Source organism: Bacteroides sp. NSJ-39 (assembly GCF_014287315.1).
Lineage (GTDB): Bacteria > Bacteroidota > Bacteroidia > Bacteroidales > Bacteroidaceae > Bacteroides > Bacteroides finegoldii.
Genome location: NZ_JACOOB010000014.1, coordinates 57,672 through 115,342, shown reverse-complemented (window position 1 = coordinate 115,342; position 57,671 = coordinate 57,672). Strand labels below are relative to the sequence as shown.

The window sequence follows — 57,671 nt, the reverse complement described above, 5'->3', positions numbered from 1 at the left end:
AATTCAATCCTGACCGGAAAGACAGGAGGAAATCCCGGCTATGATCCACTGGCTTTCGCCATTGAGGAATGTCATAAGCGGGGAATGGAATGTCATGCGTGGATGGTAACCGTTCCGCTGGGAAACAAGAAACATGTTACTTCACTCGGAAGTAGGTCCGTCACCAAGCGGATGAAAGAAATCTGCGTCCCTTACAAAAGTGAATATTTCCTTAATCCGGGACATCCGGCAACGAAAGAGTATTTGATGAAACTGGTACGCGAAGTCGTAAGCGGTTATGATGTGGACGGCGTACATTTCGACTATTTACGTTATCCAGAGAATGCACCTTTTTTCCCGGATAAATATGATTTCCGCAAATATGGCAAAGGACGTACGCTCGACCAATGGCGCCGGGATAATATTTCCGAGATTGTACGTTATATATATAAAGGTGTAAAAGCAATAAAACCTTGGGTAAAAGTAAGTACCAGCCCCGTTGGCAAATATCGGGATACTTCTCGTTATCCTTCGCGTGGTTGGAATGCTTTCTTTACTGTTTACCAAGATCCGCAAGGATGGATGGGAGAAGGTGTTATGGATCAGATTTATCCGATGATGTATTTCCAGGGAAATAATTTTTATCCTTTTGCCCTCGATTGGCAGGAACAAAGTAACGGACGGCAGGTGATTCCGGGCTTGGGCATTTACTTCCTCCATCCCGATGAAGGGAAATGGACGCGTGACGAGATAGACCGCCAGATAAACTTTATCCGCAATCATAAGATGGCAGGCGAGGGACATTACCGGGTGAAATATCTTATGGAGAATACACAGGGTATCTATGATGAGTTGGTCGAAAACTTTTATGCTTATCCTGCTTTACAGCCTCCCATGCCTTGGCTAGATAATGTTCCGCCTACGGCCCCGTCCGAATTGGCAGTAACCGATATTGACAATGGCTATACGGAATTAAAGTGGCAGGCTGCCACCGACAATGATGCACGCAATAAGCCAATGTATGTCATTTATGCATCGAATGATTTTCCGGTAGACATTAATCGACCGGAAAACATTGTTACACAAGGTATTCGGGAGACAAGTTATATCTATGCTCCTATCCTACCCTGGAATGCAAAGAAACATTTTGCTGTTACGGCCATTGACCGTTACGGAAATGAAAGTAGAGCGGTGCAAAAGTAAAAGACTTTGTATAAGAAACGGAATAACGGCTACCGTTTCATATTACACAATGTACACTTCCTGACACAAGAATCCACGCACGATACTTACTTTTTTTATAAACCGGCACTAATGGCAAATAACCAGAGCAGATTCTTCCCTGATCCATTTCCAATGGATAAGTCTCTGCCATTGCTGTGTGTGCGTTCCATGCTGCTCCATCCGAAGGGGCATAATCTATCTGAAAAATCCCTGTTGAGAAAGGACATATATAACGGTCATACAAGTGACGCGCTACTACTCCCATATTCATCCGCAAGTTTATTTCCACACAAGGATGAATACGATAAGCCGGAGATTCCGGGAAGCGGCAAATCATCATATCAACTCCCAAATAGCCATTGTAAACACTTCCAAAGCGAAGAGATAATTCCCGTTCAAGACAATTACGCAATTTATCAAGCTCCCCGACGGGGACATATTCCGAAAGATTCTGTTCAATCGCAGCATTTGAAATCAACCGATTACCCTCATACGCTCCACTCCCACCCGTGCGAAATTGAGAGTATCCGATGAAATTGAACCGTCCGTCACCTGAAGAATGAAATTCCATAGCAAAATCTTCTACCTTATTATATACAGGTTCACCGATTACGCCACCCTGCTGACTTCCGATACGCAAACACCAACCGGAAATTGAAGGCGTATAAATGCCTTTACACCAGTTCAATCCCTTACCGCTACCCGAAAGAGGTGCTTTCAGCAGACAGGTATCATGCGATTCAACAAATGATTTCCATTCTTCGGGAAGTGTCAGGTAGAAGGATTCACCGCAAAAATAATTGTCCAATTGCAGATGAGGCAACAGCTCTACTGCACAGGAACGGTGTGAACAAGAACGTAATTTATTTAATTGTTCAATAGAGGGTAATGCGTGCTTCTCTATTCCTAAGTCCAAGAGACGTTTTCTTACGGCGATGTCCCATCCCCAAGGACGGATATCCAGGTTTCGTTCGGAAGCAAGTTCCGGCTCTGTCATCAGATGTACCGAAAGTCCCAACAGTTGCTGCATCCTTTTCATATAGTCAAGATTATAAGCGGAAGGGGCCAATACCGCACTCCCCTCTTCGGCATACCACACCGGCAGCAAGGCCAGCTCAGCCGCCATCTGCCGGGCGGAGGCCGGTGGCATATAATTGATTTCACCGCTAGCCAACGCCAAGTCATGTTCCGGGTTGAATAGATAAAGAGTCTTTTTAGCCATCTCAAACGAATTCAAAACTTTATTCTGCAAATATATACAGGAAATAGTCAGCAATACCTAATAATAAGAAGAAAGTTAGAGTTAAAAGCACAATTTTGCCATCTCTACTTTGCAAATCTTAAAAAAAGCACTATATTTGCCACCCGTAAAACTAAGAACAGAAATGGAAGCATTCTATCGCACACACGCCTACCTTGTTGAGCACACCAATGCCCCCGTTCGCCGTGACCTTATGGATGAGATTGATTGGAGCGACCGCTTGATTGGTATCAAAGGGACACGTGGCGTAGGAAAAACCACTTTCCTGCTCCAATACGCAAAAGAGAAATTCGGGACCGACCGCTCTTGTCTGTTCATCAACATGAACAACTTCTACTTCTCGGGACACAGCATTGTGGACTTTGCCAACGAATTTCAAAAACGCGGTGGAAAAGTACTACTCATCGACCAAGTATTCAAGCACCCGGAATGGAGCAAGGAGTTACGTATGTGTTACGACCGCTTTCCCAATCTGAAGATAGTCTTTACCGGTTCGTCCGTGATGCGGCTGAAGGAAGAAAACCTTGAATTGCGCGATATTGCAAAAAGCTATAACCTGCGCGGATTTTCTTTCCGTGAATTCTTGAACTTGCAGACCGGTATGAAGTTTCGGGCTTACAGCCTCGAAGAGATTCTAAGCACACATGAACAGATTGCCAAAGGAGTGCTTTCCAAGGTACGTCCGTTGGATTATTTTCAGGATTACCTACATCACGGATTCTATCCGTTCTTCCTCGAAAAGCGCAACTTTTCGGAGAATCTGCTAAAGACAATGAACATGATGGTGGAAGTGGATATCCTACTTCTCAAACAAATAGAACTGAAATATCTTTCAAAGATAAAAAAATTACTATATTTGCTCGCTGTCGACGGACCGAAGGCTCCAAATGTCAGCCAGTTGGCAAGCGACATACAAACATCCCGCGCTACGGTGATGAATTACATCAAGTATCTGGCGGACGCACGACTCATTAATCTGGTTTATCCGAAAGGGGAAGAATTTCCGAAAAAACCTTCGAAGATAATGATGCACAACTCCAACTTGATGTATTCCATCTACCCGGTGAAAGTAGAAGAACAGGATGTATTGGACACTTTCTTTGCAAACTCTTTATGGAAGGACCATAAGATACACAAAGGAGACAAGAATTTCTCTTTTATCGTAGACGAAGTGATGCCGTTCAAGATTTGCCTGGAAGGTGCAAAGATTAAGAATAACCCGAATGTGACGTATGCGTTGCATAAGGCAGAAATAGGTCGGGGCAATCAGATACCTCTCTGGATGTTCGGCTTTTTATATTAAAAGATTTATTTACTTAAATATTTAATTTAGTTATGACTAAACAGAAGAAATTCATCACTTGTGATGGTAACCAGGCTGCAGCACATATCTCGTATATGTTCTCTGAAGTAGCTGCTATCTACCCCATCACTCCTTCTTCGACTATGGCTGAGTACGTAGACGAATGGGCTGCCGCAGGACGTAAAAATATCTTCGGCGAAACAGTATTGGTACAGGAAATGCAATCTGAAGGCGGTGCTGCCGGTGCAGTTCACGGTTCTCTTCAGGCTGGTGCGTTGACTACTACTTACACTGCTTCTCAGGGTCTTCTCCTGATGATCCCTAATATGTACAAAATTGCCGGTGAGTTCTTGCCTTGCGTATTCCATGTATCTGCTCGTACATTGGCTTCTCACGCATTGTGTATCTTCGGTGACCACCAAGACGTAATGTCAGCCCGTCAGACTGGCTTCGCTATGTTGGCTGAAGGTTCCGTACAGGAAGTTATGGATTTGGCCGGTGTTGCCCACTTGGCTACTATCAAATCACGCGTTCCGTTCATGAACTTCTTCGATGGTTTCCGTACTTCTCACGAAATCCAGAAGATCGAAATGTTGGAAAATGAGGACTTGGCTCCGCTGATCGACCAGGAAGCTTTGGCTGAATTCCGTGCCCGTGCACTGAATCCGATGAATCCGGTTGCTCGTGGTATGGCTGAAAACCCTGACCACTTCTTCCAACATCGTGAATCATGCAACAACTACTATGAAGCAGTTCCTGCTATCGTAGAAGAATACATGAATGAAATTTCTAAGATTACAGGCCGCAAATATGGTTTGTTCGACTACTACGGTGCTGAAGATGCAGAACGCGTAATTATCGCTATGGGTTCTGTAACAGAAGCTGCCCGCGAAGCTATCGACTACTTGGTAGCAAACGGTGAGAAAGTAGGTTTGGTTGCCGTACACTTGTATCGTCCGTTCTCTGCTAAACACTTCTTGGCTGCTGTACCTAAGACTGCTAAGACTATCGCAGTTCTTGACCGTACAAAAGAACCGGGTGCTAACGGTGAACCTCTTTATCTTGACGTTAAAGATTGCTTCTATGGTGTTGAAAATGCTCCTGTTATCGTTGGCGGTCGCTACGGTCTGGGGTCAAAAGATACTACTCCTGCACAGATCATCGCAGTATTCAAAAATTTGGCTATGCCAATGCCGAAGAACCACTTCACTATCGGTATCGTAGATGACGTTACTTTCACTTCTCTTCCGCAAGAAGAAGAAATCGCATTGGGCGGTGAAGGTATGTTCGAAGCTAAATTCTACGGTCTGGGTGCTGACGGTACAGTAGGTGCTAACAAGAACTCTGTGAAAATTATCGGTGATAACACTGACAAACACTGTCAGGCTTACTTCTCATACGACTCTAAGAAGTCAGGTGGTTTCACTTGTTCTCACTTGCGTTTCGGTGATACTCCGATCCGTTCCACTTATTTGGTTAACACTCCGAACTTCGTTGCTTGTCACGTTCAGGCTTACCTGCACATGTACGACGTAACTCGCGGTTTGCGTAAGAACGGTTCTTTCTTGCTGAACACTATCTGGGAAGGTGAAGAACTGGCTAAGAACCTGCCTAACAAGGTGAAGAAATATTTCGCACAGAACAATATTTCTGTATACTATATCAACGCAACACAGATTGCACTGGAAATTGGTTTGGGTAACCGCACCAACACTATCCTTCAATCTGCATTCTTCCGTATCACAGGCGTTATTCCTGTTGAACAAGCTGTTGAACAGATGAAGAAATTCATCGTTAAGTCTTACGGCAAGAAGGGTGAAGACGTTGTTAACAAGAACTATGCTGCCGTTGACCGCGGTGGTGAATACAAGACTTTGACTGTTGATCCTGCTTGGGCTAACCTGCCGGATGACGCTAAAGTTGAAAACAACGATCCTGCATTCATCAACGAAGTAGTTCGTCCGATCAATGCACAAGACGGTGACTTGTTGCCAGTATCTGCATTCAAGGGTATCGAAGACGGTACTTGGTATCAAGGTACTGCTAAATATGAAAAACGTGGTGTAGCTGCATTCGTTCCAGAATGGAATCCTGAAAACTGTATACAGTGTAATAAGTGTGCATATGTTTGTCCTCACGCTTCTATCCGTCCGTTCGTACTCGATGCTGAAGAACAGAAGGGTGCTAAGTTCGAACAACTGAAAGCCGTAGGTAAAGTATTCGACGGTATGACATTCCGTATTCAGGTTGACGTTCTCGACTGTCTGGGTTGCGGTAACTGTGCTGACATCTGTCCGGGTAATCCGAAGAAGGGTGGCAAGGCATTGACAATGAAACACCTTGAAAGTCAGTTGGCTGAAGCTGAAAACTGGACTTATTGCGTTGACAACGTGAAGACTAAACAACATCTTGTTGACATCAAAGCCAACGTGAAGAACTCTCAGTTCGCTACTCCGTTGTTTGAGTTCTCAGGTGCTTGCTCCGGTTGTGGTGAAACTCCGTACGTAAAATTGATTTCTCAATTGTTCGGTGACCGTGAAATGGTTGCTAACGCTACCGGATGTTCTTCTATCTATTCCGGTTCTGTTCCTTCTACACCTTATACAAAGAACGAAAACGGACACGGTCCTGCTTGGGCTAACTCACTGTTCGAAGACTTCTGCGAATTCGGTCTGGGTATGGAATTGGCAAACGAAAAGATGCGTGCACGTATCGTGAAAGTAATGAACGAAGCTATTGCTGCTGACTGTACTCCTGCTGAAGCTAAAGAATTGTTCGCTGAATGGATCAACAATATGTTAGATGCAGACAAGACTAAGGAATTGGCAGCTAAGATCATCCCGATGGTTGAAGCTAACAAGGATAAATGCAATCACTGCAAGCAAATCGCTGAACTGCAACAATATCTTGTAAAACGCAGCCAATGGATTATCGGTGGTGACGGTGCTTCTTACGATATCGGTTACGGTGGTCTTGACCATGTAATCGCTTCCGGTAAGGACGTTAACATCCTCGTTCTGGATACTGAAGTTTACTCCAACACTGGTGGACAGTCTTCTAAGGCTACTCCGGTAGGCGCTATCGCTAAGTTTGCTGCTGCAGGTAAGCGCGTACGTAAGAAAGACCTCGGTCTGATGGCTACTACTTACGGTTATGTATATGTTGCTCAGATTGCGATGGGTGCTGACCAAGCTCAGACTCTGAAAGCTATCCGTGAAGCAGAAGCATATCCGGGACCATCTTTGATTATCGCTTATGCTCCGTGTATCAACCACGGTCTGAAAGCTGGTATGGGTAAGAGCCAGGAAGAAGAAGAAAAGGCTGTTAAGTGCGGTTACTGGCACTTGTGGCGTTACAACCCTGCTTTGGAAGAAGAAGGCAAGAATCCGTTCCAATTGGATAGCAAAGAACCGAATTGGGAAGACTTCCAAGGTTTCTTGAAGGGTGAGGTTCGTTACGCTTCTGTAATGAAACAATATCCTAACGAAGCAGAAGAACTGTTTAAAGCTGCTGAAGCAAACGCTAAATGGCGTTACAACAGCTACAAACGTCTGGCTAAAGAGAACTGGGGTGCTGAATAATTAATCACACTCAAATAAATATAAAAAGGGAGTCTGCTCAACCGCATGACTCCCTTTTTTATGTCCAAGCCAGTTTTATATAAGACCGATTTTTATAATACCGGTTATGAACTAATTTCGAAGTTGTCAGACTTCGGTATCCAGCTATCCACCAACTGCCGATGTTCATCCCGCCATTTGCGTGCAATCTCTTCTTCATCCATTCGAGCGTCTTTCATAGCTGTCATAAAAGAGCTAAGTTCTTCTGTCGTTAATTTGATATTAGCGAAAAATTCAGCGGCAAACGGATCTTTTTTACTGAAACCTTTCCAGGCAATGGCATGTATTTCTTCCAGATCTCCATATACTTTTTTCGGATCATCCAGGAATTTCAGGTCAAACTGATCGAACATCCAATGCGGTGTCCAACCTGTAATGACAATCCATTCTCCCCTATCCATCGCTTTTTTCAAAGATGCCAACATGGTTGAGCTACTTGAAGTCATGAGGGTATAGCCGTCAAGACCGTAAGTTGAGATGGCCTTGTCCGTAGTCTTCATAATACCTGCTCCGGCATCAATTCCCACTATCTCAGAAGAAAACCGATCTTTATTGGCAGCCAGTTCATCAATGGAATTAATGGCAACATATTGAGGCACGGCTAGCCCGACGCGTGCTTCTCCATATACTTCTCCTAAAAATTCGATGCTATCACCGTACTGATCCATATAATCTTTCATCGTTATCGGTAACCAGGCATCTAGAAAGACATCTGAATTCTTTCCAGATATGGATACGAAAATAGGAGCAAGATCAGCATTCTGTAGTTCAACCTCGTATCCTTGTTCTTCCAGTACCACTTTTGCCAAATGGCTCATGGCTATTCCTTCCAACCAATTGGCATAGGCTATTTTTACTTTTTTCTTATCTGGGTCGGAATCTGCACAGGAAGCCAGCAAAAGCAGAGCAGTCAGTACGATTCCTACTAATTTATATATTCTCATTTTTATTCCTTTCTGTTTTCTGTCTTTCTTATTTTAGTTCTTGCAATTTTAACCCTTCTTATTTTTTCTTCCTGCCATTCCTTGTGTGATACGGTCTAAAATGATAGCTAAAATAACTACCGCTATACCACCTTCAAATCCAAGTCCGATCTTCATCTGGGTGATACCTTTCAATACAATTTCCCCCAAACCACCGGCAGCAATCATTGCAGCGATTACAACCATAGAAAGTGACATCATTATTGTCTGGTTTACACCGGTCAGGATGGTGGGCAGTGCCAAAGGAAGCTGTACTTTATATAGCAGCTGCCAACGGGTAGCTCCAAACGAACGAGAAGCTTCCACTACATTTTTAGGAACCTGTCGGATTCCCAATCCGGTAAGGCGGACTACAGGAGGCATAGCAAAGATAATGGTGGCAAACACTCCAGGCACTGCGCCCAATCCGAAAAACAAAACGGCAGGAATCAGATAAACAAAAGCAGGCATCGTCTGCATCAAGTCGAGAACAGGACGGAGTATTTTCTCTGCACGCGGACTGTTTGCCGTCCATACCCCCAAAGGTACACCAACAATTAGAGCCAGACAGGTAGATGATAAAACGAGAGCTAGGGTTTGCATTGTAGCTTCCCAAAATCCCATTCCATAGATCAATAATAATCCTAATGCAGTGAAAATTGCCGTACCACGCCCTGCTTTCATCCATGCAAGTGCAGCAAGTACCAAAATGGTTATATAAAAAGGTATTCCGAAAAGTATGTGCTGGAATCCTATAATAAAACTACCGATGCCTGCATTCACGGCATCAAAGAAAGTGGAAAAATGTACCATCGTCCAATTGATGGCCACCTCTATATATTGTCCTATATTTATCATAAATCTATTGCGTTTTGAATTATTTCGTTTATTTCTTCTTTATCTTTTCCGGTCACTTCGATGATTAAAGATGAAAGTGGGATTGTCCCCAAAAACTCGCGTGTCTCATCTATCACCCATACCGGTGAATTGCTCTTTGTCATTAAAGGAAGCATGTCCTCCAACACTGTATCCTCCAACACAGAATGTACTTCTGTACGCACAACTGTTTCAATGGATTTTTCCTGCCTGCTACGTAATTTAAGCAAATCGTTCAGGTGCACCTCCCCGACCAGTTTATCGTCGGCATCTATTACAGGTAATACGGTTATATTCTTTGCACGCATCTTACGAATCAAAACTTCGGGGCCTTCTTTCTTCAGACGAGCCACCAACGGTTTGTCAATCATTAAAGAAGAAGCGGTAATAATTTTGCTCCTATCCACGTTTTCAACAAAACGGGCTACATAATCGTTAGCCGGTTCGGTCAGGATTTCCTCTGAAGTACCTACCTGCACCACTTCTCCGTCTTTCATAATCGCAATACGGTCACCTAGTTTAATTGCTTCACTCAAATCATGAGTAATAAAGACAATTGTCTTTTTCATCTTTGATTGTAGGGCCAGTAGCTCATCCTGCATCTGTACGCGAATCAGAGGATCGAGAGCAGAGAAAGCCTCATCCATTAAAAGTACTTCGGGATTATTGGCCAAGGCACGTGCCAATCCGACACGCTGTTGCATTCCACCGGAAAGTTCACCTACCATCTGATCCTCATATCCTTTCAGTCCGACAAGCTTCATACTTTCCATCGCTTTCTTTTCACGCTCTCCCTTCTTCACTCCCTGAAGTTCAAGGCCGAATGCGATATTGCTCAATACAGAACGGTGAGGCAACAGACCAAAATTCTGGAAAACCATTGCCAGCTCTTTCCGGCGAACCTGCAATAGTTCTTTTTCGGATATTTTAGATATATCGACTCCATTTACAAGGACTTGTCCGGCAGTAGGACGTATCAAACGATTAATACAACGCAGTAATGTCGATTTCCCACTTCCCGAGAGCCCCATTATCACAAAAAACTCCCCTTCATTTATTGAAAGATTGGCATCTTTCACTCCTACCGTACAACCGGTATCTTTCAGAATTTCCGCTTTACTCTTATCTTTTTTCAGCATCTTGAGTGCTTTCTGCTTCTCATGACCAAAGATCAGGTACAAATCCTTTATTTCTATTTTACTCATATAATATATTGGTTTAGATTATAATATTTGTTTTCAACTGCCGCGTTCCTCATTCTCACTTACGATAAACAAGTTGAATGTTCGCATGGTTCAGTCATGTCACATGGTAACATGACGATCCAATGAGTTTTTTAAATGATTAAAAAACAGACTGAGTAGTTTAAAAGGAATAGAATTTGATAAGATTATCCTCTCAATGAACAGTAAAAAACAGTATTTTCATAAATAAATAACAGTCTGTTCTTGCATATTGTTGGCACAAAGATAAGGAAAATAGATTAAAAATGCAAATTTTATTCAGAAGCAGAGTAATTCCAAAGATGTTTTTTCAAGTCTACGCATCCATTTTGTTTGAAAGAAATCCCTTCTTTCAGCAAGAGTTGCTTTTGCTCTGTCCAGCCAGGTACAAGGCGCCCCGATGCATTGACTACTCGATGGCAAGGAACAGATATACCCTCCGGTACTTGTTTCAAAGCGCGTCCTACCATACGGGAACATTGAGGCATTCCTAATAATGTGGCAATCTCTCCATAAGTAGAAACCTTTCCTACCGGAATATCACAAACAACCTGATGCACCTCTTGACAAAAAGACGCAGAAAACTTTGCCTTGTCTACTTTATAATCCTTCATTAACCCTTCTCTTTTACTTATTTTTCTTCCTCAAAGCTAGGTAAAAAGACGAATATTTGCAAATTATTAAGACACAACAAACAATATATGCAACTTTACTTGCTTTATATACAAATTATTACGACCTTTGTGGCATAAAAGTAGTTTTATTATTAACGAGACAAGCAACATCATTATGAAAAAGAAGACTGTTCTATTTGCTTCTTGTTTGTTAGGAACCTTAGCTTTCAGTTCCTGTGAGAAGAATCTTTATGATGAAAGCAAACAGCCTGAAAAGGAACTCCAAATGAAAGACTTGGACATACCTGCGGATTTCCAATGGAAATTAACTCAAGTAAGTGAGACAACGGTGTCATCTACAATTCCTACTCCTACAATAGTTTCATTCTTTTTGGATGAAGCATGCAGTGAAGAAGAAAAACTAGCAACTATCCCTGTATACGCAGAAACTTCAAGCCTACCATTAAGTATTCCTACATATGCAAAAACATTGTATGCTCAATATAAAAATGGTTCAGGTGCTATGATCAAAGCAACAATGCCAATCAACCCTGATGGCAGTTTCTCATTATCCATCAATGATAATAACAATACCACATCTCGAGCAGTTACACGTGGACATGACATAGAAGATGACATTGATTACGACAAATGGGAAGGAGTAATATATCATCCTAAGAATGGTTGGGGAACAATTATGTTTGAAGATCAATTTCCATCATTGGGAGATTATGACTTCAATGACTTTGTAGTAAATTACAAGGTACAATTTGAAGTCGGAAAACAAAAAGGAAATGATTATAAAAGTAAGCAGATTGTTATCGGCTTACGCTTAAAAGCTGTTGGCGGAATATTCCCATATTCTCCTTATTTAAAACTCAAAGAAATAAAAAAGCACGAAGCTGAAGTTGAAATGATAAATGCTAAAACAAGAAAGCCACTCGAGGTTAAATACGTTGATAATAAAAAGAATTATCTTATCATTGATTGCAGCGAATTAATCAAAAACCTTCCAAAAGGTGAAAGTCAGTATTTTAATACTGAAAGAGGAGCTTTAGTATCAACCAATGATTTACCGGAAATCATTATTACAATTGATCTCAATGTTGCCAAAGAGGTAGAAGAAATATTGGAGGATGATAAATTTGATTTATACTTAAAACGTAATGATGATGGAACAGAAATACACATGAATGGCATTGAGCCAGTTGGTTACAAATATCCATTCAAAGATTCTAATTTACTTCCTGTATATGAATCCGACGGAGATGAAGAAGACGACAACTACTACTTTAGTAAAGAACGTCTGATTTGGGGATTGAGAGTACCGGGTAATGCAGCCCACGCAGTTGAAAAAGCCAACTTCTTGAAAGCTTATCCCGGATTCAGGAAATGGGCAACAAGCAGCGGTAAAAATGAGCAAAATTGGTACGGTCAAGGTAATGCAGATAAGAGTCTGTTGATCTATAACTAATTCTTTTCCTATCCCATACCTAAATCCCGGTAAAGTGTTAAATATACCTTATCGGGATTTATTATAATCATACCAATTACAATCTTATTATCCTCTTCTTTTTAAGAAGTCCGTCGGACTCTCTCCAAACTGTTCTTTATAACATTTTGTGAAATAAGAAGGAGAACTGAACCCTACTTCATAACCAATCTCTGCCACTGTCATATCCGATGAAGCAAGTAGAGAAGCCGCTTTCTTCAGACGAGCAATCCGAAGCAACTCATTAGGAGAGTAATTAGTAAGAGACTTTATCTTACGATAAAGTTGTACACGGCTCAGTCCCATATCTTTTCCTAAATCCTCCACATTCAGATTAGAATCCCCCAGCTTTGCGTCAAGTAAAGACTTGAATTTCTCCACAAAGTTCTTATCCATATCACAAACATCCTCTTTCACCAACGTCTGTCCGTCGCCAAAGAACTGCTTCAAGCGACGATGCGAATCAATCAAATTACGGACACGAGCCAACAACAGTTGTGAACTAAAAGGTTTGGAAATATATGAATCAGCACCACCGTCATATCCTTGAATCCGTTGTTCATCCAAAGAACAGGCAGTCAACAGAATAACAGGAATATGACATGTCTGCAACTCGCTTTTTAACCTACGACAGCACTCAATACCATCAATCCCCGGCATCATCACATCAGAAATAATCAAATCCGGAACATATTTCATAGCTTTACGAATCCCATCCGAACCATCTGCAGCCTCAATAACAGTATAATCGGTATGAAGCAAACTATATACATATGAACGGATATCTGCATTATCGTCAATGACAAGGACGGAAGGTTTGGAAGAATCATAATCTTTTTCAGGTTCCTCTTCCTCAGCTACTTGAGCATTGTTTAACGCAGAAGAGACCGAAGCCCCAATGGAAGAAGACAATGGGCTATCCACCGAAACGGTTACCTCACAAGTCTGCATCGGTAAATCAACCGTAAAGATTGTTCCTTGTTTTTCATCACTTTCTACAGAGATAGTTCCTTTATGCAATTCGACAAAAGCTTTCACAAGTGCCAAGCCAATCCCCGAACCTGCATGATGCATATCTATTCTGTAAAAACGGTCGAAAATATTCCGAATATGTTCCACAGAAATCATAGAACCGGTGTTAGCAACGGTAAAACGAATCCAACGCCCATCCTCTTTTGTCAAAGGAGACAGACGAACGGTTACCTTTCCATTTTCCGGAGTAAACTTGAAAGCATTAGAAAGAAGATTAAAATAAATGCGTTCCAATTTTTCCACGTCCGCCAATGTGTGATAGTCCGTATCCGCCATCTTATCAAAAGAGAAATGAATATGTTTCTTTCGCGCTGCTGCAAGAAACGACTCATTCCACCCCTCAAAAGAAGAAAGAATATCTACAGGAACAGGTGTATATTCCATCATGCCATTCTCATACTTTCGAAAATCCAAAATTTGATTGACCAGACGCAAAAGGATATTCACATTCCGCTGAATCAACATCAACATCCGATGCTGGTCTCCATTCAACGTTTTATCAGCCAATAAATGCTCCACCGGATCGGCAACTAATGTCAGTGGAGTACGGAAATCATGAGAAATATTCGTAAAGAAAACCAATTTAGCATGAGTCGCTTCTTCCAATTGATGAGAAAGCTGTATAAGCTGATCCCTCTGTTCTTCCAATTTATCACGTTGCCCCTCCAGTTTGTCACGCTGTTCCTCTAACTGTTTCTTCTGTTCGGAAAGTTCTCTGTTCAAGCGATTCTTAGAGCGAAGAGATTTATATACTACTAATAACAAACCTGCCACCAACAAAAGGATAACCAGACCACCATACATGACAACCTGTTGGGTAGCAACACGTGACAAATACCCTCCGATACGTCCGTTCAATGTTTCGATTTTCTGATCCAATTCAGATATATGCGTAGTCTGGAGTTGCATGACATGAGCATTCGTGTGGTCTACGACGGCCGTATTCATTACGGTTTCTCTAGGATAAGGCTTTTTTTCAAGAATATTCATAGCCAACTGCATTACCTTATCACCATTTGTAGGATAAATAAAAGTAGCATTCAGCACACTGTCAAGCACAAGTTCCAATCCGTTTCCTTTACCCGGCAAAGCATCAATACCTACAAAGAGCATTTCTTTCTCCCTACCTACTTTCTTGGCAGCCCGATAAGCTCCCGGAGCTATGCGGTCATTATGTGCATACACCGCATCGATTTTCGGATGACGACAGAGCATACTATCCATCTCCACTTCAGCCGGACCACTCTCCCATGCCGCATCCGCTTTATCAATCAGCTTTATATCCGGGAAATTACTGATGGCTGCCATAAATCCCTGATGACGCTCCATCGCAGGGGTCGCCCCTCCCAGCCCTGTAAGCTCCACCACATTCCCTTTTCCCTGCAAGCTTGATGCAATATAATTTCCAACCGCACGGCCTATTTCATAATTATCGGCACCGATATATGCAGTATATTTATCAGATAGAATCTTCCGATCTATCAAAATGACAGGGATTCCTTTCTGATAGGCTTCTTCCACGACGGGAGTCATCGGAGCCGCCTCGTTGGCTGAGATAATAAGTAAATCAACTCCTTTATCCATAAAATAACGGACATCTTCCGCCTGCTTGCGGTTATCATCTCCAGCCGACCGGATTTCAACCGCCACCCCATCGTAAAACATGGCTTCACGAAGAATCTCATCATTCATTTTGTGCCGCCAAGAATCATCACTACATTGAGCCACACCAATACGGAAATGCGGCACATCTTGATGGCAGGCTACCATTCCGAGAAAACAAAACAAGATCACTATCCAACGTAAATATCCCATAGTATTGTGTATTTTTTCGTAGATTATATCTTTTACCATACTATCTATTTGTCATATATCGGGATAAAGATAATGGTTTTCTCTTAAAAACAGAAAGTAAAAAGCCTCAAATCCGCTTTATTAACAAGCCTCCTTCTACCCGCAAACAATGTCACAACAAAGTCAGATTTCATTAATAAAAGTATAAAGAGTTAGACAAACACTTAATCAATGTTATAAAACATCTCTTTTTATTTGGATTATTTGCTAGTTTCACAGAAGTCCGTATCTTTGCACTGTGTTTTTCATAGTATTAGATTTAAGGTTAACAAAGGTTGGAGCAAGGCGTTGCTCCTTTTTTTATACCCATACCTCTTATGTAAGGTCATAATAAAACTCCCATGAGATGAAGCTCATGAGAGTTTTATTATATATTCTATCGTATAGGCTTTTATAACATCCTATCTTTCAGTACCTGTGGAAGTTCCGGCATTGCACCGCTTTGCGTACATACATAAGCGGAAGCTTCAACAGCCAGTTTATGAGCTTCGGGAACCGACTTACCATTGAGAATAGAAGCACAGAACGTTGCTGTAAAGGAATCACCGGCTCCCACCGTATCAGCTACGGGAACCCTCGGGGTCTCTTGGAAGGAAACAACTCCCGGAGTAAATACGTAACTTCCATTGATACCACAAGTCAGAATCAACATCTTCAGATTATACTTAGCTAACAAAATCCAGCATTTATCCTGCAAGTCAATACCCGGATAGCCAAACATACGGCTAATGGTCACTAATTCTTCGTCATTTATCTTCAACACGTTGCAACGCTGGCAGGACTCACGAATAACCTCTTTTGAATAAAAATCCTGTCGGAGATTAATATCAAAAATCTTCAATTGCCCGTCTATATCAGGCATTGTATCCAAAAAACGATTGATAGTAGCACGGCTCACCTCATTGCGTTGTGCCAATGATCCGAAGCAAACAGCACGTGTATTCAAAGCCAAACGTTTCAGTTCATCTGTAAAAGGAATATTGTCCCATGCAACCCCTTCCTTAATTTCATAACAAGGGACACCCTCATCATCCAACGTTACCTGCACCGTACCGGTAGGATAATCCACACGTTCAATCTGTGTTTTCAGTTTCTTTTCATTGAATACTCTCAGAATCTCATCTCCCAGTTCATCATTCCCCACGGCACTTACTACGCGGCTGTCAAAGCCAAACTGCGATACATGATAGGCAAAGTTTGCCGGAGCACCACCAATTTTCTTTCCTTCGGGCAACACATCCCAAAGTGCTTCGCCCATTCCTACAATTATATTATTCATGACTTACAGATTTTATTGTTTCCAAAGTTATTAATTTATTTTCTAATACGGAACGTATAAAACAAAAGATACATTACGCCCACCGTCATTACGGCTACCGCCCCACTCTGCCCCATTGCATCGGAGGCAACTCCCATAGCCAACGGAAACACTGTTCCTCCGAAAAGTCCCATAATCATCAAGCCGGAAACCTCATTCTTTTTCACCGGAAGATAGAGTAACGCCTGCGAGAAAATAACAGAGAATACATTGGAATTACCAAAACCAATCAATGCAATGCAGGCATAAATCATTGTCTTTTCATGAAAAACAAACAATCCGGCCATCGCTACCAACATCATCACCACACTAATGCCAAAGAAAGATTTTGCTGACATCTTGCGTAAAATAAACGATCCTAAGAAGCAGCCAGCCGTACGGAAGATAAAATAAAGGCTTGTAGCAAAAGCAGCGTCATCCAACCCCATGCCAAGACGTTCCATCAGAATCTTTGGAGCGGTAGTATTTGTACCTACATCAATACCGACATGGCACATGATACCAATAAAACAAAGCAGGATGAACGGTTTGCCAAGCAAAGCCAGACATTGTCCGAAAGTAGACGGTTTGCCTTCCTCTTTTTCTTCTTCAATCTGAGTAATATTGAGCAAGAGAATGGCAATGATCGCTACAATCATATAAATAGGGAATAACACGCGCCAGCCTAAATCAAAAGTCGGAATGACCTGCGTCGCTCCCCACATGGCGATGTAAGGAGCCAGAAAAGAAGCAATGGCTTTCACAAACTGACCGAAAGTCAGGCTACTTGCCAGACGGTCGCCACGTACGATATTGGAAAGCAACGGGTTCAAGGAAGTCTGCATCAACGCATTTCCTATTCCTAATAAAGAAAAAGAAATCAACATCAGCATATAGCTGTCACCAAAAACGGGTAGCAACAGAGAAGCGAAAGTCACAATCAAACTAAGCAATACGGTTTTCTTCTGACCAATGCGGCTCATCAGCATACCTGTAGGTACAGAGAATATCAAAAACCAGAAGAATACTAATGACGGAAAGATATTCGCCTGTGAGTCCGACAGACCAAGATCCGCCTTTACGTAATTGGAGGCAATGCCTACCAGGTCAACAAATCCCATGGCGAAGAAGCAAAGCATCACCGGGACTAGTTTGGAGAGGGAAGAGTTTTTACTGTTTTCCATTATTTTATCTTTTATACGATGAATTCTGTTTCCATAGGGCAATGTACATCACCCTAAAACAAAGAAGCGGGCAAAGAGCACATAGAGTAAGGAGAATGAGCTTATTTCTTCAACTTGTAAATCACAAACGAATCTACTTTATACGCTCCTCCTTTACTGTAAAAGTCGATATGAGTGTAAGGTTCCGATGGGAACACCTGATTAGTCATCACAAAACGTCCGCCATCGCCAAAGGCTTCCACACTGGATTTGTCGACAAACAGACGGAGTTTCAATTCGTCTTTTCCACTCTCAATAGCCGTCCAGGTCAACATTGGGAAGTTCTCATTGAAACCTACATCTCCGCTTTTGCGGCGGTCCATCGAAAATTTCTTTTCTTTCATGTCATATTGCATATCCACTTCTTCGCCTTTGTTATTGTAGAGACGGAAGCCGATTACATCCGCATGTTGATTTTCGATAGTCAGTTCTATTTCGTATGCACCCTCATTGCCGGCAATCATGTCTTTGATGATACGTGTTCCGTTCACTTTGAACGAGCGTTTCTTGGAGACGTCACGCAGTTTCAGCAGTTCGGGAGAGGGAGCAGACTGAAGATAAGTCTCGCCATCTACGGTGAACAGGCTCAAATCGCGAGGAACAGAGTTCGGGCTACGGTATTGAGAGGTAGGAACATCGTTTGCATATTGCCAGTTGCTCATCCATGCGATAGCAATGCGACGGTTGTCGGGAGCATCACTCCAAGTAACAGTGGCGTAATGGTCTTTTCCCCAGTCCATCCATTTGGTTTTGGAGGGTGATTCGTTTACAAATTCTTTTCCGTTGAACGTTCCGACAAAGTATTGAGTGGCCGAGTCACCGAAAGGACCGTCGCCCAAGCTGCAAAGTAACACCCATTTCTTTTCATTCGTACCTTCCACGGGAAGTTCAAATAAATCCGGACATTCCCAAACATTTCCGTGAGCACCTTGTCCCTTACCGAAACTGCTTTCAAAAGTCCAGTTTTTCAAATTGGGAGAAGAGAAAATCTGCATTTCCTGCCCTACGGCAAGTACCATAATCCAACGTTTTGTCCCTTCATACCAAAAGACTTTCGGATCGCGGAAATCGCGGGCTTCAGATACCAACACCGGATTATCCGCATACTTTGTAAAAGTACGTCCATTGTCGGTACTGTAAGCGATACTTTGCACCTGACGATCACCGTTCTGTGTATAGATAGCGATGATAGCACCTGCACCAAAACCAGCTGTATTATTATGATCCACCACAGCCGAACCACTGAAAATAGTGCCAAACGCATCCGGGGTTATAGCATCAGGCCGATGTTCCCAATTGATTAAGTCTTTACTGATAGCATGTCCCCAATTCATATTTCCCCATTTGGAACCGTATGGATTATGTTGATAAAACAAATGATATTCTCCGTCTTTATATACCATTCCGTTGGGATCATTCATCCATCCATAAAGAGGTGAGAAGTGATAAACAGGACGGAACTTTTCACGATTAGTTGTATCGAAGGTATCGGACAACTTCATTTCTCTACAGCAAGCGGTGTTATCCGGTGAAAGATTGACACGTACCGGATCATTTGAATTCATTTTGAATTTAAATGAAACCAACTTACCGGAATAATCGGAAAGGTCTACCGGAACAAAATAATCTACCTTGTTAATAGCCAGACGGACATCAAAGCTCTTCACTTCTTTGTTATCAGCAATCATACTGATACGTACGTCAGGCGATGCATCTTCTACCGGTAATAACAAGTATTTCTGAGTAGTATTGACACGCACCAAACAATGTCCTTCTCCTAAATCTTTTATTAAAAGAGAAGGATCTGCAGCTAAAGCCAGAAGCGAGATATTCATAAAAATGGAACAAATCAGAAGAGCCTGAAGTTTTCTCAAAGGTAAAAATACATTCATGTTTATGGTATTAAGGTTATTACTTATTATTAATAGTATCATATTTCTTGGTTGTTGCAATGCAAAGATAGGCGCAATGCATCGGAGCGCCTATCACATTTGTTTCAAACGCTATAAAAGATGTTACTTTCTCAATTAATAAGTACTCAATTTTATATCAGATACAGTCACTTCACCCTCAGTACAAAAAATAGCCCAAGGATTTTTAGCCAAATCATAAATACGGTTGGTGAAAGCATACCTTCCATTTATATAGACTACGCACACAGATTCTTCAGTATAGACCTCTATATGATATACATTGTCAGCAGCCGGAGTTATAGCACGTTCTGTTATAGCACCCGCATCATTCCATTCACCTGTTTTCTCATTTACTTCTACTTCTTTCAACTTCAGGAAATTATATTTATCTTCAATGAAAATACGCGCCTTTTCTGCCTTATCACTGCAATCGACAAATGAAAGTCCGAATACGGCTTCATTCTCTTCAGGGATTGTTGCAGTCATGGTTATTTTGTTCCGGTTTCTCAAACGGGCGAAGCGGACAAATGAATTTGCTTTCAATGTATAAGAAGAAGTGCTGACCGTTACATCCCCTACCTTCGTCTTTTCAGTCAATGTCACCGATTGGGAATATTTGGCGGAAATCGCTTGTGGAACATCCAAACTTAATGTTCCATCTCCGTTCTGAATCAATCTATGAGCGACCAATGCTCCTGCCCAATTTTTGGTACCTGTGGTTTTCTGCCCTTCACGTGTCGGACACCATCCCCAAAGATAACGATTTGTATCATCGCCCGCTGTTTTTCCAGCATAAAAACTAACTCCATCTAACCATCCTTCGTGGGGTACGAAAGTAGGGAACTGCCCATTCTCTACAGCTATTCCCTTCAATTCCTCCAAAGTCTGCGCATAGAAATATTGGACAACGGCCGGTTCATTTTTTGTTCCTTGTGAAGAATAAACCATATACCAATAACTTCCCATCTGAAAAACATCCGGACATTCATAGAAACGCCCCCAAATATTATTGAAGAACGGTTCCGGTTTTAAATCCCAATCATGCAAATTGGTAGAAGTAAACTCAATGATATATCCATCCCCATTTTTCAGAGCAGAAACTAACATCCTATAACATTGCGCAGTTGCATCATAAAAAACATATGGATCGCGGAATTCATTTTTATCATACCCTGCTTCTATTGGAGCCGATAAACGGAATGAACGGTCTTTAGTCCAGGTTTTACAATCTTTGGAAGTAGCCAACAATATTACTTCACGAGGTTCGGTAGCTTTATGTCCTGTATAAAAAGTATAATAAGTTTTCGTAGCCTCATCATAAACAGTACTTCCTGTCCCGATAGCCGGATCATCTTCTACTGCTGTTCCGCATGGTATTGCTTCGCGGAAAGAGATATAGTTTGCCACATCCGTAGTTGCCAATTCGTGGATAGGATGATAGATAGTAGAATTACCGTCACGATCATCCTGAAGGTAAAGAATACGAAACTCTTTACTTACCGGATCAAAAAAAGGCATTGGATCACCTACATAACCAACATAAGGTTTGTAATAAGTCGTATAATTGTTCGATTCCGTCGAACTAAAGAATGTTGTCGTTTCATTCAGATTTTTATCTGTGATTACCGGACTGTTATCATCGCTGCAAGCAGCAAACGATATTGACAGACACAATATTGAAGCCATTAATATCATAGTTTTCATAATTTGCTTTTCTTTATCAGATTATACTTTACTTGCTTAAGTAATCGAGTGCATTAGAGGTAAGCTTCTCGATATTACCACGATATTGATTATCTGATTGGTTTTCATCATACCAATCATAAGCTGCCATGCCAATACATATTACCTTTCCACTACTATTTCCTCCTATCTGGCGAGAAGGGAACTCAGCGATAGGCACTGCATTGTGATTGGAAACATCATACCCCAACTCTATTGCACCAGTTTGTTGTCTCCATCCTTCTATTCCCCAATAAGGTTCCCAATCTATACACCATTGAAATACCCAATTAAAAATATGATAACCTGTATTTATTAAATAAATATTAGAATTATCCTCAGTTACTAAGCCATCAAATATTTCATGAGAGATACCCTCTATTGAAAAGCCCCAAGGTTTTTCTGTAACAGTCTGAGAATCTTCACTCCTAAATTGATTATTAGGATCTCTACCATCCATAGAAATAGCCCACCGATCTTTTACAATATATCGTAAAGCTCCACGAGATAATAACAAATTTCCACCTGTCTGATAATAATTCTTAATATTATTCTTTGAATTCCAATTAAATCCATTATCATCATAGATAGGATTATCATCATGAATCCAAATGACTTTTATCTGTTCCGGATCAAGTTTCACTTTCGGGTTATCATCCCTCAAATCTGAATATGAAATATACCTTGCTCCCGGCATATTATCCAACATCCATTGAGCAGCGGCTTTTTCTTCATTATTAGTCAGTTCATCAATAGTTGCAGCAGTTCCGATAAATGCCATTGAAACAAAAGTTCTTACCTTTTCTACCTTCACCGTATAAGTGGCTGCATTCAAATGATTTGTAACCGTATATTCTTTAGGTGTAGTGAAATCCAATGTAGTGCCTGACAACGGGCTTACCGTAGCACCATCAGGAACAGTAACGACTGGAGACAAAGCGGTAATATCCATGTCTTCAAGTACATACACAACGATTTCCTTGTTTGTTTCATCAATTCTGCCCGCATACTCTCCTATCATAAATCCAGTAATCTGCGGCTTATCCAATTCTACGGAAATCGTATAATTCATAAATACATTTCCGTTTGTGACTTTTACCACTACAGGCATTGTAAAGTTAACAGGTTTACCACTTTCCAAATTCGCCGTAGCCCCTTCGGACAAAGTAAATACCGGAATTAAATTTGTCACATCTGTATTATCTTCCACATGTACTTTAATGCTTCTCGCCTGATTATCCTGCTCAACGATAAAGTTATCATAACCTTCGATATGGAAAGAAGTAATCCATGTATCACCATTCAAAGCCAACGATGTGTCATCATCATCACTACATCCAACTGCAGAAAGTAAAAGTGCAGCCAGTAACACCATATATATTTTATCTATCAAAGTCTTCATAATTCCCATTTATTATTTCTCCCAACCATTATTTTGCTGATACAAACCACCACTATAATTGATCTGCTTCTGAGGAATAGGCAGATATTCATTCTTTCCTGCTGTAAAATTTGCATCCGAATAATAAGAACGACGACTAGCTTCCGACGCATAATATTGATTCATCACTTTTGCCGCATCTCCCCAACGAACTAAATCAAAGAAGCGGCTTCCTTCCAATGCCAGTTCAAGACGACGTTCCCATTTCAGGTCTCTCATAGCAATGTCCCGATCAGTCCATTCGGCCATTGTATACGGTTCTACTTTAAAACTTGCCCCATAATCAAAAACAAGCGTAGTACTACGGGCTGCACGGTTACGTATCTCATTGACCAACGGCAATGCTTCCGACAAACGATTCAACTGAATCAATGCCTCGGCACGCATCAGCACTACATCTGCATAACGCAATACAATACGGTTCATCGAATTAGCAACAAACGGAGAATTCACTTTCTTCAGGCAAGAACAATCGGGGTCCACATTCTCTTTTAAAGATGAGTAAAGACCATAATATTCCTGTTCGTTACGTGTCCACGTCTTATCAAAAATATAGTTCACATTATACTTATAAGGAAATCCCGGAATCGCCACCGTGTGGAATAAACGGGGATCGTAGTTGCCTTGCACATCATAATTATCTTTCTCATTGTAAGTATCGAACATCGGCCTACCGTTTTCCGTGCGGAAAGCATTCACCAAGTTTTGGCTAGGCTTCTGAAAATCACAACACCCGAAGAATTGCGGAGCTGTCAACTCATTACCAAAGTTCAAGTTGCCATACATCGTATTATCATCCTGCGAATATTGGACAGCCCAAATAGATTCCTTTCCGTTCTCATATTGCGGCAGAAAATTATATGCAAAATCTTCTTCCAGACCAAAACCTCCGGCAGTCATGATAGCATTATCCGTATACGTAATTACAGCTTTCAAATCATCTTCATTAATTTCGGTCACTTCATTCTTTTCATTCTGGCGATAAGCTTTGTAAAGCATCACCTTTGCCAGATAGGCCGATGCAGCAGCCTGCGTAGGACGCCCTTTTTCCACTTGTGTATCGGGAAGATGATCATATGCAAACTTAAAGTCATCTGCTATCTTCTGCCAAAGTTGGTCGTTAGTATACTGGCGGTTAGAAATCTTGGTATAGTCCGAAGTAGGAATCGTTTCATCTACATAAACGATATGCTTGAACATCACTTTCAACAGAAACATATAATGACCACGTAAGAAACGCATCTCACCGATACGTTCATTCTTCTGCGGATAAGTATTTGCATCCATACCATCCAAAGATTTCAAAGCAGCATTGGCACGTGCCACCCCCGAATAAAGACGATACCAGATATCATCAAAAGCCCAATTGTCAGTAGTCATCCCCGTAGCAATCTCCAGAAAATGGAAATGCGAACCGTCTTCGGAGTTTGCCCCGCCTTTATAAGCCATCATCTGCACGGACATTTCCATACGGCCAAAGGCTGAAAGGACTGTTCATATCCTCACCGGACACCATGTGAGCGTAAGCAGCAATTACCAGATTGTCCACATTATCGGGACTAATCGTTTGTCCCTCGTCAGAACTTCCCTGTAAGTCTCTTTCCAAAAAGTCATTGCAACCGGTAGTACCGACCAACGAGGCTACCAACAGCAAAGAGGATATATATATATTCTTGATTTTCATAATTATCGTTATTTAATGAATTAAAAACCTATGTTGAAACCGAACGTAAGATTGAGAGGAATCGGATAACCGAAATTCGGATTTTCCGGATCCATACCGGTAAAGTTCTTACTTTTGATGGTCAGCAAATTTTGTGCGCTGAAATAGAATCGCAAACGTTCCATCTTTATTTTCTTCGAGATATCTGTCGGCAATGTATAACCTAATTGTAAATTCCGAAGTTTCAGATAAGAACCGTTTTCTACATAATAACTGGAAATTCTCTTTTCATTATTCAAGTCTTCCAAACAAACGGCAGGAATATCCGATCCCGGATTCTGCGGAGTCCATGCTCCCAACAGACGGGTGCCACGATTAGCATTCATATCGCCTACCGACCAGAAGTCGGTATTCTTCTTCACCTCATTGTAAACGTCCACTCCCTGCACACCTTGCCAAAACATAGTCAAATCAAAGTTCTTATATTCCAGATAGATATTGAGTCCATACGTGAAATCAGGATTCGGATTTCCGATCCAAGTCTGGTCCTTAGTATCAATAACACCATTATTATCCAAATCTTTATAGCGGATACGCCCTACGCCTTTTCCGGTCTGATCGGCATGATTGTCCACTTCTTCCTGTGACTTGAAAATGCCGTCGGCAATGTAACCGGCTCTCATATTAATAGAATGACCAATAATGTTCATCACCCCGTCACCACCGAAATCTCCGGTAGAAGCCACTTCACCCGGTACAAACAAAATCTTGTTCCGATACAAACCGAGGTTCGCGTTAATATCATAGCTAAGCCCGAAAGCCGTCTTATTGCGATAGCCCAAATTAAACTCAAAGCCCTTGTTTTCCATCGAACCGGCATTTCTCCACTGCCCGCCACCTTCTCCAAGAATACCGATGTAAGACGGTTTTATCAAAATATCCGTTGTTTTTTTATAGTAATATTCGGCAGAGCCATACAATGTCTGATTAAACAAACTGAAATCCATACCGACATTGGTTTGTGTAGTAGTTTCCCACTTGATATCGTCATTTCCAATCTGAGTACGCACAAATCCGGAAGGAAGCAAACTACCGCCGTTACTTCCGGTAATATCATAAGAAGTTCCATAAGTAGGAGGATTACCTGTACCGTATTTAGATTCGTAGATAGAATAGCGTGCGTAATTTTCAATATCCTGATTACCGGTTTGTCCCCAAGCCGCACGAATTTTCAAATCGTCAATCACATCTTTAGTTTTTTCCATAAAAGCCTCCTGACTAATACGCCATCCCAAAGAAACGGAAGGGAAAGTAGCATATTTATTATTGCTACCAAAACGGGAAGACCCGTCACGACGGAGGGTAAATGAAAGTAAATATTTATCAGCATACGAATAGTTCAGTTTTCCGAAGAAAGAAACTAGTGAGAAACCACCTGCTCCGCCACTTGCCTGTGACTGTCCTACTCCTGCGGAAGGATACATATAATCGGGAGTCAGAATCGCAAATCCTTCACGGTAAGCAGCAAAGTTTATGTCGTCTTCACGATTCAACTCCATACCTGCCATAACATCTCCACGATGTTTGCCAATCTCCAATTCGTAAGTGGCCACAGCATTCCACATCCATTTGGTGAAATGCTCCTGTTTCATCTCAACCGCATCCTTATCACTGTTCAGGAAACCGGTGTTGTAAGGAAGCGTAAAATTACGTTGATACTTCTGTGCATAGTCCAATCCAAAAGTGGAACGGATATTAAGTCCTTTCACCGGGTTCAGGTTTACATACGCATCACCGAACAAACGCCAATAAGTATATCGGTTGTTCCGATTATCATAAATTACACGAGCCACATTTTGGCGGTCGGGCATAGTACTGTTGGGACCTCCCCAATTCGTTCCATCCACAGTGTGTACGGGAATCATGGGAAGGGCAATCATGGCGTCACTCATGATATTCCCTGGAGCTTGGACTTCCGTCGTACGGTTCAGAGTGAAATGCTCACCGATAGTCAGAATATTATCTATCACCTTATAATCACTATTAATACGTGCAGAAATACGGTCGAAGTTTGTATATTCAATCAAACCGTCATTTTTATAATATCCCAGAGAAAAGAAATAATTACCTCTTTCCGTTCCATTACTCAACGAAAGATTGTATTGTTGAATAAAGCCGGTACGTGTGATTTCATCAAACCAGTCCGTATCACCTGTTGCTATTGTATTGGCATCATCAATAAATTTGGGAACATAGATGTTATCCAACACAGGATAGCCTTCAGCATTATATCCCCAATCATATTGATAACCGATAGAATTAGCATTCGGATTCTTACCACTGTTCACATTGGCTTGCCATAATGTACGCCCATATTGCTCAGTATTCATCATATCTAATTTAGACTGGTACATAGATGCGGAAACCGAAGCGTCGAAATTAATCTTAATCTGTCCTTTCCTACCTTGTTTAGTAGTAATGATGATAACACCATTTGCGGCACGCGAACCATAAATAGAAGCAGAAGCCGCATCTTTCAGAACCTGGATAGATTCAATATCATTTCCATTCAGTTCATGCATACCTGCTTTAGAAGGCACACCATCAATGATATAAAGAGGGTCGTTGTTGTTCAATGTACCGATACCACGAATACGAACAGTAGCCGTACCACTTGGATTACCATCAGCAGTAATATTCATACCGGGAACACGCCCTTGGAGTGCTTTTACCGGATTGTTTTCACCTTGTTTCTGAATTTCATCAACTTTTACCACAGATACCGCACCAGTCAAATCGGCTTTACGCTGAGTAGTATAACCTGTCACCACCACTTCATCCACCATTTGCGTATCTTCTTCCAATAAAACTTGGATAGAGGCAGCCGCTTTCACAGTCACGGGCTTATAACCGATATACGAAATCTTTAAAGTAGCATTAGTAGGAACAGAAAGCGTGAAGTTACCGTCAAAATCGGTAATCGTTCCATTAGTTGTGGATATAGTCTCAATGACGGAAGCGCCAATAATCGGCTGGCCATCCGTTTTGGAAGTAACGTTTCCTTTCACTGTTATGTTTTGCCCGCAGAGGGCTGACATGAGAGTAAACAGGAAACAAACGCTGCAAAGAAGTTTTTTGTTCTTCATAATACTGAGCATTAGTTTGATGTTATTAATTTAAAAGTACGAATTTTATCTTTATCGATGATGCAAATTACGGTTGATTTATATCAATCGACTAAAAAAAATGTTTCAAAGGCTGTAATATATGTTGCATAGAGTACTATTTGATGGATTATATTGAAAATACAAATGGTATTCCCCATCTTTATACATGAGTGCATTGACATAGTTTCTATGGTAACAAAGTATTCTTATATCAGAACTCAACAAAGTTTATAGACGAAGGCAAAGATAGGAGCTATCTTTGCCTTCGTCTATAAACTTTGTTTCAAATGATGTCAACCTTATTTTGAAAAAGCCCTACCGTAAAGCAATAAGCCTAAAAGCTTCTATTTACGGTAGGGTTTCTCATTGATTCTTATCCGAAATCTCTTATTGTATAAGACTTTTCAGTGCGGAGATTAAAAACTTTCAGTGCGAAAAACTTGGTACTTTTATGTAGCCGGGAAGTGGTCCCCTTATAACGTGACCATTGTCACCTTGTAAAGGGATAAATGGCACTTTATAGCGTGACAAATGTCACCTTATAAGACAACCACTCCTTTTCAAAAGGAGTAAAAATTATAAAGATACGAAATCTATCTATGAAAAGCAAGAGCAGGTATAATTAATCAGATATTAAACGATATTTCATCCTAATATTTACTATCTCCTCCTATTTTCAAGACACCCTTCCTTTTTATCACATGATAACGAAAACTACTTTAAGATAACGAACACTACAAATTTGCAGTGTTCTCCAAACGAATATCACTGGATGAAGCCCCTACCATAAAAGTAAACGAACCTTGCGGCACAACAAAACAGATCTGTTTTTCATCCCAATACCGAAGTTGCTCTTTATCAACCGTAATCTCTACTTTCTCCTGCCTTTAAAGCAATACGTCGGAAACCTTTCAACTGTTTGATAGCTTGCATACCACCTGCGACTTCCGGCAATTTAACATAAACTTGCGCCACTTCATCGCCAGCCCGCTTACCCGTATTCTTCAACGTGAATGATACATTCACCGTTTTTCCCGCATCAGTTACTTCCAGATTACTATATTTAAAAGTCGTATAACTAAGCCCGTAACCAAACGGATAGAGCACGTCTTTCTTAAAATACTGATAAGTACGTCCTTTGGTTATATCATAATCATCAAAGGGTGGAAGTTCCTCCAAAAACTTGTAATAAGTCAGCGGTAAACGACCCGCCGGATTATAGTCTCCAAACAAAACCTCTGCAACTGCCGTTCCTCCCTGTTCACCGGGATACCATGCGTTCACTATGACCGGCAAGTGCTTATAAAGAAGGTCCTCCGCAATCGGATACCACATATCCCTGAAATCCCCAATCCCGACGCAGCACCTTCTGCAAAAGCCAGGAATTCAGCGTACAAGGCACATTATTCAGCGCATTATAAGCAGTCATGAATGAATTGTGATCTTGACCTTTCATATTGCCCCACGAGAAACCTGGAAATACCAATGGAGCATAATCCACTTGATTCTTCTTTGCCCATTGGATATCCGCCTCTACCAATTTTTGAAATTTTGGATAAGTGTTTTCATTATAACGTCCTACGAACCAAGGCATCACGATATCGCATTTTCTGATAAGCTGATGAAGGTGGGGATCTGATTCTGTATCTCCTTTCAGTTCGCGCCATTGGGTAGGCACTCCAAGCATTACACTGAATCCTTGCAATTTTAAACTGTCAATAATACGCTCCGTCTCTTTCAGCCCATAACGTCGGTTATCATTAAATCCAACTCCCCATACGGTAACCAACGGTTTCCCATTATGATATAGATAAGAAGGATTCTTGACATGATCTTTTATAGAATATTGACGTGCGATTTCTGCAATATCTTTTAATAACAACCCTTCTTCTCCCGGCTTCATACCACTCAAGTCATACATCACACAGATAGCCCGTTCGTATTTATTTGCTGCCTTCATTGCCGAATTGAGGACTTTATTGAAATATTTCAATCCGCTTCCATTCCGAATTTCGGAAACAAAGCGTTGCATAAATACTCCATCCACCCCATATTGGTTCATCCACTTAAAATGAAGTTCGACTGTAGATTCGTCATAAGAAGAAAAGACTGATGCTGGTTTGCCATCCTCAAAAGTAAACTCTGTCTTATAGAGTTTTTTATATTCCGACACTTCCGGCCAGAAATCAATTGAACAGGAACCGGGACGAAAACCCTTCGGACCATTATAATGATGCCAGCCGCGGCCGGAGCCGTCATCAGGGGTATTGAACCACCCTTGATAACCGGCCATCACTAACCCCTTATAAGAGTTATATTGCCTGCCTCCACCTTTGGCTGTTATACCTACTGAAAACAATAAACAAAAAAACAACCAACTAAATCTTTTTACCATATTCCTTTGTTTTTCATGTTATATTAAAAGCTCTCCAATACTATTTTTCAGCAAAGTAAAGGAGCACCCCTTAATAAATCCCACTAAAAGGAATTAATAAAGACTTAAAATCGAATTAATCGGGAAAAAAAGTAGAAAAATAATGAGACAAAGCCTGTGCGCATGCGTATCCCTCTTCATAAAATTCCGTCAGTTTGCGCACATTCTTTTCAATACGGTCTACCACCACAGGCTTCAATGGGCGGATAACGATAATCTTTCCTTCGTCTTCCATACGCTCCACCATTTCCAATTGTTCATTATAAACAGCACAACGACGGCTCAACGCTTCACGTAACTTCGGATATTTCCGATAAACAAATGCCGGAATGCGAATATCCTTCGAATCTTTCCGATACCCCCTGTTACGGGTAAGTACAACGACATTATGTGTGCAACCATCCGCAATAGCCCGTTGCAGGGGAATGGAATCTACAATTCCTCCGTCGAGCATCGGTATACCGTCTACATAGGCAATAGGGCAAACAAAAGGCAGACTGCTGGAAGCACGAACGATATCGATCACTCGCTTTTTATCTTTCTTCTCTTCAAAGTAATTGGCCTCTCCCGTCACGCAATTCGTAGTCACCATCACAAAACGTTCGGATGAAGCAAAATAAGTTTCATAATCGTAAGGAAGGATATGCTCGGGGAACTCATTGAAAAGTAAATCGAAATCGAGAATGTTACGCTTCTTGAGTAAATACTTCAAACCGATATAGTTGTATTTCTCCAACAGGTCAATATTGCTGTATTTGGCACGTCCCCGTTGACGGGAAGCATACGACAACCCATTACACGCTCCTGCCGATACTCCTATCGTATAAGGAAAACGAATATTGTGATCCATCAGATAGTCGAGTACACCACAAGTAAACACACCGCGCATACCTCCGCCTTCCAATACCAATCCTATAGATTCATCTACTTTCAAATCTTTCATATCCTTACTCCCATTCTCGTTTTCACACTCTATGTTGCATAAACAAGTCTTTGTATTTTATTGCATATTTATGACAAATTCAAACAAAAAGGCTGATTGTTGGGCAAAAATAGCAAATATTTAAACAGATACTTGTTTTTTCGGTTCAATATATGTAACTTTAGGCTAGCTTAATTGTTTAAGGAGGAAAAATTTAAAAAGTCCTGCCCGCAGGCAAGCACCATGAGAATACAGTTTGAAATTAAAGAAAAGTTCCCGGAAATCATCGAAGAAATCATGAATTCCGAAAAATGGCAAACTTCCGTGAAGGAAGAACTTAGCGGTCGGACGACCGTTGTGATCCGTGACCAGGCGTATGGTTCAGAAGCCACTATTGAGATTTATGCTACGTCCATCGAAATCAAAACCGCATGGTCAAAGTACTCCTATCGCATATTCGTAACCAATGACATCGTATGGTGCGAATATAACGGAGCCTATCGTGGACTATTGGAACAAGTACTTCTGCCGACTATTACCCCCAAAGAGAGTTTGCTCAATTCCGATGTGACCGAAAGTTCACTTTATGGAAACGAGCCTAAGAAACTTAGAGAGTACGCAGAAGACAATCTGAAATTAAAACAATTCCGCCGGGACAACTTCAACGAACAGAAAAACGGAACTGCACCGTTCGACCATCCGAAACGTGTCTACGATGAATTCATTAAAGAAGATTACATAGTAACATCCAAAGATAAGGAAAAGAAAGAATAGCACACATCTAATGATGTATCTACCTATACCGCTTTGTTGTAACAGCAAAGCGGTATTTTCGTACCCCAATATACTAATATTCATTCTTTTTTTATACATATTAATTCAAACGGATGGTTATCAAAAGAGGAATCCTTATATTTGTAGCCAAAACAAATTTAATATTAATGTCATAAGAATGAAAAAGAGTATCCTTATCGCTGCTTTGGGCTTATTCAGCCTAAACATGACGGCACAAGACACAAAACCCGAAGAGGGCTTCGTTTTCACGACAGTGAAAGAAAATCCGATTACTTCCGTTAAGAACCAGAACCGTTCGAGCACCTGCTGGAGTTTCTCTACTCTTGGATTCGTAGAGTCCGAATTACTCCGGCTAGGAAAAGGTGAATATGACCTTTCTGAAATGTTCGTAGTACACAAAACGATGGAAGATCGTGGAGTGAATTATGTACGCTATCATGGCGACAGTTCTTTTTCACCGGGTGGAAGTTTCTATGATGTGATGTATTGTATTAAGAATTACGGTATCGTTCCGCAAGAAGTAATGCCGGGTATCATGTATGGCGATACTCTACCGGTGCACAATGAACTGGACGCAGTTGCCGAAGGATACATTAATGCAATAGCCAAAGGCAAGTTAAGCAAATTGACTCCGGTTTGGAAAAACGGTCTGACAGCTATTTATGATACATATTTGGGAGAATGTCCTGAGAAGTTCACTTACAAAGGAAAAGAATATACGCCGAAAAGTTTCGCCGAATCACTTGGTCTGAACTGCGATGACTATGTATCACTGACTTCTTATACTCATCATCCGTTCTATACTCAATTTGCCGTAGAAGTTCAGGATAATTGGCGTAACGGTCTGTCATACAACCTGCCAATCAATGAACTGATGGCTGTAATGGACAATGCCGTAAAGAAAGGATATACTTTTGCATGGGGTAGTGATGTCAGTGAACAAGGGTTCAGCCGCAACGGTACCGCCGTTATGCCGGATATCATCAAAGGAGCTGAACTTTCCGGTTCGGACATGGTCCGTTGGACAGGTATGACTCCTGCCGACAAACGCAGAGAATTGAGTAGCAAACCATCACCGGAAATGGAAATTACTCAAGAAATGCGTCAGGCTGCTTTTGATAACTGGGAAACAACAGATGACCACGGAATGCAAATCTATGGAATCGCCAAAGATCAGACAGGGAAAGAATATTTCATGGTAAAGAATTCTTGGGGAAAAGCCGGCAAATATAACGGTATCTGGTATGCCTCCAAAGCCTTTGTTGCTTATAAGACTATGAATATTCTAGTACACAAGGATGCGCTTCCTAAGGAAATTGCCAAGAAACTGGGTATCAAATAAGTCTGCCAGAAAATAGTATTAAAAAACATAACTGACTAATATAGGAAACGGTATCCCTACACAAATGTGCAGGAATACCGTTCTTTTATTTCATAATTACTTCTCTCTATATTCCTGTGGAGTCATCCCTACATGCTTCCGAAAATATTTATTGAAGAAAGACAAATTGCTAAAGCCTAACGAGAATGCTATTTCTTTCACCGGTAAACGGGTAGATTTTAATTGTGCCTTAGCATTCATTATTATCATACCTGTAATAATCACCAACGGACTATGCCCACTTGCCTTTCGAATTGTACTGGAGAAATGTGCCGGTGTCACTCCGCATTTATCGGCATAGAAAGCAACTTCATGCTCTTTTGTGTAATTCGCCATTAATATTTGAACAAATTGCCGATATAACTCATGTTCACGTTTGAGAGGTTCATTCACTACTGTTTGTTGTCGACTATACAACTCTTTCACTCCTTGAAAAAAGATAGTAAGAATAGAACGAAGGATTTCTTTATTTTCCAATGTATTAGGCAAAGAATAAGCCCTGATTAATAAGCTATAAGCATTACGATACAAAGTTGCAATTTCTTCCGGTAAAGGAACAACCGGAGTATTCAGTATGTTTGGCAATAAGCCCAACAACGAATCGACATAATTCACTGAAGCGACAAACTCAGAAGAAAATCCGGCAAAGCAAACACGGGTATCCGAAGATACTTCATGTATTTGGATAAATGAATTAGGAAGAAGAGTGATAAAGTCATTTCGACGAATGACTACCTCCAACAAATTTATGGTGGCACGAACAGTTCCCTCCGTACAAAGTATAAAAAGCCCGGCTTTTATCTGACAGGGAAATCGACTATACATATTTAATATATCACCAGTAATACTATCGTCCGCTATAAAATCAATAGGAAGATCAAATTTAGGAAGATTACCATCTATTATCATAACCAAAAAAAATTAAGTTGCCCAAAGATAGTTTTTCTTTTGAGACCTTTGTTATAGCACATTAAGAATAGAACAACATATCTAACAAATAGAACATCTATTTAATATTTCATTAGATTATACGAATTAAAATAGCAAATATAGAACATTGAATCCCAAATATGGAGCTTGATAGCGAATAAACATTAAACGACCTTTGCAGAGTTTTAATTAATATTCTAATAAAAACTAAAAGAGAATGAAAACTTCTAAGAAACTATTTTATGTCGCCTGTATGGCTTTACTCTTGGTTTCCTGCGAAAAAACCTACAACGACAAACTCTTTTGGCCGGGAGAAATCAGCCAGGAATATGGTTCGTATATCAAGCCATACACTTTAGACCTAACCTACAGCGGAGAGAAATTGGCTGGAAAAACAGTCAACTTTAAAACGGAAGACAGTGAGACAGGAACACTGACATTAAACAATGTAATTCCGGGAGAAAACACAACTCCAATCAATGATGTGCAATTGAATGAAAGTGGAGAAAAAGATGCATATACATTCAATGGGACGAGCGTTACGGAAACTGGGGCTGAAGTTAAATATAGCGGTAGAATCACACCGAAAGCTATGCAATTGTCGCTTGAGGTGACGATGGCTCATTACGGTTCTGTTGCGAATACATACGTATTCCCCGCCTACTCACACACAACAACCGAAGAAGTAACAGTACGCAATAGTGGAGCTAGTTATGTAAACATAACAGTAAAAGAAGAAAGCGAGTCGATAAAACCGATCATCCTACAAATAAAACAGATGGCAACCAATGTTTTAGACGTACTTTTCCCTTATATATTGAAAGATTTAACGTTAGAGAGAAATGGGCTTGTTACTGCCAATTATACTACCAGTTCCATAAACTTTGATGAAATTATAGAGATTGCTAATGCAAATAAAACAGACGCAGAGTTTAAAAGCCTGCTTCGACAACGTACCTATGTTCCTTCCCCTATAGGATTAGCTTATTGGAATCAAACAGATGATAATTCATTTGTATTACAATTAAACATACCCGCCATCATCTCCCTTATCACTCAAAATAATGGACAAGAAATAGATAATCAACTCATCATCGGTATTGGCGAAGCACTTATCAAATCTGATCCAGTACGATTGAAGCTAGCATTAAGCGCTCTCAATACTGTTCTGAACAATCAAATACTGACGTATATTTTAAAGGTAGACGATGCCACTTTCACTATGCTAATGTCATGGCTAAAGAATGGTATTCCAATGGAAATCAGCCAAACAACAAAGGATCATACCTATATCTATTTCAATAAAGAAAGTCTTACACCGTTCGTCAATATCATTTCGTCATTATTGAAAATGGATTTAAAAGAAGTTACCACATTATTAGACAAAATGGAAATAGGAGTCGATCTCACTATTCAACAATAATTAATCTTAACCATCAAAAAGAAAGAACAATGAAAAAGATATCTATTTTAATGACAAGCTTCCTTGTCATAACGCTCAGTTTACTGACATCTTGTGATAATGATCATTACGGACCGGCTCCGGTAGATGTGACAGCTAATTATTCAAACAAGCTGTCAAATCCCAATCCAAACTTAATTCTTACCTATAATGGAGAAACAATGATTGGAAAATCTGTAGACTTTAGTACTGTAACCGGAGAAACAGCTATTGTTACTCTTTATGATATTTTACCGGGAGAGAAAGAATTAAAAATGGTATCCATCCCCCTTTCTGGAGATGAGGAAGGATATTCTTTTTCCGGAAATGGAATGGGAGAGAACACTTTAACCTCCTTTAGATACGAAGGGCGTGTCACAAAAGGGCAGTTAACATTAAATATATCCAATCTTCAAATGGGTAATGCTGAGTTATGGGCAAACACCTACAAACTACCTACAGTTATTAACGGTATCAAAAGGATTGTAGTGGGGGATATATGGGGAGATGAATATACATGGCAAGAAGTTGATGGACAAGTTTTAAATGCATCATGCTATTTTTATGCAGACATAGAAGCTTCAGAAAGCGGAGCCACAACTCAGACATGGGGTAATGCAATTCAAAACATTTTAAGCTATATCTTACCACAAGTTTTACAAGATATAACTTTAAGAGCAGATGGAAATATAACAGCCTCCTATTCTAATGAACCACTATCAGGACTAGATATGGAAACTATTTTTGGCTTTCTCTCAGTTCCACTGACACAAGATATGATCACTCCTCATATTGCTAATCGCAAATACATTCCATCTCCTAAAGGGTTTGCCAACTGGCATCAGAAAAATGACAAGTTTATATTAAAATTAAACTTAGCCAATATAATTTCTCAAATAGCTAGCGACAAGCATATAGATGCAAATATAATTAATGCAATCATTGATGCTATCTCTCAAATGGATCCGATGAAATTGAAAGAGCTACTAACTACCCTTAATCAAAGTCTAAACAACGACACACTTGGATTTCTGATCAATATCAATGATACCTCTTTCAAAGCACTTTTTAATTGGTTAACTACAGGAATTCCAATGCTTGTTACCTCAAAAGAGGGGCACACTCATATTTATTTAGATAAAGAAGAATTTACTCCTATAGCTAAATTACTTCCAGACTTGAGTCCATTAGTAATTAGTATGCTTCCAGAGGATATGCAAGCATTAGGAAGCATAATCTCTGCGTTTTTAGATGGAATTTCGAAAGCTTTCCTTTCGCCCCAAAAAATCGAATTTGGTTTAGAGCTTGTACAAAGCAATAAAAAATAAGAAAAATGAAAAAACTACATATCCTAACTTTATTAATTAGTCTTATTGGATTGGGGAATAGTTTTGCCCAAACCCTTAAAGGACATATATACGATGCAAAGACCAATGAACCATTGGTAGGAGCAGCCGTCACTTATAAGCTTCACGGCAATCAGGGAGTAGTATCCAACATCAACGGAGAATATGAAATCAAACTTCCAGAAGGAGGAGTTGACCTTGTTTTCAGTTATGTAGGTTATGAAGATGTGCTAATGCCTATTGTGATCAATAAACGTGAAATTGTCACCAAAGACGTCTATATGAAAGAAAGCACCAAGCTACTGGAAGAAGTAGTGGTCAGTGCAGGACGTTTTGAGCAGAAGTTGAGCGATGTTACCGTCTCTATGGATGTAGTCAAATCAGGAGATATTGCCCGCCAGGCACCGACAGATATCTCCTCTACCCTCCGTACACTTCCCGGAGTAGATATTGTAGACAAACAGCCTTCCATGCGTGGTGGTAGCGGATGGACCTACGGAGTAGGTGCACGTAGCCAAATTCTAGTAGACGGAATGAGTACACTCAACCCTAAAACCGGAGAAATAAATTGGAACACCGTACCTCTAGAAAATGTAGAACAAGTGGAAGTGATAAAAGGAGCTTCTTCGGTACTATATGGTTCGTCAGCACTGAATGGTATTATCAATATCCGTACCGCCCGGCCGGGACTAACGCCGAAAACCAGGTTCAGTGCTTACGTTGGTGTATATGGTGATGCAGAAAATGATGAATATCAATGGAGCGACAAGAGCTTTTGGAAAGAAGATAAATACGCAGTGAAACCTATCTTGCGTGGAAGCCTTCTTAGTGGTGTACGCAATCCTATTTACGAAGGATTCGACCTTTCCCACTCCCGCCGTATCGGTAATTTCGACGTTAGCGGAGGTATTAATCTCTTCACCGACGAAGGATATCGCGAACAAGGATACAACAAACGTTTCCGGATGGGTGGGAGCCTGACCTATCATCAGCCGGATATGGGTATGAAACTATTGAACTATGGATTCAATGTTGACTTCCTGTCCAACCAATATGGAGATTTCTTTATCTGGCGTTCACCGACAGAAGTATACAAGCCATCTCCTTTCACCAATATGGGACGTGAAGAAAATAACTTCCATATCGACCCGTTCATCAACTATGTGAATCCGGAGAACGGTACATCACATAAAATTAAAGGCCGCTTCTATTATAGTGCCGACAACATTATACGACCTACCAACGGAGCCTCCATTACCGATATTCTAGGGAATATGGGAACCGATGCCCAAACAATACAAAATATAGCAGGAGGTGATTACAGTTCACTTTATCCGGCATTAGTTGGCATTGGTTCAGGACTTATCAATGGAAACCTGGAAGATGCAATGAATGGAATATTCACTTCATTAGGAAATATATTCCCGAATGCAACAACTGCCGACTATTGCGACTTAATCTCATGGAGTATGGATCACGGGCTGCCCGCTGATTTAGACAAACTGATACAAGATGGCAAATTGCCCAGTGATCTCGTTCCTTGGCTATCTAATGTTATTAATCCGTCACGCATTAATCCGAAAACACAGACGGACAAGAATTTCGACTATTACCTCGACTACCAATTTAATAAAAAATGGAACAGTGGTGCACAAGTCACTACGGGGGTTACATTCGAACATATCTGCTATGATTCTGCCGTAATGGATGAGATATATAAAAGTGACAACATCGCTGCTTTCCTGCAATATGACCAACGTTTTTGGGACCGTCTGAGCGTATCGGCCGGTGTACGTGCCGAATACTACCGCGTAAACAACCATCACCGAGAGGCGGAAACAAAAATATTCGGAACAAAGGTCCCCTTCCGTCCTGTTTTCCGTGCCGGATTAAATTACCAATTGGCTGATTACAGTTTTATCCGTGCCAGCTTCGGACAGGGATACCGCAACCCGTCTATCAATGAAAAATACCTGCGTAAAGATATCGGTGGAGTCGGTATCTATCCTAATCTGGACATCAAACCGGAAAAGGGATTTAATGCGGAATTAGGATTCAAACAGGGATATAAAGTCGGCAATCTGCAAGGATTTGTAGACCTTGCAGGATTCTATACGCAATATAAAGATATGGTTGAATTCCAGTTCGGTTTATTCAACAATGCCAACTATACGATGATCAACAGTATTGGCGATGCCATTCAGATGTTATCAGACGGTAAAGGCTTTGGAATCGGTGCCCAATTTCATAATGTATCGAAAGCACAAATCTACGGTATTGAAATCTCTACAAACGGTGTGTACAACTTCAATAAAAATACAAAACTATTCTATAACTTAGGATATGTATATACCGAACCTCGTGATGCTGATTATCAGGAACGCAATGCCGTAGAAGGACTTTATACCGACCCGTTACAGATGAAGGAGAAATCAAATACGGGAAAATATCTGAAATACCGTCCTAAACATAGCTTTAAAGCTACGGTAGATTTCCAGTGGAAGCGTATCAACGTAGGTGCCAACATTGCATGGAAGAGTAAAATTCTCGCAGTAGACTATTTGATGATGGACGAACGTGATAAACAGCAGAAAGATCTGATGGACTATGTACGCGGTATTCTCTTCGGCTATTCAAAAGGCGAGACACTGGCTACTTACTGGAAAAAGCACAATACGGATTATGCTACCGTCGACCTGCGTTTTGGAGTAAAAGCAACCAAAGAAGTAGCGTTCCAATTTATGGTAAATAACCTATTGAACAAAGAATACAGCTATCGTCCTATGGCGGTTGCCGCTCCACGCACTTTCGTACTGAAAATGGATGTCACTTTCTAAATGACTATTAAGATTTATAATTGATTACGAAACGGCTGCATAATGCAGTCGTTTCCTTTTTTTGCCCTATCCGGTCACATTTAATTTATATATTAAGTATCTTTGCACCCGAAAACAGAGAAATACAACCGATAAAATGAAAAGACATATTGTACTTATTGCAATCCTATTTTACGCAGCCTTTGCACAGGCACAAGAAGTTTTTGTAAATGCTGATTTCGTCAGCAGCTATATCTGGCGTGGTATTGACAGCGGCAATGCAAGTGTGCAACCCTCACTCGGCCTCAACTGGAAAGGATTGACCGTCTATGCTTGGGGCTCCACCGAGTTCCGGGAAAAGAATAATGAAATAGACCTTTCACTAGAATATGAGTACAAAAACCTGACTCTTTACTTCAATAACTACTTTACCCAAACAGAGGATGAGCCTTTCAAATATTTCAATTACAGTTCACACTCCACCGGACATACTTTTGAAATAGGAGTCGGATATATGTTTAGCGAGAAATTTCCACTATCTATAAGCTGGTACACCACATTTGCAGGAAATGACTACCGGGAAAACGGGAAACGCGCTTGGTCCAGTTACTGTGAATTGAGTTATCCTTTCAATGTGAAGGACGTAAATCTAAGTATTGAAGCAGGCTTTACACCTTGGGAAAGTTTTTATTCCAATAAATTCAATGTAGTCAACGTTGGATTATCAGCAACAAAAGAACTCAAAATTACATCCAATTTTTCTTTACCCATATTCGGAAAATTAATAGCTAACCCTTACGAGGAACAGGCCTATTTTGTATTCGGAATTACTCTTTAGTTTATTCATTCCTCTAATACAATTAGAACCTAACTTAACGACCGTAAGTGGGAATATGAGATCCCAATCCTAGAAACATAAAAAGTCGCCACTTATTAACGTGACGACTTTTCTATTCATTTCACTAGGAGTTATTTATTCGGATGAGAAAAATTAATTTGTTCACTCCATTGAGGTGTTCCACCAAGAGTTACATGGTTCTGGTTAGGACTACTATCCTTCAACTCATTACCCGTTCCTTCATCACATTTCCAATAACCTATCAACCCATCAGAATCTCCGGCAACTTGACGTGACATATTGTCTTTTATCACATTCTCTGAAAGACATTTCTTCCACATACGAATCTGTGCGAATTCTACTTGTTGTTCATATCCAAAACTTCCTATAGCAAAAGAAAGGCTTTTAAAAGTCCAGTCAATAGAATTTGCTAACGAATTATCCTTTACACCATCTTTATATACTGTAACTGTTGTACCATCATAGGTATAAGCAATATGATACCATGTATCAGGCCACCAGAATCCAGTAGTATCAAAATGACCAGCTGAATTTTGGAATTGTAAAATAGGAATCTGTACATTAGCTCCATCAGCATAATAGCGAAGAGTTAAATCAGAGAATGTGAGCGGTTGGGAATCAGGAACAAAAATTCGTGCCCTGAAATTTTTATTTCCCAAACCTTCCCAATCTCCTGTAGGTTTCCCTGTTATATTATCTACCTTCACCCAATATTCAAAAGTCCATTGTTCCATAGGAATGGCAGTACTAAACGTCTTAACAGTTCTATTTCCTTTTTTTATTATTACAGCTTTTTGCCTATGAGGTGAGGTTAGCAAATAAAGAAGATGATTCGCGTTCCCCTTCATTTCGACCGGTCCGTCCACAGAAGTAATTCGTATAGGAATAGCATATGCCTCACCATTTGAAGAACTATACGGCTTTATAATAAGATTAACAACCGGAGCTGAAACATTACCAGCAGAGATAGTGACTGTCTTTTCAAAATTTCGATATTCTTCCGGAAGCACTAAATAGTTTGCTTCATTTTTGTTATTATACTCCTCAAGCAACTGAGGATCAATATCCAGTGTGACAGTGACATCATGATCCATAGCACGAACTAAACGAACTGTCAGCGTTTTCACAACTTCTTCATCATCTACCAACTGCGTTATTATCTGTTGATCGAATTTATTAGAAGGTGCGGCCTCCTGAATGTATAATCCATTATCAATGGCCTTCATTTCCGCATCATCACAACCAAAAACTGATGCTAGAATAATTACCAATGCCACATATTTAGAAAATCTAATCATCTTCATAGTTTTCATTTTTAGTTATATTCATAGTATTAATGTTGGGCAGGATTCATCACCTGAATCACTTCACGCATAAAGAAATAGTCATTCACCGGACGGCACAAATTAAAACGATACGCTCCTACACCACCGATACGTGCATCTACTCCCGGACGATAATACATAGACATCCCCTTCAAAGAATATGTCGTCACACCGTCTCGAGTTGTAAACTGCGGTCCTCCGTCCGATTTATGTCTTTCGAAGTCTTCACACCAAACAGTTTTACGAAGAATTGTAGCTTCATCTTCTATTGATCCAAATTTAGCCAACAGTTTATTGAAACGAGTATCCAAATCAGTATCACCCGGGCTATAATATGCTTGAATCACATAGTAATCCAATAGTCCACCAGATTCTGTGTTCAAAGTCTGAGGTTCTCCATCCACCATAAGAATACGGCCAGTTCCCGATTTCGGTCCAAAATTTTTCGATAACTCATCAAGAAGAATGTGCATGCGTTCCGGATGACTGGAAATATTGCCTGGATAGCCCCAATTCGGTTCATAGTCAATATCAAAACCATCATAATCATACTTATTGACAGAATCCGCTATAACCTGTGCATATTTACGGATAGCAGCCTCAATACCCTCTGGGGAGCCATCACCATAGTGATTATTGTACGTTGGATGATTTCCGGTTGCATACCATCCCCAGTAAGCTGCCATAGCCTCTTCATAAGAATTATATTGCACACCGTCTACTATATGGTCATTCTCCACAGAAGCAGGCGTCATACTTCTACCAATATCCATGATATGCTGGCAATACAATATCCGAGTTCCTTTCTTTTCCCTAACCTCCTTAAGATCACTTTTCTGTGCTTCTGTCAAATTGAAAGCACCGCCCCACAAAGATACTAAATCCATGGAATCGGGAATACCTCTCAATTGGTTATTCATATTGTCACCTGTACCCGACCAATCACTATACCACCCAAAACAAATAGGATGATCTGTCTTTTTATATTCCCGTAAGGCTCGATAGTAATCCTCACTATTAATATTCACCGGTTCAGTAAATTTATTCTCCATTTCAGTCCAGTCACTACATTGTACAAATACTAGTACAGCGACAGACGCAAATATGAAATATATCAATCTTCTCATACTATAATCTTAAAATTAACCATTAATAATCTCTAATTTTTCAAAGCCCACCACAAATCGGTACCATTAGAGTCTCTCCCATCACTAAGCATAGTCACAGCAGCCTCCACATTTTCTTTATTCGTATTATACTCTGTGTCAGCAAAACGAAGACGGCGTTGCCCGCGAGCCGGTTTACAATCCGGATTTGCAGAATGTGTTGCCGGAAATATTTTCGGGAATCCCGTACGACGGAAATCCGACCAGCCATTTAAAGGATCCGGATAGAGAGCTATCCACTTTTGAGTAAGCACTCTCTCCAACATTTCCTCCGGAGTGGCACTTTTGTCCCATTTAATAGTGATAGTAGACAGATTACTATAATTGTCGGCAGAGTGATTGGGATCAACGTAATTTCCCGGTTTCGATTTATCATCATCCAAATACGCATCTACTCCGGTTACTTTAAATTCCTCAAAAGACAACCGAATTCCCTGTTCATAGAAAGTCTCTGCATCACCCTGCATATCCCAGCCTTTCAGCTCGCCTTCTGCACGTAAGAAAGCTGCTTCTGCAGCATACATCACCGGTTGCGGCAATGTTTTATCAGTCGTTATCATCAGGTTACTATAGTTCTGATAATCAGAAGGATTTGGAGCTACCGAAGATCCCGAACGGACTCCTACATAATCTTCAGAAAAGCCAGCCGCTTGCTTAGTAAAATAAGCGGAACGCCGTGGGTCCTTATACCCATTCATATATGAGGTAATACAAGCATTAGCTCTCACCTCGCCCCATCCGCTCACAATAGCATAGCCATTTTCATTGATACCACTGCTAGTTGTGTCATATGAACTATCGGAAACAGACTCCAACACACCACCACGTACAGCTTCTTCAGCTTTAGCCTGAGCATAATCTGCTACTCCGGACACCCGGATAGCCATTCTAAGTTTTAATGTATTGGCAAATTTCATCCATTTTTCGCAATTTCCGCCATAAAATTGATCTACTGCTGCCAAATCCTGATTAATCCCCAATTCCGCTGCAGATTTCAATATAGCAATTACATTATCCAAATCATCGAACATGGCACGCCAGGCAGTCGGTTCATCGTCATAAGCAGCCCTTATATCACCCGATTTCACTTTAGAGTAAGGGATAGGACCTTGCAGGGAGGCCATCATCTGCATTGCATAAATACGTGTCAACTGAGCCATAGCGTAGATAACACCCTTTTTCTCCGTAGCTTCCTCAATCCGGAAGAAGTTAGGATAAATGCGTGCATATATTTTAGCCCAGGTAGCAGCGTTATGATCCTCCATCGCATTATAATAAGCAAAAAGATTTTCCCCTTTTGACCAAGTACTAGGTGCGGTGATTTGTCCGCTAAAACAAGCCCACATACAATTTATATGCTGACAGTCATTTTGCATAGGTGCTGCATATACATTAAACATTCCCGACAGCAATGTATTAGCCGGCACTTTAGAAGGCTGGTACGGATTGGTGTTGAAATCCTCAAAATTAGTAGTACATCCTGCCATCAAGCATATAACAGCACTTGCTCCAATATATTTTATTATCTTGTTCATACCTATTTACTATTTAAAACTGAAATTTGACATTAAATCCAAAGTTTCTCGTACTTGGGAGCATATATGCATCAAATCCCTGATAGAAATTAGACGCAGCCGAAGTAGTCAGTTCCGGGTCGAAAGGTGCTTTGCAATAAATCATCCACAGATTCTTTCCTACAAGTCCGACAGTCATACCTAATTTATTGGCAAACCATTTCTTCGGCAATGTATAACTCAGGCTTAATTCACCCAAACGCACGTTTGTAGCACTATATGTGTAATAAACGGAAGCTGTTTGAATTGTCTGGAAGTAATTGCGTACATCTATTTTGGCTTGATTAATCGGTACGCCACCCGCATCACGAACATCCGCACTAATTTTAGACACACCGGCAGCATTCAATACTGATTGCGTTTCACTTAGTACAATACCTCCAAAACGTCCGGTAAATGTCATACCCAGATTTATACCTTTATATCCGAATCCCAAATTCCATCCCATATTCATCTTTGGCAAGATAGACCCCAAATGCGTTTCCTTATTTTCAAGGGCAAGACCTACTCCTTCCTCATTAAGGATATATCCATTGAGATCGCGTTTCAGCACTTTCTGACCATATACATCTCCCATTGAACCACCTACACGCAAAAGCAGACGGGCATCTAATTGTCCATAATGTAAAACATCCAACTCCGGCATTACGATCGGCTCTCCGGTAGCATAATTATAAGCGCCATCAGCTAATTGTTTTATTTCATTACGATTCCAAGTCAACGTATAATTAGTGTTGAAAGAGAAATCTCCCCACTTCTTATCATATCCTAAAGACATTTCAATACCTTCATTCATAATATTTCCACTTTGGATAGGAATAGATGAATATCCGGAAGAAGCAGACAAAGTTGCATGGAAAGTCTGATTGTAAGTATTGGAACGATAGTAAGTTAAGTTGAAACTGATATCATTCAGAAATCTGGCGTCTACCCCCACTTCCCATGATTTTGTGCGTTCTGGTTTCAATTTAGTATTCGGGTAAACAGAAGTCGTGTTCCAATTATGCGATGCTTCATCGTATGGATAAGTGACAGTAGTCATAAAACGATCGTAAGAATTACCTACCTCAGTATATGAACCACGAACTTTCAAAAAACTTAACCATTCCGGTGTATCAAACATACTTGTAAGAATAGCCGAAAGCCCTACCGACGGATAGAAGAATGATTTATAATCAGAGAAAGCCAATCTTGAATCCCAGTCATTACGTCCGGTTACCGTCAAATAAAGCATTGACTTCCAACCTAGTTCTGCATTCGCAAAGATAGCTCTAGTCTGATCATGCCAACCCTCTTGCTTTGGTTTCCATGCTTTATCAAAATCCAAATTATGAACAGCAAAGAAGTTATAAATCTTCAAGCCGCCTTCATATCCGATCGATTCATAACGACTGTCATTCAAAGATACACCCAAGTTTACATTCACAGACCAATCGTTAAAGTTCTTATTTACTGTAGCAATGGCATCTGCATAGGTAGTCTTTGACTGAGCCCAAGTATCATGATATGTTCCTCTGTCTCCTGCAGACAGACTACCGGTAGAAGCATACGCCTTGTATGTCTTACGATTTTCATAATTGTCAATTTTCACACGACCTGTGACATCCAACCAATCAAATATTTGATATTTCAGAGAAGCATTCACCATATAACGTGTTTTCTTATTCTCACGTATCTGACGGTTTTGTACCCAATATGGATTTGCCAGTCCACTGGAAATTTCTCCGTAAGGCCAATACTGTTCCATTATACCTAAACCCTCATTGTAACGCTCAAACATACGCACATCCTCAAAATTTTCCGAACGGGGGAATCGATAAAGTCCAGGCAGTGGATTATAATAGTATCCTTGAGATACCATATTTTTATCGTTCTGAAGAATATAGCTTGCACCGGCATCCAATGTCATTTTATCTTTCAAGAAACTGGTCGTGTTGCGTACAGTGAAATTATAACGGTTATATCCACTGTTCGGCAGGATATTCGTTGTATTGGTAGTGGAAGCCGACAAATAACTCTGGTTCTTTTGATTACCGGTAGACAAAGCTACAGAGTTTATCACGTTACTACCTGTACGGAAGAAATCGCGCGGATCATAATCGCTATTCACAATCGGTCCCCAGCTATCCACATTTCCTGCCACATTTCCGTACTTACTCTGCATTTCTGGCATCATCGCCACTTTCGAGAAAGTTGTATTGTTAGATACTGTCACAGACGTCTTGTCAACAGATCCTTTTTTAGTAGTAATCAGCACTACACCCGCAGCGGCAGCATTACCATACAATGCAGCAGCGGAAGGTCCTGTCAGCATAGAGATAGACTCTATATCTTCCGGATTAATATCAGCCGCCCCATCCGTACCCGGTTGGTCAGCAAAAACGCTTTGTGAATTGCCACCATTCATCATATTATACATGGGCACACCATCAATCACATAAAGCGCCAAGTTGGAAGAAGTGATAGACTTTACACCACGCATAACAACACGGGATGCGCCACCGGTTGAATTGGAAGAATTAATGGTAACACCGGCAACCTTTCCATTCAATGAAGAAATGAAGTTAGCGTCTTTCACAGTAGTCAATTCATCCCCTTTCACCTGTTGTACATTATATGACAAAGCCTTTTCCGCACGTTTTATACCTAATGCAGTCACAACGACTTCATCCAAGACTTCAGCGTCCTGTTTTAACACAACCTGATAAAAATCTTTATTTGAAACGGCAATCATTTGAGTTGCATACCCTATATAAGATATTTTCAACTTAGATTTATCGGAAGCTTTTATCATAAAGTTTCCATTCATATCAGTTATAGTTCCCGTAGAACTACCTTCCACCGAGATATTCACACCAATCAGTGGTTCTCCATTTTCATCAACTACCTTGCCTCTTATATTCTTCACTACAGAAGGCGCTACCGACTTTTGTTCGGTAACTATAACATAATTATCACGGATTTGATAAGTGAAACCTGTTCCTTTTAAGATTGTATCAAGCGCAGTAGTTATAAGCGCATTTTTCAAGTTCAGATTGGTAAGCTTTTTGCTTTTCAATTGAGAATCACTATAATTGATAGACATTTTAGTCTGTCTTTCCACAGATTTTAAAGCCTCAATTACAGTCATATTTTTCTGTTGGATAGTTATTTTACTATCTTTTTGCCCAAAAGCAGAGGTCTGCATCATTAATAATACTAAAAAAGTAAGAAAAACCTGTTTTTGGAGCACTCGTCCTGCTATTTCTTTATACATTTGTAGCATTTTCCTGGTATTAGTAAATTGGTTATTAATTCTATTTTGATTGGATTGCGTTAGTAACACGCTAATTTTAAGGAATTTTTCGATTTCATATCCGGAAGGAATGGCAGTTCCCTCCGGATATTTTTTTTTCATGGTGTGTTAAGTTAATAATTAGACATAGGGGTTCTTTTTCAATTAGTTATATAGCATTTATTGTCTTTAATCACATAGTGGATATCTCCAACTACTTGTGAAATAATTAACATAATTTCTTCCAACGTCACATTCTTCGGGAAACGGAAACTATAAGTATTATTATTCAAACTATGGAAACTATATACAAAAGTATATGGATACTTATGTTCTAGTCTCGTGAATATATCTTCCAAATGTGCATCACTAAATACAAGTTCTCCATGTTGCCAAGCTATCACATCATCAACTTGTGATTGTTGCAAACGACTTTTTTTGGTCAGCTTGTTATAAGATAACTGCTGGTTAGGTTTCAATATAACACTTGAGATTAAATTATCATACTCCACTTTTACACTGCCCGAAACTAAAGTAGTGTACACTTCGTCATTCTCCGAATAAGTATTTACATTAAACTCAGTTCCCAAAGCCGTAACCTGAAAATCAGATCCTTTCACAATAAAGGGATGTTCCTTATCCGGCATTACCTTAAAATAGCCCTCACCTATCAGATATACACTTCTGGTTTTACCATTAAAACTTTCCGGATAAAACAAAGTACTTTTTGAATTCAACATAACGGAAGTACCATCCGGTAATGTCAGTTCATGTATTTCTGCAGTTGGTATATGGCATTCTATCAAATCACTGGAAAAATCGTCTTTTTCCAATAATAAATAGATAGAAACCGACGATACAGCCAGCAACAACACCGACGCTACCTGCCAAATACGTAATATATATTTCTTTTGCGAAGAGACAGGACGCATACCTATATTTTGTTGCATACGGCGTATAGACTGCTGCATTCCCTGAGGAACTCGCTGCTGTCCGGCTTCTTCCCAAAGAGAAGTGAGCGCTTCCATTTTTTCTTCCTTATGTTCTTCATCAGCCAACCAATGCCGGAATTGCTTTTGGACGGAAACCGGATAGTCGTTCTGACTAAAAAGTTCTATCACTTGTCGAATATAATTCTTCATCATTATTTCATTATTATTTCTGCCTTATACTTTAAAGACAACTAAAATCATTATACTACTTAAGAGAGAAGAAAAAAAAACTAAAAAAAGAAGTATTTTCTTTAGGTCTATTAATGCTAGATAAATTTGGTGCTCTACCGTACGGATAGAAACACCCAATTTTTCCGCAATATCTTTATTGCTCAGTCCTTGAAATCTACTGGCCTCAAATATCATCCTCCGACGCTCAGGCATTTTTGTTAAAGCAAGCCGGAGAATCATAAGCAACTCTTTATAATAGATATCCTTTAGTGCCTGATCATCTTCTATTATTTCACAAAGTATCGCATTTTCTATAAAACTTACCTGGTACTCTTGCTCTATACGCTGATGCTTAAACATATTAAGAATAATATTCCGTGTTGTTACAAAGATATACCCATCCAATTTATCATTAGGATGTTGCCACATTTCCGGTTGTTGCCACAGTTTACAAAAAACATCTTGAGCAACGTCTTCTGCATCTTCGTCCGATTTCAGTAACTTTCGAGCAAAGTTCTTCACTTTAGGAAAGTTAACAGTGAAGAAAGATTGAAAGTCCTTCTCCATTTGTCTTTTATCATTTTCCATAATATTACCAAATAATAGCGGGCAAAATAAACATATTAGTTGCACATAAACAATACAAAAACCCTTTTTTATCGAAAAGAACAGTGATATACATATAACTAACAGAACAAAGAAATGCTTAACAATGTACATTTTTCGCTTGGAATTCTTGTCAGAACCAAGTGTTTGAGTAAATTTGCACGCTGATAGTTAACCGGATAGTTTGGATAGCAAGAGATTACTACTTGACTACTGGCTGCTAACTTATAGAAATACTAATACTAAAATTTATAGCATGAGTTTGAAAATTGTTGTATTGGCAAAACAAGTTCCCGACACACGTAACGTTGGGAAAGATGCCATGAAAGCCGACGGAACGATTAACCGCGCGGCACTCCCCGCCATCTTCAACCCCGAAGACCTGAATGCTCTCGAGCAAGCTCTCCGATTGAAAGATGCTCATCCAGGCTCTACCGTAACCGTTCTGACAATGGGACCGGGACGGGCAGCCGACATTATTCGTGAAGGACTTTTCCGTGGTGCAGATAACGGTTACTTATTAACCGACCGTGCTTTCGCTGGTGCAGACACACTGGCTACGTCTTACGCACTTGCCACTGCCATCCGCAAAATCGGTGAGTATGACATTATTATCGGTGGCCGTCAGGCAATCGACGGTGACACGGCACAGGTAGGTCCGCAGGTAGCAGAAAAGCTGGGATTGACGCAAATCACATACGCAGAAGAAATTCTGGAAGTGGGCGATGGTAAGATTAAGGTGAAACGTCACATCGACGGTGGTGTTGAAACTGTAGAAGGCCCATTGCCTATCGTGATTACTGTCAACGGTTCTGCAGCTCCTTGCCGTCCGCGTAACGCTAAATTGGTTCAGAAATACAAGCATGCAAAAACTGTGACTGAAAAACAGCAAGGCAATCTTGATTATACCGACCTGTACGACAAGCGCGATTATCTGAATCTGGCAGAATGGAGCGTAGCCGACGTAAACGGTGACCTCGCACAATGCGGTCTGTCCGGTTCGCCGACAAAAGTGAAAGCCATCCAGAACATCGTGTTCCAGGCTAAAGAGAGCAAAACCATCAGCGGCAGCGACCGTGACGTGGAAGACCTGATTGTTGAACTATTAGCTAACCACACCATCGGATAATCATGAATAACTTATTTGTATATTGCGAAATAGAAGAAGGTAACGTTTTAGACGTCAGCCTCGAACTTCTGACCAAAGGTCGTTCGTTAGCCAACCAGTTGAACTGTCAACTCGAAGCAGTGGTTGCCGGAACCGGCCTCAAAGATATTGAAAAACAAATCCTTCCTTACGGAGTAGACAAACTTCACGTTTTCGACGGCGAAGGACTTTACCCTTATACTTCACTTCCTCACACAGCTATCCTGGTGAATCTTTTCAAAGAAGAGCAGCCGCAAATCTGTCTGATGGGTGCTACTGTAATCGGTCGTGACCTCGGTCCGCGCGTTTCTTCTGCTTTGACCAGCGGATTGACTGCCGACTGTACTTCACTTGAAATCGGTGACCACGAAGACAAGAAAGAAGGCAAGACTTACAAGAACCTGTTGTATCAGATCCGTCCGGCTTTCGGCGGTAACATCGTTGCTACGATTGTGAACCCGGAACACCGCCCGCAGATGGCAACCGTTCGCGAAGGTGTGATGAAGAAAGAAATCCTCTCTCCGACTTATCAGGGAGAAGTGATCCGTCACGATGTGAAAAAATACGTAGCCGATACGGACTATGTAGTGAAAGTAATCGAACGCCACGTAGAAAAGGCAAAGAACAACCTGAAAGGTTCTCCGATTATCGTAGCCGGCGGATACGGTGTAGGCTCGAAAGAGAACTTCGACCTGTTGTTCGACCTCGCTAAAGAACTTCACGCAGAAGTAGGTGCCAGCCGTGCTGCTGTTGACGCAGGTTTCGCAGATCACGACCGCCAGATCGGTCAGACAGGTGTTACGGTTCGTCCGAAACTCTACATCGCTTGCGGTATCTCCGGACAGATTCAGCATATCGCCGGTATGCAGGAAAGTGGTATCATCATCTCCATCAACAACGACCCGGATGCTCCGATCAACACGATTGCCGATTACGTAATCAACGGAACTATCGAAGAAGTTGTGCCGAAGATGATTAAGTATTATAAACAAAATAGCAAGTAAGGAAAGATGGCTAATTATTATACAGACATACCGGAACTCAAGTTTCACTTGAACAATCCGATGATGAAACGTATTTGCGAACTCAAAGAACGCAATTACAGAGATAAAGATGAATTCGACTATGCTCCGCTGGACTTCGAAGATGCTGTAGACTCTTATGACAAAGTGTTGGAGATTACCGGAGAAATCACAGGAGAAATCATTGCCCCTAACGCAGAAGGTGTAGACGAAGAAGGTCCTCACTGTGCCAATGGTCGCGTAGAATATGCATCAGGAACCAAACAGAACTTGGACGCAATGGTAAAAGCCGGCTTGAACGGTATGACCATGCCACGTAAGTTCGGCGGTCTGAACTTCCCGATCACCCCATACACCATGTGTGCAGAAATCGTGGCTGCTGCCGATGCAGGTTTCGGAAACATCTGGTCATTGCAGGACTGTATCGAAACTCTTTATGAGTTTGGCAATCCCGACCAACACAGCCGCTTTATCCCACGCATCTGCCAAGGTGAAACCATGTCAATGGACTTGACAGAACCGGATGCTGGTTCCGACCTTCAATCTGTTATGCTGAAAGCTACTTACAGCGAAAAAGACGGATGCTGGTTGCTGAACGGTGTGAAACGTTTCATCACAAATGGTGACGCGGATATTCACCTCGTACTGGCGCGTTCGGAAGAAGGAACGAGAGACGGTCGTGGTTTGTCTATGTTCATCTATGACAAGCGTCAGGGTGGCGTGAACGTACGTCGTATCGAAAACAAACTCGGTATCCACGGTTCTCCTACCTGCGAATTGGTATATAAGAATGCAAAAGCTGAACTTTGCGGTGACCGCAAACTCGGTTTGATTAAATACGTAATGGCTCTGATGAACGGTGCCCGTCTGGGTATTGCCGCACAATCTGTAGGATTGAGCCAGGCAGCTTACAATGAAGGTTTGGCATACGCCAAAGACCGTAAGCAGTTCGGAAAAGCAATTATCGAATTCCCGGCTGTGTATGACATGCTGGCTATCATGAAAGGCAAACTGGATGCCGGACGTGCTTTACTGTATCAAACATCTCGCTACGTAGACATCTACAAAGCATTGGACGACATCGCCCGTGAACGTAAACTGACTCCGGAAGAACGCCAGGAACAGAAGAAATATGCTAAATTAGCAGACAGCTTTACTCCGCTGGCTAAAGGTATGAACTCTGAATATGCGAACCAAAACGCTTACGACTGTATTCAGATTCACGGTGGTTCAGGTTTCATGATGGAATATGCTTGCCAACGCATCTATCGCGACGCACGTATCACCAGCATCTACGAAGGAACTACCCAGTTGCAGACAGTAGCCGCTATCCGTTACGTAACCAATGGTTCTTACATCGCTACTATCCGCGAGTTTGAAACCATTCCTTGCTCACCGGAAATGGAACCGCTGATGTCTCGTCTGAAAAAGATGGCTGACAAATTCGAAGCAAGCACCAATGCAGTGAAAGAAGTACAAGACCAGGAATTGCTTGACTTCACCGCTCGCAAACTGGTGGAAATGGCTGCTGACATTATCATGTGTCACCTGTTGATTCAAGATGCCAGCAAGTCTTCCGAACTGTTCTCCAAATCTGCACATGTATATTTGAACTATGCAGAAGCGGAAGTAGAAAAGCACTCAAACTTCATCGAAAACTTCGATAAAGAAGACTTGGCATTCTACAAAAAGTAATAAATACGCTATCAAATCTCATAAAAGCATCCCTTCTTAGGAAGTGGATGCTTTTTTATTTGTCACATTCTATTATTTTTCATTATTATTCTATACATTTGTCAGTGAGATAAGTAATTTTTAATCGACGACTCTATATAAGAATAGAAATATGGCACTCAAACCTTCATATAACGACAAACTGCATTTACCGGGTTTATCAAAAACGGAAATCCTCATACTGGCTCTTGAAGCTTCGCTAAAGCTGGAGTGGAATATCGAGGAAGTGACTCCGGAAGGAGCACGATTCGAAGTCCCGTTCAATATGTATTCTCATGGAGAGGAAATAACCTTTACCATAGAACCGGGAAGCGACGGAGAAGTAGCTGTGCGCAGCCAATCCTCTTCCGTACAATTTGTAGACTATGGAAAGAACAGAAAAAATATACAAAAGCTACGCGAGACGATGGAAGAAATAAAAACATCCCTTACCCCGGAAGAGCTAACCCAAAAGGCAAAAGATTTCGAGGAAGAGTGTAACCGTCCGCTCACAGAAGAAGAGAAAGCCTATCTGGAAGAAGAAAAGAAGAGGAACTCTTTCTGGTCGTTCTTTATTCCCCGCAAAGGTTTTATGGCAACGCCTATCCTGATAGACCTCAACCTCCTTGTATTTATTGTGATGATTGCATCCGGAGTGGGAATCATGTCTCCTTCCACCTTATCACTGCTGAAATGGGGAGCCGACTTCGGACCGCTGACCCTTACAGGCGACTGGTGGCGTGCAGTGACCTGCAACTTCATACACATCGGTGCTTTTCATCTCCTGATGAATATGTATGCCTTCATGTATGTAGGTCTTCTACTGGAAGATCTGATAGGAAGCCGTCGGATGTTCATGTCTTATTTACTGACCGGACTATGTTCGGCAGTATTCAGTCTTTATATGCACGGCGAGACAATCAGTGCCGGAGCCTCCGGAGCTATCTTCGGACTTTACGGTATATTCCTCGCCTTCCTGTTCTTCCATCGCATCGCAAAGGAACAACGGAAAGCGTTATTGACCAGTATCCTTATTTTTGTCGGTTACAATCTGGTTTATGGCATGAAAGCCGGGATTGATAACGCCGCACATATTGGCGGATTATTAAGCGGTTTCCTACTGGGAATCATTTATGTATGCAGCTATAAATTTGAAAAAGCCGATGCGCAACGTACCGTTTCAATCCTTGGGGAGCTTGGTATCTTTTGCATTTTCCTGTTCAGCTTCTTGATGCTTTGCAAGAACGTTCCCCCTCTTTATCAGGACATACGCGGCGAATGGGAAAGCGGTATTGTAGAAGCCTATCTGAATGGTGAACTGGAAGAAGAAAACGAGAACGGCAACCAAGCTGGCAGGAAGACTGCCAACAGTTCTTCTACCAGCCAATATCCTCCATACGTTCCGGTAGGCAATAACGATACATGGCTTTCTTATTACGATGCAGAAACAAATTTCAGTTGCCAGTATCCTACCAACTGGAGGAAAATAACAGGAGCGAAAGGATTGACTCCCAGCGCAGAACCTCCGTTGCTTAGGCTCGTCAACGGCGCCAACCAACTGACGGTTACTGCTCTGACCTACGATACACAAAAAGAGTTTGAACATATAAAGAAGTTATCGCTCACTCTCCCGCGAAATGCACAAGGAGAACCAGCGGAAGACTATAAGCAGAGCAATGTCAACATCAACGGGCTATCCATGACAAGAACTACAAACCCTCTGCACATCGGAGCTCCTGATGAACCGGGAGAAGACATACAACAAATTGTATTACACTATTTCCAAGAAAGCAAGAAGCGAACTTTTACCATTGTTATGCTTGTCTATGATGAAGAAGCCGAAACCGATCTGAATGCTATTACATCAAGTATTCAGATCACCCAATAAAGAGAATATGAGAGTATATGTCCAAGTCAAACAGTTAGGAAAGCGAAAGTGCAATATCGAAAAGATTCCTGTCGATTTTCCTGTTCCGCCTGTCAATGTACAGGGGTTGATTGAAGCCATCGTCAGTTGGCAAGTCTGTGAATATAATGAACGCTTGCAACAAAGCGAAGTACTGAAATACCTCACACAGGAAGAAGTGGAAAATAAAGCAGCTTCCGGCAAGGTTGGGTTTGCAGTAAACTATAACGGCAAACCTGCCGCAGAAGTAGAGGCAATCACCAACGCCCTGCAATCTTACGAGGACGGAATTTTCCGTATCTTCATTGATGATACGGAAACTGAAGACTTATCCTCTCCCACCGGACTCAAAGAAGAATCTACCATCACCTTCATCCGATTGGCTATGCTGTCGGGAAGACTTTGGTAATCATTTTCTTATAAACACACTTAAAACGAAAATAATCATGAGACTCATTTATAATGACGCATTAAACAAACGGATTGCTCCGTACCTGGAAAGGTTAACGAAAAAGAGAACCAGTTTAGACAAAGAGACAATGACACTGTTGGATGTATTTATGCAATACTTCAACATGGATACCCGGTATGGCACATACAGCGATAAACTAGAGCCTTGCATCATACATATTATTCAGGAAGAGAAGATAAAGAGTGTTGCCAATCTTTTCGACGGAAAGTTGAACAAAGTGCTCCGTTATCTATTGGGAGACGAATATGCCAACCTGTTCCACACCTATCTGAAGCTCAAAGCACGGTGTCCGTACACTCATGGATATTCGCGCCGGTCACAGCGGTCGGCGAATCCCCTTCTGCATTTCAGTCACATCATAGATGCGCTGACGGAATTTCTAAAACTACGTGCCACCGGATTCAGCGAACAAGCCATACTGAACGGAGGAAACACTCCGGAAGAAATAGAGACATACAAGGATGCGATGAACTGCCAAAACTGGATGGCCGCCCAAATAGCAGAAGGCAACCAGACTGTCATTGAATACCTCAACAACGTATTGACCAGCGAGAATAATGCCAACCGCCTCAACCAGGGACATCTCCAGGCTATCGCCGTGAGCGGTTACCGCCCGTTGCTGGAACTGGAAGGGAAGTTACTGCTGGCAGCCAAACTGCAGGAAGGTCTCCGTCAAGCTATCGTGGAAACGATGGATGAAGGATGCCCCGAAAGTTATCTCCATCTGTTCTCGGTGATCTGCGACAACGGCCTGCAACGATTTGCCTCCGTGAAACGCGGCATTGCAGTCTGTACGGGTATCGGAGAACAAGACAGCAGCGAGCGTATCACCAACAAATATGTGGAACTGATCCGCCGTTTTCTGAACGACCGGGAAGAAGCACGCAAAGCCCTCCAAAGCAAAGATACGGTCGAACTTTATCTGGCTCTATGGAGCATCGGATTCTATAATACGGAAGAAATCCAGGCACTTGTTCCGGGAATAATTAAAGACGGTGCCAAATATCAGGTGCAGACCTTACTTTACTTTTTACGCTGTACGCAATACTCCGGCATGAACCACCGCATCAGTAAAGATGCTTTTGAAAAATGGTATAACGAACCGTCGGTAGTGGCGGCTATCCTGCCACTGTATCTGTCCGGACTCTATCTTAGCCGGTACGGAGGACATAAGGACGCCCCGTCGCTCCATGATTATTTTGATAGCAAAGAAGAAGCGATCCGTCATTATGACTATCTGAAGAACGTCTATCAGTCCATCTCTGCCAAAGAGATTTATTCTCCATACGTATTCCCATGGGAAAGTGCAGAGCTCACCCGTTCGGAAATCGTTCTCAAGATGGCGTATATCACCTGGATGACCAACGATTCTGCATTAAAAGACGATCTTTGCACTTGTCTGCCTTCTTTGGATACCTATATGCGGGCAGGCTATATCGGCGTCGTATTAAATCCCCCGACCAGCCATTTACAGGAAGAATATGTGCTGCAATCACTGGGCGACCGTTCGCAG

At 41.1% G+C, this 57,671-nt stretch carries 37 protein-coding genes and 3 pseudogenes (2 of these 40 cut by a window edge); 16 read left to right on the top strand and 24 right to left on the bottom strand.

The annotated features are described in order from the left end of the window. On the top strand, positions 1-1,182 hold the 3' portion of the coding sequence (locus H8S63_RS15175; protein ID WP_186927265.1) for a glycoside hydrolase family 10 protein. The gene continues 270 nt to the left of window position 1, outside the view; 1,182 of the gene's 1,452 nt are visible here — the last part of the coding sequence; its start codon lies off the left edge, out of view; its stop codon occupies positions 1,180-1,182. Between the two features lie 37 nt (positions 1,183-1,219). Here the strand turns inward: H8S63_RS15175 and H8S63_RS15170 are convergent, their stop codons facing one another. Further along, the gene (locus H8S63_RS15170; RefSeq protein WP_186927264.1) at positions 1,220-2,425 is read right to left on the bottom strand and encodes a hypothetical protein; all 1,206 of its coding nucleotides are present in this window, start codon (positions 2,423-2,425) and stop codon (positions 1,220-1,222) included. Between the two features lie 163 nt (positions 2,426-2,588). Between H8S63_RS15170 and H8S63_RS15165 the strand changes: the two genes are divergently transcribed. Then, entirely contained in the window at positions 2,589-3,767 is a 1,179-nt protein-coding gene (locus H8S63_RS15165) for an ATP-binding protein (RefSeq protein ID WP_143867961.1), read from the top strand. 32 nt (positions 3,768-3,799) lie between these two features. Then, positions 3,800-7,348, top strand: a complete 3,549-nt coding sequence (nifJ, locus tag H8S63_RS15160; RefSeq protein WP_007758026.1) for a pyruvate:ferredoxin (flavodoxin) oxidoreductase — start codon at positions 3,800-3,802, stop codon at positions 7,346-7,348. Positions 7,349-7,452: 104 nt separating this feature from the next. Here nifJ and H8S63_RS15155 read toward each other — a convergent pair whose 3' ends face one another. From H8S63_RS15155 to H8S63_RS15140, 4 genes are all read right to left on the bottom strand, one after another. Beyond that, positions 7,453-8,331 carry a glycine betaine ABC transporter substrate-binding protein gene (locus H8S63_RS15155; protein ID WP_022275928.1) on the bottom strand — a complete coding sequence of 293 codons (879 nt, stop codon included), beginning with the start codon at positions 8,329-8,331 and terminating at the stop codon, positions 7,453-7,455. A 48-nt stretch (positions 8,332-8,379) separates the two neighbouring features. After that, a complete protein-coding gene (locus H8S63_RS15150) occupies positions 8,380-9,207 on the bottom strand; it encodes a proline/glycine betaine ABC transporter permease (RefSeq protein WP_022275927.1) in 828 nt (275 codons plus the stop codon). Continuing rightward, the gene (locus tag H8S63_RS15145) at positions 9,204-10,430 is read right to left on the bottom strand and encodes a glycine betaine/L-proline ABC transporter ATP-binding protein (RefSeq protein WP_186927263.1); all 1,227 of its coding nucleotides are present in this window, start codon (positions 10,428-10,430) and stop codon (positions 9,204-9,206) included. Before H8S63_RS15145 ends, H8S63_RS15150 begins: the two co-directional genes overlap by 4 nt. A 293-nt stretch (positions 10,431-10,723) precedes the next feature. Continuing rightward, positions 10,724-11,062 (bottom strand): MGMT family protein, encoded by a 339-nt coding sequence (locus H8S63_RS15140; protein ID WP_007758015.1) that lies wholly within the window; start codon positions 11,060-11,062, stop codon positions 10,724-10,726. 175 nt (positions 11,063-11,237) lie between these two features. Here H8S63_RS15140 and H8S63_RS15135 point away from each other — a divergent pair, with 175 nt between their 5' ends. Next, the gene (locus H8S63_RS15135) at positions 11,238-12,536 is read left to right on the top strand and encodes an LruC domain-containing protein (protein ID WP_186927262.1); all 1,299 of its coding nucleotides are present in this window, start codon (positions 11,238-11,240) and stop codon (positions 12,534-12,536) included. Between the two features lie 87 nt (positions 12,537-12,623). On the opposite strand, the gene H8S63_RS15130 is transcribed toward H8S63_RS15135, so the two are convergent. From H8S63_RS15130 to H8S63_RS15075, 12 genes and pseudogenes are all read right to left on the bottom strand, one after another. After that, positions 12,624-15,401, bottom strand: a complete 2,778-nt coding sequence (locus tag H8S63_RS15130) for a substrate-binding domain-containing protein (RefSeq protein ID WP_186927261.1) — start codon at positions 15,399-15,401, stop codon at positions 12,624-12,626. A gap of 430 nt (positions 15,402-15,831) precedes the next feature. Then, entirely contained in the window at positions 15,832-16,719 is an 888-nt protein-coding gene (locus H8S63_RS15125; protein ID WP_007748309.1) for a carbohydrate kinase, read from the bottom strand. Positions 16,720-16,754: 35 nt separating this feature from the next. Further along, positions 16,755-17,921: an MFS transporter gene (locus H8S63_RS15120; protein WP_186927260.1), complete on the bottom strand. Its 1,167-nt coding sequence runs from the start codon at positions 17,919-17,921 to the stop codon at positions 16,755-16,757. A gap of 101 nt (positions 17,922-18,022) precedes the next feature. Continuing rightward, a complete protein-coding gene (locus H8S63_RS15115; RefSeq protein ID WP_186927259.1) occupies positions 18,023-19,852 on the bottom strand; it encodes a DUF4980 domain-containing protein in 1,830 nt (609 codons plus the stop codon). Positions 19,853-19,987: 135 nt separating this feature from the next. Next, entirely contained in the window at positions 19,988-21,577 is a 1,590-nt protein-coding gene (locus tag H8S63_RS15110; RefSeq protein WP_186927258.1) for a glycoside hydrolase family 32 protein, read from the bottom strand. Positions 21,578-21,605: 28 nt separating this feature from the next. Beyond that, positions 21,606-22,997 carry a DUF4960 domain-containing protein gene (locus tag H8S63_RS15105; RefSeq protein WP_186927257.1) on the bottom strand — a complete coding sequence of 464 codons (1,392 nt, stop codon included), beginning with the start codon at positions 22,995-22,997 and terminating at the stop codon, positions 21,606-21,608. Positions 22,998-23,009: 12 nt separating this feature from the next. Further along, positions 23,010-24,720, bottom strand: a pseudogene (locus H8S63_RS15100) (RagB/SusD family nutrient uptake outer membrane protein). A gap of 20 nt (positions 24,721-24,740) precedes the next feature. Continuing rightward, the gene (locus H8S63_RS15095) at positions 24,741-27,845 is read right to left on the bottom strand and encodes a TonB-dependent receptor (protein WP_186927256.1); all 3,105 of its coding nucleotides are present in this window, start codon (positions 27,843-27,845) and stop codon (positions 24,741-24,743) included. A gap of 114 nt (positions 27,846-27,959) precedes the next feature. After that, positions 27,960-28,052, bottom strand: a pseudogene (locus H8S63_RS20395) (hypothetical protein); the annotation flags it as partial. Positions 28,053-28,600: 548 nt separating this feature from the next. Then, positions 28,601-29,165, bottom strand: a pseudogene (locus tag H8S63_RS15085) (glycoside hydrolase family 3 C-terminal domain-containing protein); the annotation flags it as partial. A 1-nt stretch (position 29,166) separates the two neighbouring features. Further along, positions 29,167-30,261, bottom strand: coding sequence for a glycoside hydrolase family 71/99-like protein (locus H8S63_RS15080; RefSeq protein WP_186927254.1), 1,095 nt, complete (start codon positions 30,259-30,261; stop codon positions 29,167-29,169). A gap of 115 nt (positions 30,262-30,376) precedes the next feature. Beyond that, positions 30,377-31,243, bottom strand: coding sequence for a patatin family protein (locus tag H8S63_RS15075; RefSeq protein ID WP_186927253.1), 867 nt, complete (start codon positions 31,241-31,243; stop codon positions 30,377-30,379). A 222-nt stretch (positions 31,244-31,465) separates the two neighbouring features. On the opposite strand from H8S63_RS15075, the gene H8S63_RS15070 reads away from it, so the two are divergent. Both H8S63_RS15070 and H8S63_RS15065 read left to right on the top strand, forming a co-directional pair. Next, positions 31,466-31,996: a hypothetical protein gene (locus H8S63_RS15070; protein ID WP_022275916.1), complete on the top strand. Its 531-nt coding sequence runs from the start codon at positions 31,466-31,468 to the stop codon at positions 31,994-31,996. Between the two features lie 178 nt (positions 31,997-32,174). Continuing rightward, positions 32,175-33,359 carry an aminopeptidase C gene (locus H8S63_RS15065; RefSeq protein ID WP_186927252.1) on the top strand — a complete coding sequence of 395 codons (1,185 nt, stop codon included), beginning with the start codon at positions 32,175-32,177 and terminating at the stop codon, positions 33,357-33,359. Positions 33,360-33,455: 96 nt separating this feature from the next. Here the strand turns inward: H8S63_RS15065 and H8S63_RS15060 are convergent, their stop codons facing one another. Next, positions 33,456-34,307 carry an AraC family transcriptional regulator gene (locus H8S63_RS15060; protein WP_186927251.1) on the bottom strand — a complete coding sequence of 284 codons (852 nt, stop codon included), beginning with the start codon at positions 34,305-34,307 and terminating at the stop codon, positions 33,456-33,458. 238 nt (positions 34,308-34,545) lie between these two features. Between H8S63_RS15060 and H8S63_RS15055 the strand changes: the two genes are divergently transcribed. From H8S63_RS15055 to H8S63_RS15040, 4 genes are all read left to right on the top strand, one after another. Then, positions 34,546-35,751, top strand: coding sequence for a DUF4925 domain-containing protein (locus H8S63_RS15055; protein WP_186927250.1), 1,206 nt, complete (start codon positions 34,546-34,548; stop codon positions 35,749-35,751). 29 nt (positions 35,752-35,780) lie between these two features. Next, on the top strand, positions 35,781-37,097 hold the full coding sequence (locus H8S63_RS15050; RefSeq protein WP_007748455.1) for a DUF4925 domain-containing protein: 1,317 nt from the start codon (positions 35,781-35,783) through the stop codon (positions 37,095-37,097). A gap of 5 nt (positions 37,098-37,102) precedes the next feature. After that, the gene (locus tag H8S63_RS15045; RefSeq protein WP_186927249.1) at positions 37,103-39,952 is read left to right on the top strand and encodes a TonB-dependent receptor; all 2,850 of its coding nucleotides are present in this window, start codon (positions 37,103-37,105) and stop codon (positions 39,950-39,952) included. Positions 39,953-40,088: 136 nt separating this feature from the next. Beyond that, positions 40,089-40,769 carry a hypothetical protein gene (locus H8S63_RS15040; protein ID WP_186927248.1) on the top strand — a complete coding sequence of 227 codons (681 nt, stop codon included), beginning with the start codon at positions 40,089-40,091 and terminating at the stop codon, positions 40,767-40,769. A 131-nt stretch (positions 40,770-40,900) separates the two neighbouring features. Here H8S63_RS15040 and H8S63_RS15035 read toward each other — a convergent pair whose 3' ends face one another. From H8S63_RS15035 to H8S63_RS15010, 6 genes are all read right to left on the bottom strand, one after another. Beyond that, positions 40,901-42,094, bottom strand: coding sequence for a BT_3987 domain-containing protein (locus H8S63_RS15035; protein WP_229102125.1), 1,194 nt, complete (start codon positions 42,092-42,094; stop codon positions 40,901-40,903). A 29-nt stretch (positions 42,095-42,123) separates the two neighbouring features. Further along, positions 42,124-43,242 (bottom strand): glycoside hydrolase family 18, encoded by a 1,119-nt coding sequence (locus H8S63_RS15030; RefSeq protein WP_186927246.1) that lies wholly within the window; start codon positions 43,240-43,242, stop codon positions 42,124-42,126. 32 nt (positions 43,243-43,274) lie between these two features. Next, positions 43,275-44,816 carry a SusD/RagB family nutrient-binding outer membrane lipoprotein gene (locus H8S63_RS15025; RefSeq protein WP_007748475.1) on the bottom strand — a complete coding sequence of 514 codons (1,542 nt, stop codon included), beginning with the start codon at positions 44,814-44,816 and terminating at the stop codon, positions 43,275-43,277. 13 nt (positions 44,817-44,829) lie between these two features. After that, a complete protein-coding gene (locus tag H8S63_RS15020; protein WP_186927269.1) occupies positions 44,830-48,120 on the bottom strand; it encodes a SusC/RagA family TonB-linked outer membrane protein in 3,291 nt (1,096 codons plus the stop codon). A gap of 170 nt (positions 48,121-48,290) precedes the next feature. Then, complete coding sequence (locus H8S63_RS15015; protein WP_186927268.1) at positions 48,291-49,271, bottom strand: FecR family protein; 981 nt, start codon at positions 49,269-49,271, stop codon at positions 48,291-48,293. A 24-nt stretch (positions 49,272-49,295) separates the two neighbouring features. Continuing rightward, the gene (locus H8S63_RS15010; protein WP_055278982.1) at positions 49,296-49,880 is read right to left on the bottom strand and encodes an RNA polymerase sigma-70 factor; all 585 of its coding nucleotides are present in this window, start codon (positions 49,878-49,880) and stop codon (positions 49,296-49,298) included. A gap of 274 nt (positions 49,881-50,154) precedes the next feature. On the opposite strand from H8S63_RS15010, the gene H8S63_RS15005 reads away from it, so the two are divergent. The 6 genes from H8S63_RS15005 to H8S63_RS14980 all read left to right on the top strand — a co-directional run. Beyond that, positions 50,155-51,027, top strand: coding sequence for an electron transfer flavoprotein subunit beta/FixA family protein (locus tag H8S63_RS15005; RefSeq protein WP_004314244.1), 873 nt, complete (start codon positions 50,155-50,157; stop codon positions 51,025-51,027). A gap of 2 nt (positions 51,028-51,029) precedes the next feature. Further along, positions 51,030-52,049, top strand: coding sequence for an electron transfer flavoprotein subunit alpha/FixB family protein (locus H8S63_RS15000; RefSeq protein ID WP_055278939.1), 1,020 nt, complete (start codon positions 51,030-51,032; stop codon positions 52,047-52,049). A 6-nt stretch (positions 52,050-52,055) separates the two neighbouring features. After that, the gene (locus H8S63_RS14995) at positions 52,056-53,762 is read left to right on the top strand and encodes an acyl-CoA dehydrogenase family protein (protein WP_008644789.1); all 1,707 of its coding nucleotides are present in this window, start codon (positions 52,056-52,058) and stop codon (positions 53,760-53,762) included. Positions 53,763-53,913: 151 nt separating this feature from the next. Continuing rightward, on the top strand, positions 53,914-55,668 hold the full coding sequence (locus H8S63_RS14990) for a rhomboid family intramembrane serine protease (RefSeq protein ID WP_186927245.1): 1,755 nt from the start codon (positions 53,914-53,916) through the stop codon (positions 55,666-55,668). 7 nt (positions 55,669-55,675) lie between these two features. Further along, on the top strand, positions 55,676-56,095 hold the full coding sequence (locus tag H8S63_RS14985; RefSeq protein WP_118196410.1) for a hypothetical protein: 420 nt from the start codon (positions 55,676-55,678) through the stop codon (positions 56,093-56,095). A gap of 37 nt (positions 56,096-56,132) precedes the next feature. After that, positions 56,133-57,671, top strand: partial view of a DUF4132 domain-containing protein gene (locus tag H8S63_RS14980; RefSeq protein ID WP_186927244.1) — the 5' end (the start) only. Its footprint extends 3,522 nt past the window's final position; the window shows 1,539 of its 5,061 coding nt (coding positions 1-1,539); it begins with the start codon at positions 56,133-56,135; its stop codon lies beyond the right edge, outside the window.

What these genes read in the sequence shown, in the direction of transcription:
- H8S63_RS15170 (WP_186927264.1), bottom strand. Translation starts at nt 2,425, where the DNA reads ATGGCTAAAAAGACTCTTTATCTATTCAACCCGGAACATGACTTGGCG.
- H8S63_RS15165 (WP_143867961.1), top strand. Translation starts at nt 2,589, where the DNA reads ATGGAAGCATTCTATCGCACACACGCCTACCTTGTTGAGCACACCAAT.
- nifJ (WP_007758026.1), top strand. Translation starts at nt 3,800, where the DNA reads ATGACTAAACAGAAGAAATTCATCACTTGTGATGGTAACCAGGCTGCA.
- H8S63_RS15155 (WP_022275928.1), bottom strand. Translation starts at nt 8,331, where the DNA reads ATGAGAATATATAAATTAGTAGGAATCGTACTGACTGCTCTGCTTTTG.
- H8S63_RS15150 (WP_022275927.1), bottom strand. Translation starts at nt 9,207, where the DNA reads ATGATAAATATAGGACAATATATAGAGGTGGCCATCAATTGGACGATG.
- H8S63_RS15145 (WP_186927263.1), bottom strand. Translation starts at nt 10,430, where the DNA reads ATGAGTAAAATAGAAATAAAGGATTTGTACCTGATCTTTGGTCATGAG.
- H8S63_RS15140 (WP_007758015.1), bottom strand. Translation starts at nt 11,062, where the DNA reads ATGAAGGATTATAAAGTAGACAAGGCAAAGTTTTCTGCGTCTTTTTGT.
- H8S63_RS15135 (WP_186927262.1), top strand. Translation starts at nt 11,238, where the DNA reads ATGAAAAAGAAGACTGTTCTATTTGCTTCTTGTTTGTTAGGAACCTTA.
- H8S63_RS15130 (WP_186927261.1), bottom strand. Translation starts at nt 15,401, where the DNA reads ATGGGATATTTACGTTGGATAGTGATCTTGTTTTGTTTTCTCGGAATG.
- H8S63_RS15125 (WP_007748309.1), bottom strand. Translation starts at nt 16,719, where the DNA reads ATGAATAATATAATTGTAGGAATGGGCGAAGCACTTTGGGATGTGTTG.
- H8S63_RS15120 (WP_186927260.1), bottom strand. Translation starts at nt 17,921, where the DNA reads ATGGAAAACAGTAAAAACTCTTCCCTCTCCAAACTAGTCCCGGTGATG.
- H8S63_RS15115 (WP_186927259.1), bottom strand. Translation starts at nt 19,852, where the DNA reads ATGAATGTATTTTTACCTTTGAGAAAACTTCAGGCTCTTCTGATTTGT.
- H8S63_RS15110 (WP_186927258.1), bottom strand. Translation starts at nt 21,577, where the DNA reads ATGAAAACTATGATATTAATGGCTTCAATATTGTGTCTGTCAATATCG.
- H8S63_RS15105 (WP_186927257.1), bottom strand. Translation starts at nt 22,997, where the DNA reads ATGAAGACTTTGATAGATAAAATATATATGGTGTTACTGGCTGCACTT.
- H8S63_RS15095 (WP_186927256.1), bottom strand. Translation starts at nt 27,845, where the DNA reads ATGAAGAACAAAAAACTTCTTTGCAGCGTTTGTTTCCTGTTTACTCTC.
- H8S63_RS15080 (WP_186927254.1), bottom strand. Translation starts at nt 30,261, where the DNA reads ATGGTAAAAAGATTTAGTTGGTTGTTTTTTTGTTTATTGTTTTCAGTA.
- H8S63_RS15075 (WP_186927253.1), bottom strand. Translation starts at nt 31,243, where the DNA reads ATGAAAGATTTGAAAGTAGATGAATCTATAGGATTGGTATTGGAAGGC.
- H8S63_RS15070 (WP_022275916.1), top strand. Translation starts at nt 31,466, where the DNA reads ATGAGAATACAGTTTGAAATTAAAGAAAAGTTCCCGGAAATCATCGAA.
- H8S63_RS15065 (WP_186927252.1), top strand. Translation starts at nt 32,175, where the DNA reads ATGAAAAAGAGTATCCTTATCGCTGCTTTGGGCTTATTCAGCCTAAAC.
- H8S63_RS15060 (WP_186927251.1), bottom strand. Translation starts at nt 34,307, where the DNA reads ATGATAATAGATGGTAATCTTCCTAAATTTGATCTTCCTATTGATTTT.
- H8S63_RS15055 (WP_186927250.1), top strand. Translation starts at nt 34,546, where the DNA reads ATGAAAACTTCTAAGAAACTATTTTATGTCGCCTGTATGGCTTTACTC.
- H8S63_RS15050 (WP_007748455.1), top strand. Translation starts at nt 35,781, where the DNA reads ATGAAAAAGATATCTATTTTAATGACAAGCTTCCTTGTCATAACGCTC.
- H8S63_RS15045 (WP_186927249.1), top strand. Translation starts at nt 37,103, where the DNA reads ATGAAAAAACTACATATCCTAACTTTATTAATTAGTCTTATTGGATTG.
- H8S63_RS15040 (WP_186927248.1), top strand. Translation starts at nt 40,089, where the DNA reads ATGAAAAGACATATTGTACTTATTGCAATCCTATTTTACGCAGCCTTT.
- H8S63_RS15035 (WP_229102125.1), bottom strand. Translation starts at nt 42,094, where the DNA reads ATGAAGATGATTAGATTTTCTAAATATGTGGCATTGGTAATTATTCTA.
- H8S63_RS15030 (WP_186927246.1), bottom strand. Translation starts at nt 43,242, where the DNA reads ATGAGAAGATTGATATATTTCATATTTGCGTCTGTCGCTGTACTAGTA.
- H8S63_RS15025 (WP_007748475.1), bottom strand. Translation starts at nt 44,816, where the DNA reads ATGAACAAGATAATAAAATATATTGGAGCAAGTGCTGTTATATGCTTG.
- H8S63_RS15020 (WP_186927269.1), bottom strand. Translation starts at nt 48,120, where the DNA reads ATGCTACAAATGTATAAAGAAATAGCAGGACGAGTGCTCCAAAAACAG.
- H8S63_RS15015 (WP_186927268.1), bottom strand. Translation starts at nt 49,271, where the DNA reads ATGAAGAATTATATTCGACAAGTGATAGAACTTTTTAGTCAGAACGAC.
- H8S63_RS15010 (WP_055278982.1), bottom strand. Translation starts at nt 49,880, where the DNA reads ATGGAAAATGATAAAAGACAAATGGAGAAGGACTTTCAATCTTTCTTC.
- H8S63_RS15005 (WP_004314244.1), top strand. Translation starts at nt 50,155, where the DNA reads ATGAGTTTGAAAATTGTTGTATTGGCAAAACAAGTTCCCGACACACGT.
- H8S63_RS15000 (WP_055278939.1), top strand. Translation starts at nt 51,030, where the DNA reads ATGAATAACTTATTTGTATATTGCGAAATAGAAGAAGGTAACGTTTTA.
- H8S63_RS14995 (WP_008644789.1), top strand. Translation starts at nt 52,056, where the DNA reads ATGGCTAATTATTATACAGACATACCGGAACTCAAGTTTCACTTGAAC.
- H8S63_RS14990 (WP_186927245.1), top strand. Translation starts at nt 53,914, where the DNA reads ATGGCACTCAAACCTTCATATAACGACAAACTGCATTTACCGGGTTTA.
- H8S63_RS14985 (WP_118196410.1), top strand. Translation starts at nt 55,676, where the DNA reads ATGAGAGTATATGTCCAAGTCAAACAGTTAGGAAAGCGAAAGTGCAAT.